This window comes from Mycobacterium sp. 1081908.1 (assembly GCF_001673535.1).
Classification (GTDB): Bacteria; Actinomycetota; Actinomycetes; order Mycobacteriales; family Mycobacteriaceae; genus Mycobacterium.
Genome location: NZ_LZLY01000133.1, coordinates 57,372 through 115,042 on the forward strand (window position 1 = coordinate 57,372; position 57,671 = coordinate 115,042).

47 protein-coding genes, 1 tRNA gene and 3 pseudogenes (2 of these 51 cut by a window edge) are annotated in these 57,671 nt (G+C 69.8%); 18 read left to right on the plus strand and 33 right to left on the minus strand.

Annotated elements, in window-relative coordinates; translation table 11 throughout:
* From A5655_RS22060 to A5655_RS22080, 5 genes are all read left to right on the plus strand, one after another.
* A protein-coding gene (locus A5655_RS22060) for a DMT family transporter (protein ID WP_067013739.1) crosses the window boundary here: on the plus strand, positions 1 to 558 show its 3' portion. It extends 405 nt beyond the left edge of the window; 558 of the gene's 963 nt are visible here — the last part of the coding sequence; its start codon lies off the left edge, out of view; it ends in the stop codon at positions 556 to 558.
* Positions 559 to 610: 52 nt separating this feature from the next.
* Positions 611 to 2,257 (plus strand): NAD-dependent malic enzyme, encoded by a 1,647-nt coding sequence (locus A5655_RS22065; RefSeq protein WP_067013741.1) that lies wholly within the window; start codon positions 611 to 613, stop codon positions 2,255 to 2,257.
* 268 nt (positions 2,258 to 2,525) lie between these two features.
* A complete protein-coding gene (gene cysK / locus A5655_RS22070) occupies positions 2,526 to 3,458 on the plus strand; it encodes a cysteine synthase A (protein ID WP_067013743.1) in 933 nt (310 codons plus the stop codon).
* Between the two features lie 2 nt (positions 3,459 to 3,460).
* Positions 3,461 to 4,144, plus strand: coding sequence for a serine O-acetyltransferase (cysE, locus tag A5655_RS22075; protein WP_067013744.1), 684 nt, complete (start codon positions 3,461 to 3,463; stop codon positions 4,142 to 4,144).
* Between the two features lie 191 nt (positions 4,145 to 4,335).
* On the plus strand, positions 4,336 to 4,611 hold the full coding sequence (locus A5655_RS22080; protein WP_067013747.1) for an ANTAR domain-containing protein: 276 nt from the start codon (positions 4,336 to 4,338) through the stop codon (positions 4,609 to 4,611).
* Here A5655_RS22080 and A5655_RS27445 read toward each other — a convergent pair.
* Together A5655_RS27445 and A5655_RS22085 are read right to left on the minus strand one after the other, a co-directional pair.
* Positions 4,611 to 4,818, minus strand: a pseudogene (locus A5655_RS27445) (muconolactone Delta-isomerase family protein); the annotation flags it as partial. The gene A5655_RS22080 and the pseudogene A5655_RS27445 sit on opposite strands and share 1 nt — an antisense overlap.
* A gap of 73 nt (positions 4,819 to 4,891) precedes the next feature.
* Positions 4,892 to 4,964: transfer RNA gene (locus A5655_RS22085), tRNA-Asn, on the minus strand.
* 135 nt (positions 4,965 to 5,099) lie between these two features.
* Between A5655_RS22085 and A5655_RS22090 the strand changes: the two genes are divergently transcribed.
* On the plus strand, positions 5,100 to 5,378 hold the full coding sequence (locus tag A5655_RS22090; protein WP_067013749.1) for a hypothetical protein: 279 nt from the start codon (positions 5,100 to 5,102) through the stop codon (positions 5,376 to 5,378).
* On the opposite strand, the gene dnaG is transcribed toward A5655_RS22090, so the two are convergent.
* From dnaG to A5655_RS22105, 3 genes are read right to left on the minus strand one after another with little or no spacing between them, the layout of a single operon-like run.
* Positions 5,353 to 7,272, minus strand: a complete 1,920-nt coding sequence (dnaG, locus tag A5655_RS22095) for a DNA primase (protein ID WP_067013751.1) — start codon at positions 7,270 to 7,272, stop codon at positions 5,353 to 5,355. The two genes, A5655_RS22090 and dnaG, sit on opposite strands and share 26 nt — an antisense overlap.
* A gap of 27 nt (positions 7,273 to 7,299) precedes the next feature.
* Positions 7,300 to 7,902 carry a superoxide dismutase family protein gene (locus A5655_RS22100; RefSeq protein ID WP_082978810.1) on the minus strand — a complete coding sequence of 201 codons (603 nt, stop codon included), beginning with the start codon at positions 7,900 to 7,902 and terminating at the stop codon, positions 7,300 to 7,302.
* Positions 7,903 to 7,912: 10 nt separating this feature from the next.
* Positions 7,913 to 9,181: a deoxyguanosinetriphosphate triphosphohydrolase gene (locus A5655_RS22105; RefSeq protein WP_067013753.1), complete on the minus strand. Its 1,269-nt coding sequence runs from the start codon at positions 9,179 to 9,181 to the stop codon at positions 7,913 to 7,915.
* A gap of 40 nt (positions 9,182 to 9,221) precedes the next feature.
* Between A5655_RS22105 and A5655_RS22110 the strand changes: the two genes are divergently transcribed.
* Positions 9,222 to 11,225: a TPM domain-containing protein gene (locus A5655_RS22110; RefSeq protein ID WP_067013755.1), complete on the plus strand. Its 2,004-nt coding sequence runs from the start codon at positions 9,222 to 9,224 to the stop codon at positions 11,223 to 11,225.
* A 66-nt stretch (positions 11,226 to 11,291) separates the two neighbouring features.
* Here A5655_RS22110 and A5655_RS22115 read toward each other — a convergent pair whose 3' ends face one another.
* The 6 genes from A5655_RS22115 to A5655_RS22140 all read right to left on the minus strand — a co-directional run bounded on the left by A5655_RS22115 (position 11,292) and on the right by A5655_RS22140 (position 15,949).
* Entirely contained in the window at positions 11,292 to 11,576 is a 285-nt protein-coding gene (locus tag A5655_RS22115; RefSeq protein ID WP_067013757.1) for a WXG100 family type VII secretion target, read from the minus strand.
* A gap of 29 nt (positions 11,577 to 11,605) precedes the next feature.
* The gene (locus A5655_RS22120) at positions 11,606 to 11,902 is read right to left on the minus strand and encodes a WXG100 family type VII secretion target (protein WP_066914021.1); all 297 of its coding nucleotides are present in this window, start codon (positions 11,900 to 11,902) and stop codon (positions 11,606 to 11,608) included.
* 107 nt (positions 11,903 to 12,009) lie between these two features.
* The gene (locus tag A5655_RS29460) at positions 12,010 to 12,270 is read right to left on the minus strand and encodes a hypothetical protein (protein ID WP_067013759.1); all 261 of its coding nucleotides are present in this window, start codon (positions 12,268 to 12,270) and stop codon (positions 12,010 to 12,012) included.
* 594 nt (positions 12,271 to 12,864) lie between these two features.
* Complete coding sequence (locus A5655_RS22130) at positions 12,865 to 14,076, minus strand: PPE family protein (RefSeq protein WP_067013848.1); 1,212 nt, start codon at positions 14,074 to 14,076, stop codon at positions 12,865 to 12,867.
* 228 nt (positions 14,077 to 14,304) lie between these two features.
* Entirely contained in the window at positions 14,305 to 14,541 is a 237-nt protein-coding gene (locus A5655_RS22135; protein WP_067013761.1) for a WXG100 family type VII secretion target, read from the minus strand.
* A gap of 10 nt (positions 14,542 to 14,551) precedes the next feature.
* Positions 14,552 to 15,949: a glycine--tRNA ligase gene (locus A5655_RS22140; protein ID WP_197508768.1), complete on the minus strand. Its 1,398-nt coding sequence runs from the start codon at positions 15,947 to 15,949 to the stop codon at positions 14,552 to 14,554.
* Positions 15,950 to 16,136: 187 nt separating this feature from the next.
* On the opposite strand from A5655_RS22140, the gene A5655_RS22145 reads away from it, so the two are divergent.
* The 3 genes from A5655_RS22145 (at position 16,137) to A5655_RS22155 (ending at position 18,119) form a co-directional block, all read left to right on the plus strand.
* A complete protein-coding gene (locus A5655_RS22145) occupies positions 16,137 to 16,580 on the plus strand; it encodes a metalloregulator ArsR/SmtB family transcription factor (protein WP_156764988.1) in 444 nt (147 codons plus the stop codon).
* Positions 16,577 to 16,969 carry a Fur family transcriptional regulator gene (locus tag A5655_RS22150; protein ID WP_067013765.1) on the plus strand — a complete coding sequence of 131 codons (393 nt, stop codon included), beginning with the start codon at positions 16,577 to 16,579 and terminating at the stop codon, positions 16,967 to 16,969. The genes A5655_RS22145 and A5655_RS22150 overlap by 4 nt, the downstream gene beginning before the upstream one ends.
* 145 nt (positions 16,970 to 17,114) lie before the next feature.
* Positions 17,115 to 18,119, plus strand: a complete 1,005-nt coding sequence (locus A5655_RS22155) for an alpha/beta fold hydrolase (RefSeq protein ID WP_067013767.1) — start codon at positions 17,115 to 17,117, stop codon at positions 18,117 to 18,119.
* On the opposite strand, the gene A5655_RS22160 is transcribed toward A5655_RS22155, so the two are convergent.
* The 3 genes from A5655_RS22160 to recO are packed head-to-tail and all read right to left on the minus strand — an operon-like array spanning position 18,116 to position 20,218.
* The gene (locus tag A5655_RS22160) at positions 18,116 to 18,544 is read right to left on the minus strand and encodes a hypothetical protein (protein ID WP_067013769.1); all 429 of its coding nucleotides are present in this window, start codon (positions 18,542 to 18,544) and stop codon (positions 18,116 to 18,118) included. The two genes, A5655_RS22155 and A5655_RS22160, sit on opposite strands and share 4 nt — an antisense overlap.
* Positions 18,544 to 19,428, minus strand: a complete 885-nt coding sequence (locus A5655_RS22165) for a decaprenyl diphosphate synthase (RefSeq protein WP_067013771.1) — start codon at positions 19,426 to 19,428, stop codon at positions 18,544 to 18,546. Before A5655_RS22165 ends, A5655_RS22160 begins: the two co-directional genes overlap by 1 nt.
* On the minus strand, positions 19,421 to 20,218 hold the full coding sequence (gene recO, locus A5655_RS22170; protein ID WP_067013773.1) for a DNA repair protein RecO: 798 nt from the start codon (positions 20,216 to 20,218) through the stop codon (positions 19,421 to 19,423). The genes A5655_RS22165 and recO overlap by 8 nt, the downstream gene beginning before the upstream one ends.
* A gap of 61 nt (positions 20,219 to 20,279) precedes the next feature.
* Between recO and A5655_RS22175 the strand changes: the two genes are divergently transcribed.
* Both A5655_RS22175 and A5655_RS22180 read left to right on the plus strand, forming a co-directional pair.
* A complete protein-coding gene (locus A5655_RS22175; protein ID WP_067013776.1) occupies positions 20,280 to 21,761 on the plus strand; it encodes an amidase in 1,482 nt (493 codons plus the stop codon).
* Positions 21,762 to 21,784: 23 nt separating this feature from the next.
* Positions 21,785 to 21,964: pseudogene (locus A5655_RS22180) on the plus strand (ornithine decarboxylase); the annotation flags it as partial.
* On the opposite strand, the gene era reads toward A5655_RS22180, so the two are convergent.
* The 8 genes from era to hrcA all read right to left on the minus strand — a co-directional run bounded on the left by era (position 21,953) and on the right by hrcA (position 29,253).
* The gene (gene era / locus A5655_RS22185) at positions 21,953 to 22,852 is read right to left on the minus strand and encodes a GTPase Era (RefSeq protein ID WP_067013780.1); all 900 of its coding nucleotides are present in this window, start codon (positions 22,850 to 22,852) and stop codon (positions 21,953 to 21,955) included. The pseudogene A5655_RS22180 and the gene era overlap by 12 nt on opposite strands.
* Positions 22,853 to 22,861: 9 nt before the next feature.
* The gene (locus tag A5655_RS22190) at positions 22,862 to 23,182 is read right to left on the minus strand and encodes a cytidine deaminase (RefSeq protein ID WP_067013782.1); all 321 of its coding nucleotides are present in this window, start codon (positions 23,180 to 23,182) and stop codon (positions 22,862 to 22,864) included.
* Positions 23,175 to 24,482, minus strand: a complete 1,308-nt coding sequence (locus A5655_RS22195) for a hemolysin family protein (protein ID WP_067013784.1) — start codon at positions 24,480 to 24,482, stop codon at positions 23,175 to 23,177. The genes A5655_RS22190 and A5655_RS22195 overlap by 8 nt, the downstream gene beginning before the upstream one ends.
* On the minus strand, positions 24,479 to 25,012 hold the full coding sequence (ybeY, locus tag A5655_RS22200) for an rRNA maturation RNase YbeY (RefSeq protein WP_067013786.1): 534 nt from the start codon (positions 25,010 to 25,012) through the stop codon (positions 24,479 to 24,481). Before ybeY ends, A5655_RS22195 begins: the two co-directional genes overlap by 4 nt.
* A complete protein-coding gene (locus A5655_RS22205) occupies positions 25,009 to 26,046 on the minus strand; it encodes a PhoH family protein (RefSeq protein WP_067013788.1) in 1,038 nt (345 codons plus the stop codon). Before A5655_RS22205 ends, ybeY begins: the two co-directional genes overlap by 4 nt.
* A gap of 51 nt (positions 26,047 to 26,097) precedes the next feature.
* Entirely contained in the window at positions 26,098 to 26,880 is a 783-nt protein-coding gene (locus tag A5655_RS22210) for a 16S rRNA (uracil(1498)-N(3))-methyltransferase (RefSeq protein WP_067013790.1), read from the minus strand.
* Positions 26,881 to 26,993: 113 nt separating this feature from the next.
* Entirely contained in the window at positions 26,994 to 28,139 is a 1,146-nt protein-coding gene (dnaJ, locus tag A5655_RS22215) for a molecular chaperone DnaJ (protein WP_067013792.1), read from the minus strand.
* Positions 28,140 to 28,209: 70 nt separating this feature from the next.
* Entirely contained in the window at positions 28,210 to 29,253 is a 1,044-nt protein-coding gene (gene hrcA / locus A5655_RS22220; protein ID WP_067013794.1) for a heat-inducible transcriptional repressor HrcA, read from the minus strand.
* A gap of 164 nt (positions 29,254 to 29,417) precedes the next feature.
* Between hrcA and A5655_RS22225 the strand changes: the two genes are divergently transcribed.
* The 3 genes from A5655_RS22225 (at position 29,418) to A5655_RS22235 (ending at position 31,280) form a co-directional block, all read left to right on the plus strand.
* Positions 29,418 to 29,732, plus strand: coding sequence for a type II toxin-antitoxin system VapB family antitoxin (locus A5655_RS22225; protein ID WP_067013796.1), 315 nt, complete (start codon positions 29,418 to 29,420; stop codon positions 29,730 to 29,732).
* Positions 29,733 to 29,796: 64 nt separating this feature from the next.
* Positions 29,797 to 30,393: a carboxymuconolactone decarboxylase family protein gene (locus A5655_RS22230; protein ID WP_067013798.1), complete on the plus strand. Its 597-nt coding sequence runs from the start codon at positions 29,797 to 29,799 to the stop codon at positions 30,391 to 30,393.
* Positions 30,390 to 31,280 carry a sigma-70 family RNA polymerase sigma factor gene (locus A5655_RS22235; protein ID WP_067013852.1) on the plus strand — a complete coding sequence of 297 codons (891 nt, stop codon included), beginning with the start codon at positions 30,390 to 30,392 and terminating at the stop codon, positions 31,278 to 31,280. The genes A5655_RS22230 and A5655_RS22235 overlap by 4 nt, the downstream gene beginning before the upstream one ends.
* Here the strand turns inward: A5655_RS22235 and A5655_RS22240 are convergent.
* From A5655_RS22240 to A5655_RS22280, 9 genes are all read right to left on the minus strand, one after another.
* Positions 31,274 to 31,777, minus strand: a complete 504-nt coding sequence (locus A5655_RS22240; RefSeq protein WP_067013800.1) for a hypothetical protein — start codon at positions 31,775 to 31,777, stop codon at positions 31,274 to 31,276. The genes A5655_RS22235 and A5655_RS22240 overlap by 7 nt on opposite strands.
* Positions 31,778 to 31,925: 148 nt before the next feature.
* Positions 31,926 to 32,393, minus strand: a complete 468-nt coding sequence (locus A5655_RS22245; RefSeq protein ID WP_067013802.1) for a hypothetical protein — start codon at positions 32,391 to 32,393, stop codon at positions 31,926 to 31,928.
* 99 nt (positions 32,394 to 32,492) lie between these two features.
* The gene (locus A5655_RS22250) at positions 32,493 to 32,708 is read right to left on the minus strand and encodes an MbtH family protein (protein ID WP_067013804.1); all 216 of its coding nucleotides are present in this window, start codon (positions 32,706 to 32,708) and stop codon (positions 32,493 to 32,495) included.
* Entirely contained in the window at positions 32,686 to 33,984 is a 1,299-nt protein-coding gene (gene mbtG / locus A5655_RS22255) for an NADPH-dependent L-lysine N(6)-monooxygenase MbtG (protein ID WP_067013806.1), read from the minus strand. Before mbtG ends, A5655_RS22250 begins: the two co-directional genes overlap by 23 nt.
* A complete protein-coding gene (locus A5655_RS22260; RefSeq protein ID WP_197508769.1) occupies positions 33,981 to 38,330 on the minus strand; it encodes a non-ribosomal peptide synthetase in 4,350 nt (1,449 codons plus the stop codon). Before A5655_RS22260 ends, mbtG begins: the two co-directional genes overlap by 4 nt.
* The gene (locus tag A5655_RS22265) at positions 38,327 to 43,510 is read right to left on the minus strand and encodes a non-ribosomal peptide synthetase (RefSeq protein ID WP_067013808.1); all 5,184 of its coding nucleotides are present in this window, start codon (positions 43,508 to 43,510) and stop codon (positions 38,327 to 38,329) included. Before A5655_RS22265 ends, A5655_RS22260 begins: the two co-directional genes overlap by 4 nt.
* A complete protein-coding gene (gene mbtD / locus A5655_RS22270) occupies positions 43,503 to 46,484 on the minus strand; it encodes a mycobactin polyketide synthase MbtD (protein WP_067013810.1) in 2,982 nt (993 codons plus the stop codon). The genes A5655_RS22265 and mbtD overlap by 8 nt, the downstream gene beginning before the upstream one ends.
* Complete coding sequence (locus A5655_RS22275; protein ID WP_067013812.1) at positions 46,474 to 47,787, minus strand: polyketide synthase; 1,314 nt, start codon at positions 47,785 to 47,787, stop codon at positions 46,474 to 46,476. Before A5655_RS22275 ends, mbtD begins: the two co-directional genes overlap by 11 nt.
* Positions 47,777 to 52,012, minus strand: a complete 4,236-nt coding sequence (locus tag A5655_RS22280) for a non-ribosomal peptide synthetase (protein WP_067013814.1) — start codon at positions 52,010 to 52,012, stop codon at positions 47,777 to 47,779. The genes A5655_RS22275 and A5655_RS22280 overlap by 11 nt, the downstream gene beginning before the upstream one ends.
* Positions 52,013 to 52,112: 100 nt before the next feature.
* Here A5655_RS22280 and A5655_RS22285 point away from each other — a divergent pair, with 100 nt between their 5' ends.
* Positions 52,113 to 53,756, plus strand: a complete 1,644-nt coding sequence (locus A5655_RS22285) for a (2,3-dihydroxybenzoyl)adenylate synthase (protein ID WP_067013816.1) — start codon at positions 52,113 to 52,115, stop codon at positions 53,754 to 53,756.
* A gap of 9 nt (positions 53,757 to 53,765) precedes the next feature.
* On the opposite strand, the pseudogene A5655_RS22290 reads toward A5655_RS22285, so the two are convergent.
* Both A5655_RS22290 and A5655_RS22295 read right to left on the minus strand, forming a co-directional pair.
* Positions 53,766 to 54,107, minus strand: a pseudogene (locus A5655_RS22290) (acyl-ACP desaturase); the annotation flags it as partial.
* A gap of 88 nt (positions 54,108 to 54,195) precedes the next feature.
* Positions 54,196 to 55,545 carry a salicylate synthase gene (locus A5655_RS22295; protein WP_067013820.1) on the minus strand — a complete coding sequence of 450 codons (1,350 nt, stop codon included), beginning with the start codon at positions 55,543 to 55,545 and terminating at the stop codon, positions 54,196 to 54,198.
* Between the two features lie 361 nt (positions 55,546 to 55,906).
* On the opposite strand from A5655_RS22295, the gene A5655_RS22300 reads away from it, so the two are divergent.
* Both A5655_RS22300 and A5655_RS22305 read left to right on the plus strand, forming a co-directional pair.
* A complete protein-coding gene (locus A5655_RS22300; RefSeq protein ID WP_067013822.1) occupies positions 55,907 to 57,145 on the plus strand; it encodes a sodium-dependent bicarbonate transport family permease in 1,239 nt (412 codons plus the stop codon).
* Between the two features lie 231 nt (positions 57,146 to 57,376).
* Positions 57,377 to 57,671: the start of a sodium-dependent bicarbonate transport family permease gene (locus A5655_RS22305; RefSeq protein ID WP_067013824.1), read on the plus strand. It continues 953 nt past the right edge of the window; 295 of the gene's 1,248 nt are visible here — the first part of the coding sequence; it begins with the start codon at positions 57,377 to 57,379; its stop codon lies beyond the right edge, outside the window.

The following is a 57,671-nucleotide window of genomic DNA, read 5'->3' on the forward strand; positions in this document are numbered from 1 at the left end:
GTCGTCGCACTGGTTTTCGGCCTCGCCGGCACCGGCCTGGTATCGCTGACCGCCGGAGAAACGGACGCCGTCGGGGATCAAACCATCGGGAACCTCCTCGTGATCGCGGCGGTGGCGTGCGGCGCGGTCTACGTCATCTGGTCAAGGCGCACGGCCCGCTCCCCCATGGCGGCACTCGGTCTCACCGCCTGGCAATTCGCCGGATCCACCCTCGCCGTCAGTCCTTTCGTGGCGCTTTCGTGGGCCACCCAGCGCAGCCACTTCACCACTGCGGGACCCGCGCATCTGCTTGCCGCCATCGCGGTGCTCGGCTCTACGATCGCGGCCATGGCCGCGTTCAACCGAAGCATCTCGTCGGTCAGCGCCTCACGAGCCGGGCTGATGTTGAGCCTGCAACCCGTCGCCGGAGCAGTCACCGCCGTGATGGTGCTCGGCGAGCCGCCGCACGCACACACCGCGATCGGGGGGACCCTGATCGTGCTCGGTCTGGTCGTGCTTGCCGGCGCCACTCCCAACGGCGACGACACCAGCACGGGCGCGGCCAGGCAAAGTTCTTAATCCGCAACCTCCTTCAGGATGCGTTCACCGCGATCGGCGCTACGGTGTTGTGATGAGCGATCCCCACACGCCGCGTATCCCACCGGCGCTGGCCGCGCCGAGCCTGAACCGCGGCGTGGGATTCACCCACGAGCAGCGCCGACGCCTGGGACTGACCGGCCGGCTCCCGTCCGCGGTGCTCACCCTCGACGAGCAGGCCGACCGCGTTTGGCATCAACTGCAAAGCCTCGGTACGGATTTGGGCCGCAACCTGCTTCTCGAGCAGCTGCACTACCGGCACGAACTGCTGTACTTCAAGGTGCTGGAAGACCACCTGCCCGAGCTGATGCCCGTGGTGTACACGCCCACCGTCGGTGAAGCCATTCAACGCTTCTCCGATGAATACCGCGGGCAGCGCGGGCTCTTCCTGAGCATCGACGAGCCGCACGAGATCGCCGAGGCCTTCGAGACTTTCGGCTTGGGACCCGACGATGTCGACCTGATCGTGTGCACCGACGCCGAGGCGATCCTTGGCATCGGTGACTGGGGCGTCGGTGGCATCCAGATCGCCGTCGGCAAGCTTGCGCTCTACACCGCGGGCGGCGGGATCGATCCGCGCCGCTGCATCGCGGTGTCGCTCGACGTGGGCACCGACAACGAACAGCTGTTGCAGGACCCGTTCTACCTGGGCAACCGCCACGCCCGGCGCCGCGGCCAGGAGTACGACGCCTTCATCAAGCGCTACATCGAGACCGCGCACGGGCTGTTTCCGCACGCGATCCTGCATTTCGAAGACTTCGGGCCGCTCAACGCCCGGAACATTCTGAAAACCTACGGCGACGAGTACTGCATCTTCAACGACGACATCCAGGGCACCGGCGCGGTGGTGGTCGCCGCCGTGTACGGCGGATGCCACGTCACAGGCATCCCGCTGCGCGAGCAGAAGACGATCGTTTTCGGAGCCGGCACCGCGGGGATCGGTGTGGCGGATCAGATCCGTGACGCGATGGTCGCCGACGGCGCGACGGTCGATCAGGCGGCGTCGCAGATCTGGCCGATCGACAAGCAGGGCCTGCTCTTCGACGACATGGACGACCTTCGCGATTTTCAGGTGCCCTACGCCAAGAACCGTCGGCAACTCGGGGTGGGTGCCGGCGACCGGGTGGGATTGGTCGACGCGATCAAGCTCGCGTCGCCGACCATCCTGCTGGGCTCCTCAACGGTATTCGGGGCGTTCACCCAGAAGGTCGTCGACGCGATGACCGCATCCTGCGAACGCCCGATGATCTTCCCGCTATCCAACCCGACCTCCCGCATGGAGGCCATGCCGGCCGACTTGCTGGAGTGGTCCAGCGGCAAGGCGCTGATCACCACCGGCACCCCGGTCGCCCCCGTCGAATTCGACGGCGTCACCTATACCATCGGCCAGGCCAACAACGTGCTGGTCTTCCCGGGCATCGGGCTGGGCGTCATCGTCTCCCGAGCCCGGACCGTCACCCCCGGCATGCTTCAGGCGGCGGCGAAAGCCATTGTGCACCAGGCCTGCCCGACGAACGTCGGCGATTCCCTGTTGCCCGACGTGCAGAACCTGCGCCAGATCTCGACGGCGGTCGCCGAGGCCGTCTATCACGCCGCCGTGGAGGACGGGGTTGCCACGAAGACGCATGCGGACGTCGCCCAAGCCGTCGCCGACACGATGTGGGCGCCCGTCTACGACTAGGGCCCCGGCGTGCTGCGCCGCCCTCGCTGCCGAATGCGGCAGCAAACGGGCACATTAGGGGGATGTCCTATAGTTGGGGCTATGCAACAGGCCACCCAGCCGCGCCTCGTCCTTACGCGCCGCCCCGCCGTGGATTCTTGTTGTTGTGGTTGTTGTTGAGTCCCTGACGCCTTCCGACGCTCAACGAGACCTCGCGCTTTCCCCGGATGTGGACGATAAGAGCGATCGAATGCGTACCGACCTGAACCGAGACCGCTAAGGAAGCTTCATGAGCATCGCCGATGACGTCACACAGCTGATCGGAAACACGCCGCTGGTGCGGCTGCGCCGGGTCACCGAAGGCGCCGTCGCCGACGTCGTCGCCAAGCTCGAATCCTTCAACCCGGCAAACAGCGTGAAGGACCGGATCGGGGTGGCCATGCTGGACGCGGCCGAAAAGGCCGGCCTGATCAAGCCCGACACGATCATCCTCGAGCCGACGAGCGGAAATACCGGCATCGCGCTGGCAATGGTGTGCGCGGCACGCGGCTACCGATGCGTGCTGACCATGCCGGAGACCATGAGCATCGAGCGGCGGATGCTGCTGCGCGCCTACGGCGCCGAACTGGTCCTCACCCCCGGACCGGACGGCATGCCGGGCGCCATCGCCAAGGCCGAGGAGCTGGCCAAGACCGACCAGCGGTATTTCGTGCCCCAGCAGTTCGAGAACCCGGCGAACCCGGCGATCCACCGGGCGACGACCGCCGAGGAGGTGTGGCGCGACACCGACGGCAAGGTCGACATCTTCGTGTCCGGGATCGGCACCGGCGGCACCATCACCGGCGTCGCCCAGGTCATCAAGGAACGCAAGCCGTCGGCGCAGTTCATCGCGGTGGAGCCGGCCGCGTCGCCCGTGCTGTCCGGCGGGCAGAAGGGACCCCACCCGATCCAGGGCATCGGCGCCGGGTTCATCCCGCCGGTCCTCGACATGGACCTGGTCGACGAGGTCATCACCGTCGGCAACGAGGATTCGCTCAACCTGGCGCGGCGCCTGGCCGCGGAAGAGGGCCTGCTGGTGGGCATCTCCTCGGGCGCGGCCGCGGTGGCCGCCCTGCAGGTGGCGCGCCGGCCGGAGAACGCCGGCAAGCTCGTCGTCGTCATCCTCCCCGACTTCGGCGAGCGGTACCTGAGCACACCGCTGTTCGCCGACGTGGCGGATTGACCATGCTCGCAGCCATGCGGCGAGACATCCGGGCGGCCAGGGAGCGCGATCCGGCCGCCCCGACCACGCTGCAGGTCATCTTCGCCTACCCGGGCGTGCACGCGATCTGGGGCCACCGGATCAGCCACTGGCTGTGGAACCGCGGCGCGCGGCTGGCCGCGCGGACGCTCGGCGAGTTCACCCGCATCTTCACCGGCGTCGACGTCCACCCGGGGGCCGTCCTGGGCCCCGGCCTTTTCATCGACCACGCGACCGGCGTGGTGATCGGGGAGACAGCCGAGGTGGGCGAGGACGTCACCCTGTATCACGGCGTCACCCTCGGGGGCAGCGGCGCGGAAACCGGCAAACGGCACCCGACCGTCGGTGACCGCGTGATCATCGGCGCCGGCGCCAAGGTCCTGGGCGCGATCAAGGTCGGCGACGACAGCCGGATCGGCGCCAACGCCGTGGTGGTCAAGCCGGTGCCTTCTGGCTCCGTGGTCATCGGGGTGCCCGGACAGGTCATCAGCCGCGCCGGCCGGGGTACCCCCGACGACTCGATGATGCCCGACCTGGTGGGTGTCAGCCTGCAGTCCTTGCTCACCAGGGTGGCCAAGCTGGAGGCGTTGAACGACGGCCCGCAGAATGGCCGCGTGATCCGCCCGCCCGAGGCCGGGGTGTGGCACGGCGAGGACTTCTCAATCTGAGTCCGGCGATGCCCGGTGGGCAAGGGTTAAATCCCTTGCGAGCCAATTAGAAATGTCACACGGCTACCGGGCAGCCATGCCATATATTGGATCCATGCCGCGGGGCGACGCGAAACGTGGCGTCGCCCAATCACTTTCAGCTGAGGATTCTATTCAGTTGCGCGGCAATACGATTCATTCAGGGGGCACAGATGACCGAAAGCCTGGCGAGCCAGCGACACCTCGATGAAAGCCGACTGCAGGCCAGTCGAGCTCTCGACACGGCGGTGGGGATTCTCGTCGGGTGGCGCAGGTGCGGCACTCACGCCGCATTTCGGGAGCTGCTCCGCGCCAGCGAACGACACCAGGTACCGCTGTTCAGGCTGGCCTCCGCGCTGGTGGCCCTGGCCAGCGGAGAAGCCGAAGCCGAGACCGGCGCCGCCCGGCTGGCCGCGGAACAGGAATGGGGCCTGAACTACCTGCTGTGACCCGCGGGGTCGTTGGGGTGCGGGGTCAGCGGGTCACCTCATCGGTGCGCCAGATGCGCAGCGGCATCGAGGCGAGCACCCGCTCGAGCTCCCCCGCGTCGGCCGCGGCGAACAGGCCCAGAGTGCGCCATTCGCCCGGACGTCGTCGACCGTGTCCGGCGGCGTTCCATCCGGGACGTGCGTGGTCATCGTGACCAGGAATTCCATGAGCCCTCCTGCGAGGAACTGAAAGTTCCATGGCCGTGGCGGCCAGAGCGTAGACGACTGGGGCTCAACCTCGCTCCCCCGGGTGGACTCGAACCACCAACCCTTCGGTTAACAGCCGAATGCTCTGCCAATTGAGCTACAGGGGACTAAACCGATCGCCGGACGACTCTAGCGTACTGGCACGACCGCGCCCAACTAGGCGGCAGGTGTCCTACCCGCCGCCGCGCGGCCGCCGCCGAAGGTGAGGCAGGATGGAGCCATCGATCGTCGGGAGGAACGCTTTGATCCGGTATGTCGTGGTGCTTGGACTGGGTTATGTGCTGGGCTCGAAGGCCGGACGTCGCCGATACGAGCAGCTCGTCGGCACCTATCGCGCGCTGACCAGCAGCCCCGTGGCCAAGTCCATGATCGAGGGCGGACGCCGCAAGATCGCGAACCGGATCTCGCCCGACGCCGGCTTTGTCACCCTGACCGAGATCGACGAGCAGACGGCCGTCGTGGAACGCGGCGCGGAACGACCGGCGGATCCCGCCCTCACACCGTCAGATCGTCGCCGCTAGCCTGCTCCAGCAGGCTGCGCCGATAGGCCTCCATCGCGACCAGGTCGCCGAACAGCGCGTGGTACTCGTCGCCCTGCTCGATGGGCGACATGCGCTGCAGTTTGGACTTCACCTCGGCGATCTGCCGGCCCATCCAGACCTCCTGCAGGCGCGCGAGCACCCCGCCGATGTAGCGGGGCAGCTTCTCCTCATCGACCTGGATGGCCTCCACCCCCAGCTCGCTGATCAGGCTCCCGGTCAGGGCCGACGTGGTCTGCTGGCGCACCGCCTCGAGCCACTCCGCCCCGGTGACACCGGTCGAGGTGCCGCCCGCGGACTCGATGGCCGCCCGGACGGCCGCGTAGCCGGGGTGCGTGAAGCTCTCCACGGTCAGCGTGTCGAACACCGGGCCCGCCAGGGCCGGGTACTGTAACGCCGACTTGAGGGCCTCGCGCTGGGCCCACAGGGTCGGGTCGCGCGGGTTGGGTCGCGCGGCCGCAGGTTCGGCCGGAGCCGCGGCGGCCGGCTGCTGCCCAGCGCGACGGGCGGGCTTGGCGCCGGCCCGGTCGACGGCGTCGGACCTTTTTCCCTCGCCCCGCACCCGCTCGATGACTTGCGCGACGTCGTCCCAGCCGACCCAGCCGGCGAGCTGGCGGGCATACTCGTCGCGCAGCGTGGGGTCCTTGATCTGACCGACCATAGGCACGCAGCGGCGCAGCGCGGCGACCCTGCCCTCGGCGCTGTCCAGGTCCATCTCGGCGATCGCGGTGCGAATGGCGAACTCGAACAACGGGGTTCGCCGGGCCACCAGGTCGCGCAGCGCGCCGTCGCCGGACTTCAGGCGCAGGTCGCACGGGTCCATTCCGTCCGGCGCGACGGCGACGAAGGACTGCCCGGCCAGGTTCTGCTCACCGCCGAATGCCTTCAGCGCGGCGGCGCGGCCGGCCGCGTCGCCGTCGAAGACGTAGATCAATTCCCCGCGAAAGAAGCTGTCGTCCATCATCAATCTGCGCAGCATGGCCAGGTGCTCGTCGCCGAACGCGGTGCCGCAGGAGGCGACGGCGGTGGTGACGCCGGCCAGGTGCATCGCCATCACGTCGGTGTAGCCCTCGACGACGACGGCCTGGTGCCCCTTGGCGATGTCGCGCTTGGCCAGGTCGATGCCGAACATCACCGACGACTTCTTGTACAGCTGCGTCTCGGGCGTGTTGATGTACTTGGCTTCCATCGGGTCGTCGTCGAACAGGCGTCGCGCCCCGAACCCGATCACCTCGCCGGCCGCGGTGCGGATGGGCCACAACAGCCTCCGGTGGAAGCGATCCATCGGGCCGCGGCGCCCCTCCCGCGACAGGCCGGCCGCCTCCAGCTCCTTGAACTCAAAGCCCTTGCGCTGCAGGTGTTTTGTCAGCGAGTCCCACCCCGACGGGGCGAACCCGCAGCCGAAATGACGCGCCGCCGCGGCGTCGAAGTTGCGCTCAGTCAGGTATTGGCGGGCCGGTGCCGCCTCGTCGGATTCCAGCGCCGCCGCGTAGAACTCGGCGGCGGCCGCGTTGGCCGCTACCAGCCTGCTGCGGCTGCCCCGATCGCGCTGCACGTTGGTGGCGGCGGCGCCGGTGTAGGTGATGGTGTGGCCGATCCGGTCGGCGAGCAGTTCGACCGCCTCGACGAAGCTGACGTGTTCGATCTTCTGGACGAACGCGTACACGTCGCCGCCCTCGCCGCACCCGAAGCAGTGGAAGTGGCCGTGGTTCGGGCGGACGTGGAACGACGGCGACTTCTCGTTGTGGAACGGGCACAGGCCCTTGAGCGAGTCGGCGCCAGCGCGCTTGAGCTGGACGTAGTCGCCGACGACATCTTCGATGCGGGCCCGTTCGCGGATGGCGGCGATATCGCGATCAGAGATCCGGCCGGCCATCGGCCCAGTCTAAGACGCCGGCCCGGATCAGCTTGCCGGCCCGATGACGCCGCACGCGATCCGGTCCATCGCCTGGTCGGTGTTCTGGGCGCCGTGGATCATCAACGCGGTCTTGTCACCGGCCAGCAGCTGGTCCCTGGTGAACGCGTCGCTGGTGGTGACCAGGTACGCCGAACCGTCCTGGCGCACTTCGAGCATGGTCAGGTCACCGCTCTCGGGCATCCCGGAGTGTCCGGGCGCCTGGAAATGCCCGCCGGCGGACAGGAAGTTTCCGGGCGGGCCGCCAGTCGGGGCGACCGAATTCGGCTCGCACTTGCCGACCGCGTGGATGTGCATGTCGTGGAAGCCGGGCGCGAGGATGCCGCCGGCGACCGTCTTGACGGTGACGGTGGCGTAGCCGTTGCTGAAGTCGAAGGTCGCCGTGGCGACGTCCTTGCCGTCGGCCGCCTTCAGTTGCGCAGTCAGCGATCCGGCGGCGGGCGCCGGGCCCGGCGCGGCCGACGACGAACCGGTTTGGACCGGGGGCGTGGTGCCGGTCTGGCTGGTCGCGTGCTGGGGCGAACTGCAGGCGTTCAGGGCCACGACGGGGAGCGACAGCAAGGCGGCGGCAACGGCGCTGAGTTTGGTCATGCCGGTAACGCTATCCGGTCGCCTGACGGGCGTCGATCCGCTCCAGCCGACCCTCGGTGTAGGAGGCGACCTGGTCGACGACGACCCGGAGGCGGGCGCCGTCGTCGGCCGCGGTGGTGAACGCCGCGGCGAAGACGGGGTCGAGCGATCCGGGCGCCCCGGAGTACAGCCATTGCGCCACCCGGTGGATGCGTTCGCGCTGCCGGGCCTGGGTTTCCAGGTGCCGGGGGTCCGACATGATGAACTGCAGCGCCAGGATTTTCAGCAGGGCGACCTCGGCACGCACCAGGTCGGGCACCTGCAGGTCGGCCTGGTAGCGCACCAGTGGCCCCGGGCCGGCCGCGGCACGCGTGGTCGCAATGGCGGCCGAGGCGAATCGGCCCACCAATTCACTGGTCAATTGCTTGAGAGCCACCGCCGCGGCCAGCGTGGCGTCGTACTTGCCGACGGCGGCGACCACGGGCAGGCCCGACAACCGTCGCGCGGCGGCCATGAAGTCGTCGGCGCTCACCCGGGAGAATTCGCTCTCCCCCAGCTTGGCCAGCGCGGCCGCCTCGTCGTCGTCGGCGAGCACACGTAGATCGATGCGCTGGGAGACGACGCCGTCCTCCACGTCGTGCACCGAATATGCGACGTCGTCGGCCCAGTCCATCACCTGGGCCTCCAGGCACGTCCGGTCCGGCGGCGCCCCCTGGCGAACCCACGCGGCGGCCTCGCGGTCCTCGTCGTAGAAGCCGAACTTTCTTCCCGGCCCCCGACCGCGGGTCCACGGGTATTTGGTGACCGCGTCCAGGGACGCCCGGGTCAGGTTCAGTCCCGCGCTATTGCCTTGCGCGTCAAGAATTTTGGGTTCAAGGGTGGTCAAGATCCGGAAATTCTGGGCGTTGCCCTCGAAGCCGCCGTTGTCGGCCGCGAACTCGTCGAGCGCGCGTTCCCCGTTGTGGCCGTAGGGCGGATGCCCGATGTCGTGGGCCAGACCGGCCAGTTCGACGAGGTCGAGGTCGCAGCTCAGCCCCACCGCCATCCCCCGCCCGATCTGGGCCACCTCCAGCGAGTGGGTCAACCGGGTGCGGGGGGTGTCACCCTCGCGGGGTCCGACCACCTGCGTCTTGTCGGCCAGGCGGCGCAGAGCGGCGCTGTGCAGCACCCGGGCGCGGTCCCGGGCGAAGTCGGTGCGGTGCTGACCTTCCGTGCCCGGCAGGCCCGCCGTCTTCGCCGCTTCGCGCACCCGCCGCTGACGGTCGAAGTCGTCGTAGGGGTCGTGCTGATGCGTACTCACCGCCGCACAGTCTGCCAGGGAATGCGGGCTAGATTGACTCATGCGCTCTGCTCGGCTGCTCGGCGTGATCCTGACGATCCTCACGGGTCTCGGGGCCGGGCTGCTGCTGGCACCGGCCGCCGGCGCGCACCCGCCGTTTCGGCTGCCGGATCAGGTCACCGACAACGCGAACGCGCTGCCGGATTCCGGCCGCGCCGCGGTGACGTCGGCCGTCGACAAGCTCTACGCCGATCGCCACATTCGGCTGTGGGTGGTCTACGTGGACGACTTCTCCGGGGAGAACGCGGAAAACTGGGCCAGGCGCACCCGTAGCGCCAGCGACCTGGGTGACTACGACGCGCTGCTGGCCGTCGCCACCACCGGACGGGCGTACGCCTTCTTCGTCCCCTCGGCGATCACGAGCGTCAGCGCGGGTCAGGTTGATTCGCTGCGGCGCACCAAGATCGAACCCGCGCTGCGGGACGGCGACTGGAGCGGCGCCGCGGTCGCGGCGGCGAACGGGCTCGACACGACGCCGTCGTCGTCGGGTCGCCTAGTCCTGCTGGTCGCGCTGGGCGTCGTGGCCGCCGCCGTGGTGGCCCTGCTGGTCGTGATGCGCTATCGCCGCGGGCGACGGCGCGCCGCCGAGTTGGCCGCGGCGCGACGCGTCGATCCCACCGATCCCAACGCGCTGGCCGCGGTGCCGCTGACGGCCCTCGACGACCTGTCCCGCTCGATGGTGGTGGAGGTCGACAACGCGGTGCGCACCAGCGCCAACGAGTTGACACTGGCGATCGACGAGTTCGGCGAGCAGCGGACCCAACCCTTCATCCACGCGGTGAGCAACGCCAAAGCCGCTCTGTCGCAAGCCTTTACCATGCGCCAGCAGCTGGACGACAGCACGCCCGAGACACCCGCGCAGCGCCGGGAGATGCTGACACGGGTGATCGTCTCGGCGGCGCGCGCCAACCGCGAACTCGAATCACAACGGGAGGCGTTCGAACAGCTGCGGGTTTTGGTGGTCAACGCGCCGTCGCGGTTGGACGCCCTGACCCAGCAATATGTCGACCTCACGGCCCGCATCGCCCCCGCCGAGCAGCGGCTGGCCGAGCTGCGCAAGGAATTCGACGCCGCGGCGCTGACTTCGGTGTCCGGCAACATCGCGAGCACCAAGGGGAGGCTGGCGTTCGCGGACCGCAACATCGACTCCGCCCGCGATCTGGCCGGCGTCCAGGGCGGACAGCAGGCCGCGTTGGTCGACGCGATCCATGCCGCCGAGGCCGCACTCGGACAGGCCCGCGCGCTGCTGGATGCGATCGACAACGCGGCAACCGACATCAGGCACGCCGTCGCCGCCTTGCCCGCGGTCATCGGCGAGATCCAAGCGGGCATCAAGCGCGCCGACGAACAGCTGCAGAAGGCGCGCGGCACCTCGGCGGGCCGCGCCGCCGACCTCACCGCCGCGCGCGACGAGGCGGCCGCGGCCATCATGGGCGCCCGCGGCGGTGGCGCCGCGGATCCCCTCGGCACGTTCGCCCGGATGACGAAGGCCGACGCCGCCCTCGATCGGGCCCTGGCCGCCGTCGCCCAGGAGCAGGCGACCGCCGAGCGGCTCGAGCGTTCCTTCGAGCAGGCCGCGTTCACGGCCCAGGCGCGGGTGCGCGGCGTCTCCGAGTACATCGACACCCGTCGGGGCAGCATCGGAGCCGAGGCCCGGACCCGGCTCGCCGAGGCCAAACGACACCTGCGGGCCGCCCAGGACAAGCGGTCGACCAACCCGTCCGAGGCGATTGCCCACGCCAACGCGGCGTCGACGCTGGCCGCCACCGCCCAGGCGCTCGCGAACGCGGACGTGCAGCAGGCCCAACGCTTCTATGCCCGCCGCGGCAGCAGCGACACCGGCGCCATGATCGGCGGGATCATCATCGGCGACCTGCTCAGCGCGGGCATGCGGGGCGGGTTCGGCGGGTGGAGCCCCGCCTCCTTCGGCGGCGGTCCGAGCGCCTCGGGCTCGTGGGGTGGCTCCTCCGGCGGCGGCCTCATGGGTGGCGGCGGGCGGTTCTGAGACCCGGCGGACAAAGAACGGGGCCGCACACCGATCGGTGTGCGGCCCCGCCTTGAAACGTTGCGATCAGGCCCAGCTGGACCCGACGGCGCTGTCCGTGCTGGACATGTTGCTGCCCGCCGACTGCACCTTCTGGCCGTGAGCGTTGGCCTGCTCGTAGATCACCTGGAAGTTGCGACCCAACTGGGTGATGAACTCCTGGCAGGCCACCGAACCGGCGCCACCCCAGAAGTCACCAGCGGCCAGCACATCACGAACGATGGCCTGGTGCTCGGCTTCCAACGACGCGGCCTGGGCGCGAATCGTCGCACCATGGGCATCCACATCGCCAAACTGGTAATTGATGGTCATGTTTTCCTCCTGAAATAAAAGTGTGGGGGCTAGCTGCCGAGGATTTGCTGCGAGGCCTGCTCTTGCTGCTCGTAGTTGTTCGCGTCGCGGATCAGCCCGTCACGCACACCGTGCAGCATGTTCACGATGTTGCGGAACGCCTGATTCATCTGACCCATGGTGTCGTAGGACGTCGCCTGCGCCTGGCCACTCCAGCCCGCACCGGCGATGTTCATCGACGACGCCCACATCTTGCGGGCCTCATCCTCAACGGTCTGCGCGTGGACCTCAAACCGGCCCGCCATCGCCCGCATCTCATGCGGGTCAGTCATAAAGCGTGTTGCCATGTTGCCTTTTCTCCTTCTGGATGAATTTCTTGCCTTGTGATACAGGTTGACCGTCGTAACTGGCTGTTACGCGGCATTGAAGCCGATGGCGGGATACTCCCTCTCTCTCAGCCGGCTGCTGGAGAAGTCGGTATCACGCCGGTAGTCCGCGGCAAGTCGAAGCGAGGTTCCGCCTCGCCCTGCCACTCGCTCCATTCGGCCCATTCGTTCCACTCGTCCATGCCCTCTGCCGCGGCCTCGGGGTTCAGCCCGTCGGTCGCGTTATTGCCGGCATCGGCGCCCTCTTCCGGCTCCGGTGCCCAATGGTCGTAATCATCCGGCGGCACGGCTACACCCCACTTGAGGGGAACCGATAGGCCGCCGAGCATGCCGGACTCACCACGCTTCGCCGCTACTGCATCGTCCGGCAGCGGCGAACCAAGAGGCAATAGCACGCTGCCCCCTTCCTCAGCCGTCTCCGTACTTTTCTCACCCGGTGGTGAGAAATCCATCACCGAGTACTTCGCATCGTAAGTCAATCCGAAGCACAATGCCCGAGTTTGATGGATTTCGCCCGTTTTAGAACAAGTGCGCGAACATCGGTGCGCCGGCGGCCGGATCCAGACCGGAGCGGGCGCCGGCATCGCACCCCGCCGGCCGCCCCGGAAGTCGTTGCCACGCAACATTTTCCGTGACGGACAGCGTTGCCGGCGGGCCGCCCGGGGCGCACCGGCTCGCACCCGGGCGGTTTCCGGCGTGGAATTCGTTTGCGGGTATGGCACCCGGCAAGGGATTGACGGCCTTACGGTGGGCCCCAAAACGCGTTGGGAACGCATTGCGGCGGGTTTAGGCGTGCCACCTCGGGAAAAAATCGGTCGACCGCCGGTAAACATGCCGAAGGCGCGGGCGACACCCTTTCCCCCCGGGTGTCGCCCGCGCCCTTGGTGGCTGATTAGGACCAGCTAGACGCCGATTCCGGTGGCCTATCCGACGCCGGTTCGGGGTACCACGCTGGGCCGCGACTGGATCACGTGCGTCGGGCTGGCCCCACCGCGGCCCATCATGCCGCCGGGCATGCCCCCGGCACCCATGCCGCCGCCCATCGGCATCGGCATCATCGGCATGCCGCCGCCCATCGGCGCGCCCGCCGCCGCGGCCGCCGCGCCGGGCATCTCGCTGCCCAGGCCTGACATCGCTGCGCTGACCATCCGCGCCGGGGCCGACCCCTGCCAGTTCGGGGGCACCGACATCGCCCCGACCAGCCGCGCCTTGCCGAGACCCGCCTCGGCGCCACCCAGGCCGCCGATCCCGCCGAGGCCCTTGCCCATGCCCGCGGGAGCGGCGCTGCTGACAAACTTCGCCGGGTCGACGGCCGCACCCGTCGCGCCCGCCAGCGCGGCCGCGTTCGAGCCGCCCATTCCCGCCTGGGCCGCCATCATGATCGGCGACATCATCATGCTGACCGGCATCATGCCGACCTGCGCGACCGTCGACAGCGACGAAATCGGCGCCGCGGAGGCCAGCGACGACGCGGTACTCACCGCCGACGAGACCGTTGACACCGCCGACGAAGCCCCAATCGCGCTCCCCACCGCACCCCCCAGGCCGGCGACCTGCGACGCCACGCCGGTGAGCGGTGCGCTCAGCAGCCCCGTCAGGCCCGACAGGTTCACCGGGGGCAGGCTGAACGACGGCAACGCCGCGGCCACGCCCATCGCCCCGCCGTGGTAGCCCACCATGGCGGCCACGTCCTGGGCCCACATCTCCATGTACTCGAACTCGGTCATGAAGATCGCCGGGGTGTTCTGCCCCAGGATGTTCGTTGCGATCAGCGCCATCAGCTGGACACGGTTCGCGGTGACGGCCGGCGTGGGCACCGTCGCCGCCAGCGCGGACTCAAACGCCGTCGCCGCGGTCCGGGCCTGAAGGGCCGCGGTCTCCGCTTGCCCGGCGGCCGCGCTCAGCCAACCCACGTAGGGCGTCGCCGCCGCCGCCATCGACACCGAGGCCGGACCGGCCCACGGCCCGTCGGTCAGCCCGCTGATGACGTTTTGGAACGACGACGCCGCGCCTGCCAAGTCCGTGGCCAGCGAGTCCCAGGCCGATGCCGCCATGAACAGGGGCCCCGACCCCGCGCCGGCGAACATCAGCGCCGAGTTGATCTCCGGGGGAAAGAACGTGAAAGCAGGAACCATCAAAACCCCCACCCATCCGGCCGTACTGACGGCACAGTCCAACGATCAACACACACCATGAGCCGATACTAAGGCCATCGGCCATGAAAAATCCGGGGTTTTACCAAACCCTCAAGGCCGTCGTGGTGCCGAATTCGCCTCGGCGACCCGTCTGCGTAACCGCCGGCGCGATGGGACGCCTCGGGCGCGGGTAACGCGCGATGTGTTACCCGCGCCCTTGGAGGCCGATCAGGCCCAGCTGGACCCGACGGCGCTGTCCGTGCTGGACATGTTGCTGCCCGCCGTCTGCACCTTCTGGCCGTGAGCGTTGGCCTGCTCGTAGATCACCTGGAAGTTGCGACCCAACTGGGTGATGAACTCCTGGCAGGCCACCGAACCGGCGCCACCCCAGAAGTCACCAGCGGCCAGCACATCACGAACGATGGCCTGGTGCTCGGCTTCCAACGAGGCCGCCTGAGCGAGAATGGTCGGGCGCCTAGCAACCCTTGAGGCGCGCCGCCAGGTAGTCGGCGACCGCGCCCATCGCGACGCGGTCCTGCGTCATCTTGTCGCGCTCGCGCACGGTGACGGCGTCGTCGGAGAGCGAGTCGAAATCCACCGTCACGCAGAACGGCGTACCGACCTCGTCCTGGCGCCGGTAGCGGCGTCCGATGGCGCCGGCGTCGTCGAAATCGATGTTCCAGCTCTTGCGCAATTCGGCGGCGAGGTCGCGGGCCTTGGGGCTCAGGTCGGCGTGCCGCGACAGCGGCAGCACCGCGGCCTTGACCGGCGCCAGGCGCGGGTCGAGCCGAAGCACCGTGCGTTTGTCCATGCCGCCCTTGGCGTTGGGGGCCTCGTCCTCGGTGTAGGAGTCGATCAAAAACGCCATGAACGACCGTGTCAGGCCGGCCGCCGGTTCGATGACGTACGGCGTGTATCGGGTGTCCGCGACCTGGTCGTAGAACGACAGGTCGACGCCGGAATGCTTTGCGTGCGTTGACAAGTCGAAATCGGTTCGGTTCGCCACACCTTCCAGCTCACCCCACGGGTTGCCGGCGAAACCGAACTTGTACTCGATGTCGACGGTGCGGTCCGAGTAGTGCGACAACTTCTCCTTGGGGTGCTCGTACAGCCGCAGGTTCTCCGGGTCGATGCCCAGGTCCACATACCAGTCCCGCCGCGTGTCGATCCAATACTGATGCCATTCCCTGGCGGTCGACGGCTCGACGAAGAACTCCATCTCCATCTGTTCGAACTCACGGGTCCGGAAGATGAAGTTGCCGGGCGTGATCTCGTTGCGGAAGCTCTTGCCGATCTGCCCGATGCCGAACGGCGGCTTGCGGCGGGCCGTCGTCACCACGTTGGCGAAGTTGACGAAGATGCCCTGCGCGGTCTCGGGCCGCAGATAGTGCAGCCCCTCCTCGGTCTCGATGGGCCCGAGATAGGTCTTGAGCATCATGTTGAACTCGCGGGGCTCGGTCCATTGGCCCTTGGTGCCGCAGTCCGGGCAGACGATCTCGGTCATCGGCACCGAATCGGGGTCGTCGATCCCCTTCTTCGCCGCGTAGGCCTCCTGCATGTGGTCCTGGCGGTGCCGGTGGTGGCAGTTCAGGCACTCGACCAGCGGGTCGTGGAAGACCTCGACGTGGCCGGAGGCCACCCACACCTGGCGCGGAAGGATGATCGACGAGTCGATCCCGACCACGTCATCGCGCCCGGTGACCACAGCGCGCCACCACTGGCGCTTGATGTTCTCCTTGAGCTCCACGCCCAGCGGCCCGTAATCCCACGCCGACTTAGTGCCGCCGTAGATCTCGCCCGAGGGAAAGACGAAGCCCCGCCGTTTGGCCAGGTTGACTACGGTGTCGATGACGGACGCCACGGGGCAGTGCACTCCCTTTCGAAGATCCGGGCAGACGGGTGGGCGGCGAAGGCCGCCCGCAAAACATCAGCCATGGTATCGACCGCCGCCTCGGTCTTTGACATGCGTCATCATGCATGTGACAGTGGAAAGCGGCCGACCATGACGCCGTCGCGGCCCTTCCACAACAACCGGCACTTCTCGAGGTGATGACTCTCGGATGGCGATGTCCCCCTCGGTGCCCGTTTCCGAGCCCTCCTCGATGCCGACCGCCGCGGCCGACGAGCCGCGCTCCGACCTGGGCGCGGTGCCCCACCAGCACGGCGACGCGGGCCCCGGCGAGCACGCGAGGTTTCCCGAATACCCGGTGCCGCCGTCGCGGGAGATTCTCGACGCCGCCGGCGAGCTCCTGCGCGCGCTGGCCGCACCGGTGCGGATCGCCATCGTGCTGCAGCTGCGCGAGTCGCAGCGCTGCGTGCACGAACTGGTCGACGCCCTCGGCGTGCCGCAGCCGCTGGTCAGCCAGCATCTGAAGATCCTCAAGGCGGCCGGCGTGGTCGCCGGGGAGCGATCCGGCCGCGAGGTGCTCTACCGGCTGGCCGACCACCACCTGGCGCACATCGTCGTCGACGCGGTCGCCCACGCGAGTGAGGACGCGCTGTGACCGGCACGAGCGTCCGTTCCACCCGGCAGCGGGCGGCGATTTCCACGCTGCTGGAGACGCTCGACGAATTCCGTTCCGCCCAGGAGCTGCACGACGAGCTACGCCGGCGCGGCGAGAACATCGGTTTGACCACCGTGTATCGCACCCTGCAGTCGATGGCCACGGCGGGCATGGTCGACACGCTGCGCACCGACACCGGCGAGTCGGTCTACCGCAGGTGCTCGGAGCACCATCACCACCATTTGGTGTGCCGCGGCTGTGGCTCCACGATCGAGGTGGGCGACCACGAGGTCGAGGAATGGGCGGCGCAAGTGGCCGCCAAGTACGGCTATTCCGACGTCAGCCACACCATCGAGATCTTCGGAACGTGCTCGGAATGCGGATCCTAGGCTGAACCGCGCCGGCGCCGGCCTCGTGTTTTTTTCTGACCGGAAAAGTTCTGAAAAAAGTGTCCGATACGCGACCGTCGCGTGCTCCTACCCATGAGTGGCCCACGGGCCGAGGCAACCAGAACTCAAGGGAAGCGAGAACACGATGCGGAAGCAACCAGCCCCCCACCTGCGGCCGGTACGCGACGTCGAGTCCCCGTCACTGCAGTTTCGCACCATCCACGGCTACCGCCGCGCCTTCCGCATCGCCGGCTCCGGGCCGGCCCTGCTGCTGATCCACGGCGTCGGCGACAAGTCCGAGTCCTGGGGGCCGGTGCACGCCAAGCTCGCGCAGCGGTTCACCGTCATCGCGCCGGACCTGCTGGGCCACGGCGAATCCGACAAGCCGCGCGCCGACTACTCGCTGCCCGCCTTCGCCAACGGGATGCGCGACCTGCTCGCCGTGCTGGGAATCGAGCGGGTCACCCTCGTCGGGCACTCGTTCGGCGGCGGCGTGGCGATGCAGTTCGCCTACCAATACCCGCATCTGGTCGAGCGCCTCGTGTTGGTCAGCGCCGGGGGCGTCGAGTCGGACGTGAGCTTCGCGCTGCGACTGGCGGCGATGCCGATGGGCAGCGAGGCGCTGTCCATGGTGCGCGTGCCGGGCGCGCTGCCCGCGATGCGAGTCTTCGGCCGCGCCGTTCAGGCCCTGCTGGGTTCCACCAAGTTTGGCCGCGACGCCGTCGACACCGTGCGCCTGCTCGAGGGGTTTCGCGATCCCGCCGCCTTGTCGGCGTTCGCGCGCACGTTGCGGTCGGTGGTGGACGGGCGCGGCCAATACGTCACCATGCTCGATCGCAGCTACTTGGTGGACTCCGTTCCCGTGCAAATCATTTGGGGCGAAGACGACCTCGTTATCCCGGTGAGCCACGCCCGGACGGCCCACGCCGCGATGGCCGGGTCGCACCTCGAGATCTTCGAGAAGTCCGGGCACGTGCCGCATCACGACCACCCGGATCGCTTCGTCGAGGTCGTCGAACGATTCATGGACTCGACCCTGCCGGCCGATCACGACCCGAACCTCATGCACTCCCTGCTGCGGACCGGCGCCCGCCTGGACCTCGCCGCCGGCTCGCCGGCCCTCGCGCCCGCCGAATCCGCCGTGTCCTAGCCCGTCACGGACCGCCGGATCTCGGCGCCCGTGTCCAGCACCAGCAGGATCAGGGTGCGCAGGGCGTCATCGGTCAGCCCGCCGCCGGGAAAGTTGTAGCGCAGCATCACGTCACCGGTCTTGGCCGCGCCCCTGCCCGAGTTGCGCTGCACCGCCTTCTCGTTGGCCTTCTCGACCAGGGTGACGCTGCCGAAGTTGCTGTCGCGCGCCTGCTTGGCTATCTGGTCGCCGACCTTCTTGGTCAGCGGCAGGTCCCAGGCCAAGATCTGCGTGAGCGAGACCAGGTCAAGGCCCTCGGCGATGTTCACCACCCGCAACGACGCCAGGGTGCCGTTGTGGCGCAACGTGAGTGCGCCGTCGGGTTCCTCGTCGACGGGAAGGACGTCGCGCAGTATCGACGCCAGACGTTCCTGCAGTGACGGCACTAGGCGCTCCCGAATCTTCTATTGCGCTCGGCGTATTCCTCGCAGGCCGCCCACAGGTCGCGGCGGTCGTAGTCGGGCCACAGCTTGTCCTGAAAGATGTACTCGGCGTACGCCGCCTGCCACAGCATGAAGTTGCTGGACCGCTGCTCCCCCGACGTCCGCAGGAAAAGGTCGACGTCGGGGATGTCGGGCCGTTGCAGGTGGCGCGAGATCGTCGCCTCGGTGATGCGTTCGGGGTTGAGCCGGCCGGCCTGGGCCAGGCGTGCGATATCCTTTGCGGCATCGGCGATTTCGGCCCGGCCGCCGTAGTTTACGCAGTAATTCACCGTGATGACGTCGTTGCCCAGCGTCATCGCCTCGGCGACCGCCAGCTCGTTGATGACGCTGCGCCACAGGCGGGGCCGCGAACCCACCCAGCGGATGCGGACCCCGATCGTGTTGAGGTTGACGCGGCGCATGCGCACCACGTCGCGGTTGAACCCCATCAGGAAGCGGACCTCCTCGGGGGACCGCTTCCAGTTCTCGGTGGAAAAGGCGTACAGGCTGAGCCATTTGATCCCGATTTCGATTGCGCCGCAGACGATGTCAATCACCACCGCCTCGCCCGCCCGGTGGCCGTCGGTGCGGCTCAGCCCGCGCTGGGTGGCCCAGCGACCGTTGCCGTCCATCACGATCGCGACGTGATTGGGCAGCCGGTCGGCCGGGATCCGCGGCGCGGCCGCCTTCGAAATGTGCTGCGGCGGCCGGCGCGGACCACCGTCGGCGGACGGCGGCAGCTCCGGGAAGACGACCGGCCAGGTCGAGGTGTCGGGAAAGACCGGGTAATCGTCGGGTGCGGGGGGCAGTTGCGGGAAGTCGGTCGACTTCGGCTTGCGCTCAGCCACAGGCCGTATCCTGCCCGATCGGCGCTGCGCGCCGTTCGGCGATCGTGCGGTCGGCGTGATACGCCCGCTCCACCAGCGGCAACGTTTTGAGCTGGCGTTCCAGATGCCACTGCAGGTGGGCGGCCACCAATCCGCTGACGTGGCTGCGGTGCGATTGCGGCGACGCTTCGGCGGCCTCCCAATCGCCGTCGTGCAACGCGGCCATCAGATCCAGCACACCCGGCGGCGGGGTGGTCGAACCGGCCGGGCGGCAATGTGGGCAGACGCTGCCCCCGGCGGCGATATGAAACGCCCGGTGCGGACCGGGCGTGGCGCACCGGGCGCACTCGGTGAGCGCCGGCGCCCATCCGGCGATGCCCATGGCGCGCAGCAGATAGGCGTCCAGCAGCAGGTCGCGGGGCCGGCGGCCGTCGGCGACCGCGCGCAGCGCGCTCACCGTGAGCCGGTGCAGCGCCGGGGCCGGGGCCCGCTCCTCACCGGCGAGGCGTTCGGCGGTTTCCAGCATCGCGCACCCGCAGGTGTACCGGCCGTAGTCGCTGACGATGTCGGTGGCGAACGCATCGATGGCGACGACCTGGGTGACGATGTCCAGGTTGCGTCCGGGGTGCAGTTGCGCGTCGATATGAGCAAACGGCTCAAGTCGCGCTCCGAATTTGCTGCGGGTGCGGCGAACGCCCTTGGCCACCGCGCGGACCAGCCCGTGATCGCGGGTCAGCAGGGTGACGATCCGGTCGGCTTCGCCGAGCTTGTGCTGGCGCAGCACAACAGCCCGGTCTCGATATAGCCGCATCACAATAGTTTTGCACCCCGCCGCGACAATGCGGGTATCCGCGCCGTTAGTCTCGTACCCCGTGATTGGCGCTTCCGGGTCGGGCGCCGGGTCCCTCGCGGGATCCGGCTATCAGCGCCTGCCCACCCTAACTGACCTGCTCTATCAGCTGGCCAGCCGCGCTGTGACGTCCACCACGCTGGTGAGCCGCTCCCTGCACGCCATCCACACCAGCCAGCCGACGCTGAACGCCTTCCGGGTGGTGCTGACCGAGTCGGCGCTGGTCGACGCGGCCGAGGCCGATCGGCGACGCGCGGCCGGCGACACCGCCCCGCTGCTGGGCGTCCCGATCGCGGTCAAGGACGACGTCGACGTCGCGGGCGTGCCGACCGCGTTCGGCACCGAGGGGTACGTTGCGCCCGCCACCCAGGACGCCGAGGTGGTGCGCCGCCTGAAGGCTGCCGGCGCGGTGATCGTGGGCAAGACGAACACCTGCGAACTGGGCCAATGGCCGTTCACCAGCGGCCCCGGATTCGGACACACCCGCAACCCCTGGTCGCGCCGGCACACGCCGGGTGGATCGTCGGGGGGCAGCGCGGCCGCGGTGGCCGCGGGCTTGGTCACCGCCGCGATCGGCTCCGACGGCGCCGGCAGCGTGCGCATCCCCGCGGCGTGGACGCACCTGGTGGGCATCAAGCCGCAGCGCGGCCGCATCTCCACCTGGCCGTTGCCGGAGGCGTTCAACGGAATCACGGTCAACGGCGTGTTGGCGCGCACGGTGGCCGACGCGGCGTTGGTGCTGGACGCCGCGTCGGGCAACGTCGAGGGCGACCGGCACAAGCCGCCCCCGATCACGGCGTCCGACTATGTCGGGAAGGCGCCCGGTCCGCTCAACATCGCGCTGTCGACGCGGTTCCCCTACACCGGTTTCCGGGCCAAGTTGCACCCCGAGATCCTGGCCGCCACCCGCGCCGTCGGCAAGCAACTGCAGCTCCTGGGCCACACCGTCGTGCCCGGCAACCCCGACTACGGCCTGCGGTTGTCGTGGAATTTCCTGGCCCGGTCCACCGCGGGGCTGCGGGAGTGGGAGGAGCGGCTGGGCGACGGCGTCATCTGGGATCCCCGCACGTTGTCCAACCTGCGGGTGGGCCACGTGATGGGCGAGGCGATCCTGCGCAGCGCACGCCGCCACGAGGCCGCCGACCAGCGCCGGGTCGGCTCGATCTTCGACATCGTCGACGTGGTGCTCGCGCCGACCACCGCCCAGCCGCCGCCGCTGGCGCGCGCCTTCGACCGGTTGAGCGGCTTCGGCACCGACCGCACCATGATCGCCGCGTGCCCGTTGACCTGGCCGTGGAACCTGCTGGGCTGGCCGTCCATCAACGTGCCGGCCGGATTCACCTCCGAGGGTTTGCCGATCGGCGTGCAGCTGATGGGTCCGGCAAACAGCGAAGGGCTGCTCATCTCGCTGGCCGCAGAGCTCGAGGCCGTCTGCGGCTGGTCGACCAAGCAGCCCACGGTGTGGTGGCATGCCGGCGGCGACACGCCAGGGGCGCGCACATAGCTCGTGCCAACCCGGGTATCCGGTCGGGATGGATCAGCGCCGAGCAGGTCACCCCGTATCCGCCCGGGATTCCCGCCGTCGTCCCCGGCGAGTGCCTCAACGACGCCGTGCTGGACTATTTGTGTTCCGGTGTGCGCGCCGGGATGAACGTGCCCGACGCGGCCGATCCGTCGATGGAGACCGTCCGGGTGCTAAAAACCTAGCCGGCCAAGCTGTTTGGGGTCGCTCTGCCAGTTCTTGGCCACCTTCACGCGCAGGTCCAGATAGATTTTGGTGCCCAGCAGCTTCTCGATCTGGGCGCGCGCGGCGGTGCCGACTTGCCGCAGCCGCGCGCCGCCCTTGCCGATGACGATGCCCTTCTGGCTGTCCCGCTCCACGTAGAGGATGGCGTGCACGTCGATCAGGTCGTCGCGGTCTTCGCGCGGATTGATCTCGCCGATCACCACCGCCAGCGAGTGCGGCAGCTCGTCGCGAACCCCTTCCAGCGCGGCCTCGCGGATGAGCTCGGCTATCAGGACCTCCTCGGGCTCGTCGGTCAGCTCGCCGTCGGGGTAGTACGCGGGGCCGACGGGCAGCGCCGCGGCCAGCACGTCGACCAGCACGTCGACCTGCGCACCGGTCGCCGCCGACACCGGGACGATTTCGCATGAGCCGCCGACCAATTCGCTGACGGCGACCAGCTGCGCGGCCACCCGGTCTTTGGGCACCTTGTCGATCTTGGTGACGACCGCGACGAGCGTCGTCTTGGGTGCGACGGCACGGATCTGTTCGACGATCCAGCGGTCGCCCGGGCCGATGGCCTCGTCGGCCGGGATGCACAGCCCGATCACGTCCACTTCCGTGTAGGTATCGCGGACAAGATCGTTGAGGCGCTTGCCCAGCAGGGTGCGCGGCCGATGCAGGCCCGGGGTGTCGACCAGGACGATCTGGAAGTCTTCGCGGTGCACGATCCCGCGAATGGTGTGCCGGGTGGTCTGCGGTCGCGTCGAGGTGATCGCCACCTTGGCGCCGACGAGCGCGTTGGTCAGGGTCGACTTGCCGGTGTTCGGCCGGCCGACCAAACAGACGAAGCCCGAACGGAATTCAGCCATGCCGGCGCCTCATAGCAGGTTGCCGGCGCGGTCGGTGACGATGATCACGGCCGTGGGGGACAGTTCGCGGACCGCGACGATGCCCGGATCGTCGGCGGATCCCGCCACCAGGACGGCCGCCTCCAGGCCGGTCGCCCCGCTGGACGCGGCGGCGGCGACCGCGGCCTGCAGCCCGCTCAGCTTCAGCGTCGGCAGGTCCACCGGCGCGGCCGCATACGTGCGGCCGTCCGCGTCCCGCACCGCGGCGCCGCTGTCGGCCTCGGCGCGGGCCATCGCGGCGCGCGCCAGCACCACCAGCTTGGCGTCCTCGGCGTCCAGTTCGTCAGCCATGGTGATCGGCCTTCCCGTCCGTCGACCCGTCGGCGTCCGCCCGGCTCAGCAGGACGGTGTTGATCCGTACCCGCCCACGGTGATCCGGGCCGCCCTCGGCGCGCAACCGCAGGCCGTGCGAGACCACTTCGGCGCCCGGCAGCGGCACCCGGCCCAGTTCCAGGGCGACCAGGCCGCCCACGGTGTCAACGTCGAGGTCGTCGTCGAATTCCACGTCGTAGAGTTCCCCGACGTCTTCGATCGGCAGTCGCGCGGAAACCCGGAACCGCTTGTCGCCCAGGTCTTCTATCGGGGCCGTCTCCGCCTGGTCGTATTCGTCGGCGATCTCGCCGACGATTTCTTCCAGCACGTCTTCGATGCTGACCAGGCCGGCTATCGCGCCGTACTCGTCGACGAGCAGGGCCATGTGGTTGCGGTCGCGTTGCATCTCACGCAGCAGCGTGTCCAGCGGCTTGGAGTCCGGCACGAAGACCGCGGGGCGCATGACCTGCGACACCTTGGTGTCGCGACCACCGTCGGGCGACAGGAACGTCTGTTGGACAAGGTCTTTCAGGTACACCACGCCGACGACGTCGTCGACGTTCTCGCCGATCACCGGGATGCGGGAGTGCCCGCTGCGCACGGCCAGGTTCGTGGCCTGGCTGGCGGACTTGTCGCTTTCGATCCAGATCATCTCGGTGCGCGGCACCATCACCTCGCGGGCCGGGGTGTCACCGAGTTCGAAGACCGACTCGATCATCCGGCGTTCGTCGGCCGCGACCACGCCGCGCTGCTGGGCCAGGTCGACAACTTCGCGCAGTTCGATCTCCGAGGCGAACGGCCCATTTCGCAATCCGCGGCCCGGTGTGAGCGCGTTGCCCAGGACCACCAGCAACCTGCTGAGCGGCATCAGCAGCCACGAAATCACCCGGAGCGGAAGGGCCGTCATCAGCGAGATGGAATAGGCGTGCTGGCGCCCGAGGGTGCGGGGCCCGACCCCGATGACGACGAAGCTGGTCACCACCATGATGGTGGCCGCGCCGACCAACCCCCACTTGATGCCCCAGTTGTCGTAGAGAAACACCACCAGCAAGACGGTCGCGGTGATCTCGCAAATGATGCGCAGCAGCACCATCAGGTTGATGTAGCGGGGCCGCTCGCTCATCACCCTGAGCAGCGACACCGCGCCGGGTCGCTCCTCGCGGACCAGTTCCTGCACCCGGGCGAGCGAGACCGTGCTGACGGCGGCGTCGATCGCCGCGAAAAGCCCGCCCAAAGCGATCAGGGCGATCGCGCCGAGCAGCTGCGACACGCCGGTCAATTGTCGAAAAACCTTGACTTGTCCAGCAATCGGCGGTCCCGTTCCGCCTGGCGTTCCTGCTGATAGGCATCGACCTGTTCGGCGACCCATTCTTCGAGCAGCTTGTCCTGCAGGGCGAACATCTCTTTTTCCTCGTCCGGCTCGCCGTGGTCGTAGCCGAGCAGATGCAGCACCCCGTGAATCGTCAACAGCGCCAACTCATGTCCCAGGGTGTGGCCCGCCGCGGCCGCCTGCCCGGCGGCGAATTCCGGACACAACACGATGTCGCCCAGCATCGCCGGCCCCGGCTCGGGCGCGTCGGGGCGCCCACCCGGCTCGAGCTCGTCCATCGGGAAGCTCATCACGTCGGTCGGCCCGGGCAGGTCCATCCAGCGCATGTGCAGGTCGGCCATCGCCGCGGTGTCCAGCAGCACCATCGACAGCTCGGCGCTCGGGTTGACGTCCATCCTGGCGATCACGAACTTCGCGACGCTGACCAATTCCGCCTCGGAGACGTCGATCCCCGACTCGTTGGAGACTTCGATGCTCATCGGCGGCTTCGGCCACCCGAGGCCCGACGGGCCGCCCGGTTCATCCCCGAGCCGGGCTCTTCGTAGCGGGCGTAGGCGTCGACGATTTCCGAGACCAGCCGGTGGCGCACCACGTCGACGCTGGTCAGCTCCGCGATATAGATGTCGTCGACGCTTTCGAGGATCTCGACCGCCGAGCGCAGTCCCGACCGGGCGCCGCCGGGAAGATCGATCTGGGTCATGTCGCCCGTGACGACGACCTTCGACCCGAACCCGAGTCGGGTGAGGAACATCTTCATCTGTTCGGCGGTGGTGTTCTGGGCCTCGTCGAGGACGATGAAGGCATCATTAAGGGTGCGGCCACGCATGTATGCGAGCGGCGCGACCTCAATTACCCCGGCAGACATCAGCTTTGGGATCAGCTCGGCGTCCATCATGTCGTACAGCGCGTCATAAAGCGGGCGCAGATAGGGGTCGATCTTTTCGCTGAGCGTGCCCGGCAAAAAGCCAAGGCGCTCACCGGCTTCCACCGCCGGGCGGGTCAGGATGATCCGGCTGACCTGCTTGGTCTGCAGCGCGTGCACGGCCTTGGCCATGGCCAGATACGTCTTCCCGGTGCCGGCCGGGCCGACCCCGAAGACGATCGTGTTGGCGTCGATGGCGTCGACGTAGCGCTTCTGGTTGAGCGTCTTGGGCCGGATCGTGTTTCCGCGGCGCGACAGGATGTCCAGGGTGAGCACCTCGGCGGGTGATTCGTTGCCCGTGCCGACGAGCATCGCCACGCTATGGCGCACCACCTCCGGGGTCATCGGCTGGCCGCTGGCGACGATGGCTATCAGCTCGGAGACCACCCGCTCGGCGAGCGCGACGTCCGCCGGCTCACCGGAAATGGTGACGGCGTTGCCCCGCACATGCAGATCGGCGCTCAGGATGCGCTCCAGGGCGCGCAGGTTTTCGTCTGCCGAACCCAGCAGGCCCACGACGAGATCGGGCGGAACGTTGATGCTGCTGCGAACCTGGGAGGTCGATGCTGCGCTGGTCTCGCGGGGCGTCACGTGTTTTCCGATGCCTGCCTATCTGACGTGGTGAAATCCTGGCTTGCCAGTCTACCGCTGGTCAGGACCCTGTCCCAATGGTTCGTGTGCCGCCCACCGCGGGGTGAGCACGCCCAGCGCCCCGAGCGCCACCGCAGCCGCACTCGACGTCCGCAGCACCTGCGGGCCGAGCCGGACGGCCGTCGCGCCCGCGTCGGTCAACGCGGCGATCTCGTCGGGCGCGATGCCCCCTTCGGGCCCGATAACGAGGAGCACCGAATCCACTTGTGCCACATGGCTATCCGCGAGCCCGCCCGTCGCGGACTCGTGCAGCGCCAGCACCGCCGACCCGGCCGCCACCTCGTCTCGAACCCGTTGCGTCAGGGCGGCGGTGGACACCACGCCGTCGACGGGCGGGATGTGCGCCCGGCGGGACTGCCGCGCCGCCGACCGCGCGACCGCACGCCACCGCCGCAGGCCCTTGCCGACCCGCGCGCCCTCCCAGCTGGCCACGCAGCGGGACGCCTGCCAGGCGAGGAACGCGTCGGCGCCCGCCTCGGTGGCCAGCTCGATCGCCAACTCCGAGCGGTCCGACTTGGGCAGGGCCTGCACCACCGTCACCGCGGGACGCGGCGGCTCCACATTCCAGCGCTCCAGGACCCGCGCCCGCAGCCCGTCGCGGCCCGCCTGCTCGACCTCGCAGTGGGCGAGCGCGCCGGCGCCGTCGCCGAGGACCAGCCGTTCGCCCGGCCGAATGCGCCGCACGGTGGCGGCGTGGAAGCCCTCGTCGCCCTCGACGACGGCCAGTGCGCCGAGGTCGGGCAGTGCGTCGACGTAGAACAGCGTCGCCACCATCGGTTTCTCCTACGTCAAGCCGCCGAACGAGCGCGACGCCGAACGTGGGCACCAGGTACGAATACCGGCCCGAATTCGTCCATAGACCCCACGTTCGGCGAACCGGGAGGAAACTAGCGCCCGGTGAAGGTCTCGCGCAGCCGGCTGAACAGCCCCCCGGCGGCGTGCGTCGAGCGGACCTCGGCCACATCGCGGCTGCGGCGGTCCTTCAGCTCGCGCAGCAGCTCGGTGTCGCGGTGGTCGAGCCGGCTCGGCACCACTACCTCGACGTGGACGTTCAGATTGCCCCGGGCGCCCGAGCGCAGGTGCGGCATCCCGTGGCCGCGCAGCGTGATGACGGTGCCGGGCTGCGTGCCCGGCGGGATGTTGATCTCGCTCTTGCCGTCCAGGATGGCGTCGATGGTGACGGTGACGCCCAGCGCCGCGTCGACCATCGGCACCGAGACCGTGCAGTGCAGGTCGTCGCCCTCGCGGACGAAGATGTCGTGGGCCTGCTCGTGGACCTCGACGTACAGGTCACCGGCCGGCCCTCCGCCGGGCCCGACCTCGCCCTGCGCGGCGAGCCGGACGCGCATGCCGTCGCCGACGCCGGCCGGGATCTTGACGCTGATCTCGCGGCGGGCGCGCACCCGGCCGTCGCCCATGCACTGGTGGCACGGGTCGGGGATGACCACGCCCACACCACGGCAGGTGGGGCACGGCCGCGACGTCACCATCTGCCCCAGCAGCGAACGCTGCACGGTCTGCACCTCGCCGCGGCCGCCGCAGGTGTCGCAGGGCACCGGTGCGGAATCGCCGTTGGTGCCCTTGCCCTGGCAGCGATCGCACAGGACCGCGGTGTCGACGGTGACCTGCTTGGTCACCCCGGTCGCGCACTCTTCGAGGTCCAGCCGCATCCGCAGCAGCGAGTCCGAGCCGGGCCGAACCCGCCCGATCGGCCCGCGCGAGGCCGACCCCGCGTTGAAGCCGCCGCCGAAGAAGGCCTCGAACACGTCGCCCAAGTTGCCGAAGCCGCCGAACCCGCCGCCGGCCGCGGCCGCGTTCTCCAGCGGATCGCCGCCCAGGTCGACGATCCGGCGTTTCTCCGGGTCGCTGAGCACTTCGTAGGCGACGCTGATCTCCTTGAACTTCGCCTGCGCGGCCTCATCGGGGTTGACGTCCGGATGCAGCTCGCGCGCCAGCTTGCGGTAGGCGCGTTTGATGTCCGCATCGCTGGCGTTTCTGCTCACGCCGAGCAGCCCGTAATAGTCGCGTGCCACGCCTGACTCTCCTGAAAGGTCTTATGCCGCGCCTACGCGGCCGTCCACAAACTCCAGTGCGGGTGAGCGGTCATCGGGCACCCAGCACTTCGCCGATGTACAGAGCAACCGCGGCCACGCTGGCGATAGTTCCCGGATAGTCCATCCGGGTGGGGCCCAGCACACCCATGCCGCCGTACACGGTATCCGAGTGGCCGTACGCGGTGGACACCATCGAGGTCCCGACGATCTGCTCCGCGGCCGTTTCGTGGCCGATGCGGACGGTGACCTTGCCGGCTTCCTGCTGCGCCGCCAGCAACCGCAGCACCACCACCTGCTCCTCGAGCGCCTCCAGGATGGGCCGCAACGATCCGCCGAAATCCGCGGCGTTGCGGGTCAAGTTGGCGGTGCCGCCCATCAGCAGGCGTTCCTCGCTGTGCTCCACCAGCGACTCCAGCAGCACGGTCGCCGAGCGGCCGACGGCGTCGCTCAGGTTGGTGGCCAGCCCGCTGCGCCCGTGCAGCTCGCCGGCCAGGTCGGCGACCGCGGTCGATGCGGCGGACAGCCGCTTGCCGACCAGGGCCTGCCCCAGCATCTCGCGCAGCTGGGAAAGCTGATGGTCGTCGATGACGTCGCCGAGTTCGACGATCCGCTGGTCGACCCGGCCGGAGTCGGTGATGACGACCATCAACAGCCGCGCCGGCGTCAGCCCGACCACCTCCAGATGGCGGACGGTCGACGTCGAAAGGGTCGGGTACTGGACCACCGCCACCTGACGGGTCAGCTGCGCCAGCAGGCGCACCGCGCGGCGCAGCACGTCGTCGAGGTCGACGCCGGACTCCAGGAAGCTTTGGATCGCGCTCCGCTCGGCCGATGACAGCGGTTTGACGTCGTCGAGCCGGTCCACGAACTCGCGGTAGCCCTTTTCGGTGGGCACCCGCCCGGAGCTGGTGTGCGGCTGGGTGATGTACCCCTCGGCCTCCAGCACCGCCATGTCGTTGCGGACCGTGGCGGACGACACCCCCAGGTTGTGGCGCTCCACCAACGACTTCGAGCCGATCGGTTCCTTGGTGGCGACGAAGTCGGCGACGATGGCGCGCAGCACCTCAAAGCGACGCTCGTCGGCGCTTCCCATCGGCTCCCACCTCCTTGATCGCGTCCATTTTACGGGTCCGCGAAGGTACCAACCGCCAGTAGCGGGCGTCTGGCGGCGAACTCGGGCAAGTTCCCGGCTAGCCTGTCCAGCATGTACCGGTCGGGCCGAAGCGACGCTTCGCGGACGTCGAAGAAGGCCCGCCAATGATTTTCAAGGGCGTGCGCGAGGGCAAGCCGTATCCGGAGCACGGGCTGTCCTACAGGGACTGGTCCCAAATACCGCCCCAGCAGATCCGGCTCGACGAATTGGTCACGACGACGACCGTGCTGGCGCTGGACCGCCTGCTGTCGGAGGACTCCACCTTCTACGGCGACCTTTTCCCGCACGCGGTGCGGTGGAGGGGGATCACCTACCTCGAGGACGGGCTGCACCGCGCGGTGCGCGCCGCGCTGCGGAATCGCACCGTGCTGCACGCCCGGATATTCGACATGGACATGCCGCTGAGCCAGCAGACGTAGCTCGGTCACGTTCGGGCGTCGCCGGGTGTCGACCTAATGAGGACGACATTCAAGGAGGACCGCCATGCCTCGGCTGCAAGGAGTCTCGGACCGCGACGCCGGCCTGGGCGCCAAGATCGCCTTCTTCTTCACCAAGCGCAAGCTTTCGCAGATGGCCGGCCTGGAAACGGCGGGGATGCTGGAACCGTTGCGCATGTACGCGCACATCCCGCGGTTGCTCAACGCCTACGGCAAGCTGGAGCAGGCGGAGTCGAAGCTGGACATCCTCAGCCCCCGCCACCGCGCGCTGGCCGAGTTGAAGTCGGCGACGACCGTGGGCTGCGAGTACTGCATCGACCTGGGTTCACAGATCGCGCGCCAGTGGGGAATCACCGACGAGGAGCTGCTCGGGATGGCCGACTACCGAAACGCCGCGTGCTTCTCGGAGCTCGACAAGCTGATCCTGGAATACGCCACGGCGATCAGCCGCACCCCGGTCGAGGTGACCGATGAGCTATTCGACGCGCTGCGGGCCCACTTCGACACGCCGCAACTCGTCGCGCTCACCCACGTGATCAACCTGGGCAACATGCGCGCCCGGTTCAATATCGCGCTCGACATCGGCTCGTCCGGATTCTCCGCCAACCGGGTGTGCGCCCTGCCCGAGACCGGTCGCGCGTGACGGCGGCGGACGCGTCGTTGTCCGCCCGCTTCGAGGCGGCGCGGCCGAGGCTGGGCGCCCTGGCCTATCGCATGCTGGGGTCGGTCGACGACGCCCAGGACGCCGTACAGGAGGCGTGGCTGCGACTGGGCAACGGCAGGGGCGCGGAAAGCATCGCGAACCTCGACGCCTGGCTGACCACCGTGGTGGCCCGCATCTGCCTGAACGCGTTGCGCGACCGGCACGGGCGCGGGCGTGAGGAGCCGGTCGGGCGCCTGCCGGACCCGATCGTCGACGCCGAGGGCGAATTCGATCCCGAACACCGGGCGATGCTGGCCGACGCGGTGGGGCTGGCGCTGTTCGTGGTGCTGGATACCCTGCCGCCGGCTGAGCGGCTGGCCTTCGTGCTGCACGACGTGTTCGCCGTCCCGTTCGACGAGATCGCGCCCATCGTCGAGCGGACCCCGGAGGCGACGCGCAAGCTGGCCAGCCGGGCGCGCCGGCGCATCGAGGAGGCGGATCCGGCCCCCGACGGCGGCGTCGCCGCGCAACGCGAGGCCGTCGACGCCTTCTTCGCGGCGGGCCGCGCTGGCGACTTCGACCGGCTGGTGTCGGTGCTGGATCCCGGCGTCGTCCTGCGCGGCGATTTCGGCAAGGGCGCCAACGTGTTCCGCGCCGAGGGTGCGGCGTCGGTGGCCAAGCTGGCCCGCGGCTACGCGGAACCCGAACGCGAGGTGCGCCCGGCCATCGTCAACGGCGCCGCCGGCGCGGTCGTGTTCGTCGGCGGGCGGCCCACCGCGATCATGGGTTTCGTGGTGCGCGACGGGCGGGTGGCCAGCATCGACGTGCTGGCCGACCCGAACCGGATCGCCAAACTAGACCTGCGCGGCGTGCGCCCCGGTCACTGACCGGCGGCCTGCAGCAGCTCCATCGCCGAGGCGCGCGACAGCACCCAGCCGCCCTGGTTGACGAACGTGACGTTCTGGGTGACCGGCGACGTCAGCTTGGGCCCCGAGACCGCCACGTCGGCCGTCGCGGACCCGGCCGCGGCCGGTTGGATGTTGCTCACGCCGAACGACAGCGGCAGGTCGCCGTTCTTGGCCGCTTTCTGCAGCTTCTTGTCGGCGACGTGCGCTTCGATCCCGCTGATTCCGCCTTCGACCAGGTTGCTCTTGTTGGAGAACGAAACGCTGGGGTCGGCGAGGCTGTTCAGCACGCCGGTCAACTGGTCGGCCGTCGGCACGTTGACCGCCTGCGGCGGATCCTGCGGCAACGGCGCGCCGACCGCAATCAGCCGCACCGAGGCCGGCTCAGTCGGCGCCGCGATGGACGTGATGCCGGCGGCCGCTCCCCCGATGACACCCAGCGCTGCCGCGCCGACCGCCAAGAATTTGACGTTTTTCATGGTTCCCCCTCAGGTGGGCACGCGTCGAGGACCGTGCCGGTGTGCGTCTTCCGACTGTTGTTTCGTGTCTGCGCACGGTGACGTTACGGCCGCGCGATGTGAGCAGCCTGTGCGCCCGCTGTGTCGGTGCACAGGCTGCCCGGCTTCGCTAGTTCGTCGCGGTCGCCGCCTGTATCAGGGCGATCGCGGCGTCGTGCTGCAGTATCCAGTTGCCGCCCTCGTTGACGAACGCGAGGTGCTTTTCGACCGGCCCGGCGAACCTCGGTCCCGAGATGGCGACGTCGGCCTGGGCCATGTTCGGACCGGCCGGCGCAATGTTCGTCACGGCGAACGTCTCCGGGAAGTTTCCGTTGCGGTACGCCTTCCGCAGGTCATGGTCGGCCACATGGCCCTCATCGGGAGCGATGCCGTTTTGCACCAGGTTGGCCTTGGTCGTGTACGACACGCCGGGATCGGTGGCCTGGGTGCACAGGTTGGACAGCTGCTCCGGGCTGGGCAGTCCCGGCGCCGGCGGCGGATCCTGCGGTGGCGCGGCGGCGGCGGGCGGCACGCCGAAGGCCGCCGCGCCCATGGCTATCGCGCCGACGGCCAAGGATTTCACGGGTTTCGTTCTCATGGTCAGGTCCTCCCCCTGGTGGTAAGAGTTGTGATTCTGCCCCCGGCGCCTTCTGTTCTTGGTCTCGGGCGGGTCACGGTACGGGCACGCTACCGGCGCTCAGTCGCCCGCCATGGCCTCGCGAAGGGTCGTGGGGCGCAGGTCGACCCAGTTTTCTTCGACGTAATCCAGGCACTCCGTCCGGCTCGCTGCGCCGTGTACCGCGCGCCAGCCGGCCGGGATTTCGGCGAACGCGGGCCACAGGCTGTGCTGCTCCTCGCCGTTGATCAGCACGTAGAAGGCGCCGCCGTCGTCATCGAAGGGGTTGGTGCTCATCGCTTCTCCTCGTCGTTCGTCGGGTTCCAGCACCCGCGATAACCCCGGTGCCGCCCAGCACCCGGTCGGACAGCAATCCGAGGCAGCTCAGGTTGGGGAAGCCGGGGCCCTGGGTCAGTCCGGACAGATTGGGCAGGAACAGCTTTGGGGTCACGTCGGAGACGGCCAGGTCGTAGCCGATCGCCTCCTGCAGGCTGTCAGCGGTCAGCGGCCCGCCCAGCCCGAGTTCAAGCAAGTCCAGCGCGTCCTGGCCGAACAGCGAGGTGAACCACAGCGGGTCGGCGCCGGAGCCGTCGATGACCAGATCGAACCCGTGCACGGTCTCGAGGTTCTCGCTGCCCCGGTTGGTGGACAGGGTCAACCGGATCTGCCCGTCCCGGCCCACGGCGTGGGCGACCCGGCCGCGCAGGTGGTGGATGCGGTCGTCGGCCAGCAGTGCCTCCTGCACGTTCGCCGAGAACACGCCGCGGTCGGTGCGCGCCAGCGCGTCGCGGCGCTCGTCCAGGGTCAGGTCGGTCCAGTCGGTGGGGTCGGAGAACAGCGAGTTCTCGAAGAACCCCTCGCCGCGGGTGAACAGCGTCGCCTGCGGGGAGATGACGGTGATGCTGGAAACGCGGTGCCGGAACAGCTCGTTGAGCATCGACGCGGCCGTCTCGCCGCCGCCGATCACCGCCACCCGCGCGGCGCTGATCCGGTCGTCGGCCGCGGCGCGGTCCCAGAACTGGGCGATCGACAGCACACGCGGGTTGCCGGGAAGCAACGACTTCTCGGCCTGGCCGGGTCCGGTGATCATCAGGGCGTCGGCATGCACGGTGGTTTCGTGGGTCTGCAGGGCCCAGCGGTCGCCGCTGACGGCCAGCCGTTCGACCTCGCCGCGCACCACGTTCAGGCCGACCTGGTCGGCGACCCAGCCCAGGTACTGGCTCCATCGGCGATGGGTCGGCGCCGGCCGGCCGCGGTCGATCCATTCGGCGAACGACGCGGTGGCGATCAGATACGAGTGCCAGCTGTAGCGGGTCATCCGCTCGTCGAGTTCGGCGTTGCGCCGCGGCACCAGCGACGAGCGGTACGGGAACCCGACGTCTTTTTCCGGGCTGGTGCCCAGCCGGTGGGCGCCGTCGGTCCATCCGCCGCTGGCCTGCCAGTTGGCCGCCACCCCGATGCGTTCGACCGCGATCACGTCGGGCACCTCGACCCCCATGTCGCGCAGCACCGATGCCTTGGCCGCGACGGCCACCGCCTTGGCTCCGGCGCCCAGGACCGCAAGTGTGCTCATTCCGCCATCTCCCGCAGGGTCTCGGTCCAAAGTGCTTGCAGCTCTGCGATTTCCGCCTCGTCCAGGATGCCCGGCAGCGCCCGCCACTGGGTGGCCAGCACGCGGGCGGCGCCGGTCCCGAGGATGCCCGCCACCACGGTCAGTTCGTGGCGCACCGCTTGTTCGGGCTCGGGCGCCCGGCCGACCTCGGCCATCAGCTCGCGGTCGAGTTCGAGGTCCCCGACGCCGACATGGAGGTTGCCGAGGTAGTTGAGCAGCAGTTGGGGTTCGGGCAGTTCGCGCAGTCGCGTATCGGGCCGCAGGTAACGCAGCAGGCCGTAATCGATGCCGCTGCCGGGGATCCGGGCCAGGTCGGTGGGGCCGTCGGCGTGGATGCGCAACGGGTAGATCGCGCTGAGCAGCCCGACGGTGTCGCCGGTGTCGGTGTCGATCCCAAAATCGGTGCGGCCGTGCGTCTCCAGCGCCAACAACGGCGCCGGGGTGTCCTGACCGCGCCGCCGCCGCCACGCGGTCACCGTGCGCGCGGCCGCGGTGATCAGCAGCTCGCCCATCGGCTGGGCCGCCGAGGGCAGCCGCCCGGTGAGCTCGGTCCCGCAGGCCGAGACGCTGATCGCCAGGTCGCCGGCGCGGTCGGTGCGCGGCCGCAGCCTGCGGGCGCCCAGCGGCGGGTCGTCGCCCTGCAGTTCGGCGGCCCAAAAGGCTTCGGTGCTCAGCGTTTTGGCGCGTTCCGCCAGCAGGCGTGACCACTGCCGGTAGGTGGTGTGCTCGCGGGCCGGCGTGGGCGCGCGTCCCGCGGCCAGGGCGTGCAGGCCGGCATCGAGCTCGCCCAGCACGATGCGCCACGAGGCGGGGTCCATCGCCAGCACGTGGGCCGTCAACACCAGCACGCCCGGCTCGTCCGGTCGGCGCAGCCACACCGCGGACAGCAGCCGACCGGCCTGCGGGTCGAGGCTCTCCAGCGCCGTGAGGACATGCTTGGCGACGTCGTTGGTCGGCTCGCCGCTGACCCATGCCTCGCTGAGGATGTCGACTTCCGGTTGTGCGACAAGCGTCATCGCGTCGCGGTCCAGCCGGCATCGCAACACCTCGTGCGCGTCGATGACCGCGCGCAGCAGCGCCTGTAGACCGTCTCGGGTGATCGTGTCGGGCAGCCTGATGACTTCGGTCTGCGCGAGCCGTCGGGCATCGCCGTGCTCGTAGAGCCAGTGAACGTTGGGCAAAACCGGGATCGGTTCGCCGAACTCGGCCGCGCCGTCCGAGGCCGTGTGCCGGGCGGCGTCGGCGTCGATCGCCGCGGCGAGTTCGCGGATGGTGTCGCACTCCACCATCGACCGGGCGCGCAGCGCGAGGCCGCGACGGCGGGCGGCCTGCACGACCGACAGGGCCGAGATGCTGTCCAGGCCCAGTTCCAGAAAGCCCGCGGTGACGTCGACGACGGCGCCGCCCAAGACGTCGGTGAAGGCCTGGGCCAGGGCCGCCTCGGTCGGCGTATCGGGCGGGACGGCCGGACCATCGGCGATATCGGTTGCCACCAAGGCCTTTTCATCGATCTTGCCGTGCGGGGTCAGCGGCAACTCGTCCAGGACGACGATGTGATGAGGGACCAGGTAGCGCGGCAGCCGCTCGATCAGCATCGAGCGCAGTTCGGCCACGGCCGGCCCGGCGGGCCCGACCGCCACATACGCGGTGAGCCGGGGCCCGTTGGCGTGGTGATGAGCCATCACGTGGGCGCCGCGCACGCCGTCGTGGCCGCAGAGCACCGCCGCGATCTCGCCGGGCTCGACACGGAATCCGCGGATCTTGAGCTGGTCGTCGCTGCGCCCGAGGAACTCCAGGCCGCCGTCGGGCATGCGGCGCACCACATCTCCGGTGCGGTACATCCGGCCGCCGCGGCCGTCCGGCTCGGCGACGAAACGGGTCGCGGTTTCGGCCGCCCGCCCCAGGTAGCCGCGGGTCAGCTGATCGCCCGCCAGGTACAACTGGCCGGCGGCGCCGTCGGGAACCGGCCGCAGCCAGGCGTCCAGGACGTAGGCGCGGGTGGTCCGGGTCGGACGGCCGATGGACGGCCGGGCGTGCTCGCCGATGGCCGCGACGACGGCCTCGACCGTGGTTTCGGTGGGTCCGTAGCAGTTGAATGCGGTCATCGCCGTTCGGGCGCATTCGGTTTGGATGGCGCGCCACGCGGCGACACCGAGCGCCTCGCCGCCGAGCGCGAGAACCGCCAGCGGCACCCGCCGCAGCAGACCCGCGTTGTGCAGCTGGCCGAACATTGACGGCGTGGTATCGATCATGTCCAAATCGAAGCGGTCGATCACGTCGACCAGCGTTTCGGCGTCGCGCTGGTGCTCGTCGTCGACGATGTGCACCGAGTGGCCGTCGAGCAGGGCCGCCAACGGCTGCCACGCCGCGTCGAAGGTGAACGACCAGGCGTGCGCGATGCGCAGCGGCCGCCCGAGTCGCGCGGCGGCCGGCCGAAGGACGCGCTCGATGTGGTCGTCGGCGTACGCCGCAAGCGCCCGGTGCGTACCGATGACGCCCTTCGGTGCTCCGGTGGTGCCCGAGGTGAAGACCGCGTAGGCGGCGTGGTCCGGCGGCACCGCGACCGCCCCGCAATGGGCGCTTTCGGCAACGGAATTCGCGACGAATTCGTCGTCGACGACGATCGGAGCCGACGCCTGGCGCAGGATCTCGGCGATCCGCTCGTCCGGCATGCCGGGGTCCAGCGGCACGATCATGCCGCCGGCTCTGAGGATCGCCAGCATCGCGGCGACGTAGTTCGGGCCGCGGGGCAGCAGGATCGCCACCGGGGTCTCGCCGCCCACGCCGGCCCGCTGCAGCGCGGCCGCCAGCCCGTCGGCAAGCGCGTCGAGCTCGCGGTAGGTCAGGCGCCCGTCGGCCCAGCTCACCGCCGGCGAATCGGGTTGCGCCGCGGCGATTTGGGCGAGCCGGTCGTGCACCGCGACCATCGGCGCGACGGTCTGCGGCGGGCGCGGAACGACCGTTGCGCGCTCGCCGTCGAGCAGGACGTCGATCTCGCGCAGGGGCCGGTCCCACTTGTCCACCAACCGTTGCGCCACCGCGATGAGCCGCCTGCCGAGGTCTTCGGGCGCCATCGCGCCCAGCGCACCGTCGAGCACCTCCACCAGCACCGTGAGCGCGCCGGCGCTCAGGTGGGCGGCGATGGTCACGGGGAAATGCGACACGCTCTCCAGCGCCACCGGCCGGAACGTCGCCCCGTTTGCCACGAATTCGGTGGCGCCCACGACCTCGCCGGGGGGGAAGTTTTCGTACACCAGCAGGGTGTCGAACATCTCACCGACACCGGCGATGGCGCGGAGCTCGGCGTGCCCCAGATAGCTGTGGTCGCGCAGCGCGGCGGATTCACGTTGCAGCGCAAGGCATTGCGCCCCGGTCGCCGCGCGGGGTTTCAGCCGCACCCGCAGCGGCACGGTGTTGATGAACATGCCGACCATCGTCTCGACTCCGGACAATTCGCCGGGCCGGCCGGATACTGTCACGCCGAACGTCACGTCGTCGCGGTCGGTGTAGACCGACACTATTGTCGCCCAGGCCATCTGGACCAGCGTGTTGAGCGTGACGCCGCGGGCGCGCGCGGCGTCGGCCAGCGCGGCGGTGGCCTCGGGGTCGAGGCGCACCGTGGTGCGGCGCGGTACGCCCGCCAGCGGCGGGGTGGCGGTCAGCGCCGGCGAGAGCAGGGTGGGCCCATTTACGCCCTGGAGGTGCTGGGCCCACAAGGCGCGGCTGGCCGCCTGGTCCCGGGCGGCCAGCCACCCGATGTAGTCGCGGTACGGCCGCGGCGGTGGCGGCAGCGCGGCGGCGTCTCCCCCGGCCCGGTACAGGGCAAGCAGTTCGGACACCAGAAGCGGCAGCGACCAGCCGTCGATGACGATGTGGTGCGCGACGATGACCAGATGCCACCGTTGCTCCGGCAATTCGATGAGCAGGAAGCGGATCAGCGGTCCGCGACCCACGTCGAAACGGCTTTGGCGCTCTTCGGCTTCCAGCGCCTCGACCTCGTCGGGCTCGGCGCGCACACACCGCCAGGGCACCTCGGCGCTGCGGGGCACCACCTGGACCGGCCGGCTCAGGTCGCCGTGGACGAAGCTTGCCCGCAGGTTGGGGTGCCGGGTCAGCAGGGCCGCGGCGCACTCGCGCAACAGCGCGACGTCCAGCGCGCCCTCCACGTCGGCGGCCATCGCGATGACGTACGGGTCGGCGCCCGGCTCCTCTTCGGAGGCCAGCGTCGCCATCGAGAAAAGCCCCTGCTGCAGGGGGCTGAGCGCCATCACATCCTCGATGGCCGGCCGCGGGTCGGCTCGGGTCACGACCGATCCCCCCACGACGAGGTCAGGGCCGCCAGCTCCTCGGCGGACAGCCCCGACGCGCTCATCGGTGCGTGGGAGCCGTCGTTCTCGGGTTCGGTTTCGGCCGACGACTTGGCGTCCAGGGCGGCGGCGAGCTCGTGCAGCACGGGATGTTCGAAGATCATCCGCGGGGTCAGCGGCATTCCGGCGTCGCGGGCCCGCGCGGCGACCCGCACCGCGAGGATGCTGTCCCCGCCGAGATTGAAAAATTCGTCGTGCCGCCCGATTTCGTTGGCTTCGAGCATGTCGGCGAGGATCGCCGCGAGCGCGCGCTCGGTGGCGGTGTGGGGCGGTTCGGCGGGATCGGCGACCGCGGCCGCCCGCGCCGGCGCGGGTCGCTCGACGTCGGCCAGCAGCTGCAGTTGTCCGTCCGCGGTCCACACGCCGCGCTCCCCGCTGCGGTAAAGCCTCGAACCCGATTGGACGGCAAAGGGATCGGCGACGAAGCGGGTCGCGGTGAGCGATGCGCGCTCCAGCCGGCCGATGACCGCCGGACCGCCGCCGTAGTAGACGTCGCCCACCACCCCGACGGGGACGGGGTTCAGCCAGGCGTCCAGCAGGTATACCCGCGCCGCGCCGTCGCCCGCGTGGGACCGGGCCAGAATGCGCTGCCTTTCTTGCGCATTGGCGATCTCGACGTCGCGCAGCCGTTGGTCGGGGCGGTCGGCGAACGCCTCGATGACACGGACCAGCCACTCGGCGAACCGTTCCGCGGTACCGCGCCGGTACAGCTCGGGGCGGTAGATGACGTGGCCTCGGTAGCCGTCGTCGGACGCGAAGAAGTTGACCGACATGTCGGCGTGCGCCACGTCGAAGGCCGGCTCCAGCGCGGTGAACGTGGTGTCGCCGTCCGGCCCGCTGTCGATGACGCGGTCTTGTGGCAACTGTTCGCGAACGTGCACGACGACGTCGAACAGCGGGTTGCGTGACAGCGACCGGGCGGGGCTGACCGCGTCGACCACCTGGTCGAACGGCAGGTCCTGGTGTGCGTACGCGGCCAGCGCCATGTCCCTGGTCCGCGTCAGCAACTCGCGCAGTGTGGGGTTGCCGCGCAAGTCATTTCGCAGCACCAAGATGTTGATGAAAAACCCGATCAGGCGATCCAAATCGGATTCGTTGCGCCCGGCGACCGGGGTGCCGAGGGGGACGTCCGGGCCGCCGCCGGCCTTGTGCAGCACCACCGCGACGGCGGCCTGCAGCAGCATGAACTCGGTGATGCCGAGCTCGCGGGCCAGCGTGGCCAGCTTGGTGCGGGTCGGCGCCCCGAATCCGAACTCGACGGCGTCGCCGGCGCCGGTGAGGGCCGCCGGCCGCGGGAAGTCCGGGCGCAGGCCGTTTTCGGTTGGTAGCCCCTCGAGCTGGCGGGTCCAGTAGTCGCGCTGCGGTCCGGCGATGCCGGCGCTGTCGTCCAGCAGCGCCGCCTGCCACGCGGCGTAGTCGGCGTATTGCAATGGCAGCGGTTCCCATTCGGGAGGTTGGCCGCCGCTGCGGGCCCGGTAGGCGGTGAGCAGGTCGGTGAACAGCACTCCGGCGGACCAGTGATCGCCGGCGATGTGGTGCGTGACAACGGACAAGACGTTGCGGTCCGGCGTGCTCAGCACTGCCGCCCGGATCGGCGGGTCGGTCTCCAGGTCGAAAACGTGGCGCCGCTCGGTGTCGAGTGCGGCACGAAGCCAGTCCTCGTCGGGCCCGGCGGCGCGCCGCACCGGAACCTCGCCGGGCGGGTGGACGATCTGGTGCGGGACGCCGTCGATCTCGCGGTAGGTGGTGCGCAAGATCTCGTGCCGCGCCGCGACGTCGGTGACGGCCGCCGCCAGGGCGTCGGTGTCGCAGGGGCCTCGCAACGCCGCGGCGAACGGAATGTTGTTGACGGCGTTGGGCCCGTCGAAGCGATAGGTGAACCAGCTGCGCAGCTGCGACGACGAGAGGCGCGCCGGTCCGCCGTGGTTCAGCGCGATCAGCCGGGGCCGCGCCGAGGCCCGATCGGTGGCGTCGATGTGCGCGGCGAGCCGCGCCACCGTCGCCAGTTCGAAAACCTCGCGCACGCCGATGTCGACGCCGAACGCGTTGCGCACCGCCGCCACCAACTTCGTGGCGAGCAGCGAGTGGCCGCCCAGGTCGAAGAACGAGTCGTCGGCGCCGACCCGGTCGCGGTCGAGCAGCTCGGCGAACAGTTCGGCGACGCGCCGCTCGGTGGCCGATGCCGGTTCGCGGAACTCCGCGCCGGAACTCACCTCCGGGATCGGCAGCGCGGCCCGGTCGATCTTGCCGTGCGCGGTGATCGGAATCTCTTCGAGCACAACGTATGCCGCCGGCACCATGTACTCGGGCAACGCCGCGGCGACGCGGGCCCGGATGCGGTCGGTGTCCACCTCGGACACTCCCGCAGCGGGCGTCACGTAGCCGACCAGGCTCTTGCCCAGCCCGGGCAGGTCGCTGACCACCACGACCGCCTGTCCGACCGTCGGATCGACCGAGACGGCCGCGGCGACATCACCCAGTTCGATCCGGAAACCGCGGATTTTGACCTGCTCGTCGGCACGACCCACGAACTCGACGTCGCCGTCCGCGTTGCGGCGCGCTAGGTCCCCGGTTCGGTACATCCGGGCGCCGGGATTGAACGGGTCGGCGACGAATCGCTCCGCGGTCAGTCGGGCACGGCGATGGTATCCATGCGCCAGATGCGTTCCGCCGAGGTAGATCTCGCCGATCACGCCGACCGGGACGGGTCGCAGCGAATCGTCGAGCAGGTGCATGGTGGTGTTGATCTTGGGCCGGCCGATGGGCACGATGCGGGTGCCCTGTGGGCCCTGGACCTTGAACCGGCTGGCGTTGATCACGGTTTCGGTCGGACCGTAGAAGTTGTGCAGCAGCGCGTCGAACGTGGCGTGGAACTTGTCCGCCACCTCACCGGGCAGCGGTTCGCCGCCGATGGGCACCCGCTGCAATGTCCGCCACTGGTTGACGCCCGGCAGCGACAGGAACAAGCCGAGCAGCGAGGGCACGAAATGCATTGCCGTGATTCCCTCGTCGCGCAACAGGGCGGTGAGGTAGCCGATGTCGTTGAGTCCCCCGGGGCGCGGGATCACCATTCGCGCCCCGCAGGCCAGCATGCCGAAGATCTCGGCGATCGACACGTCGAAGCTCGGGGAGGCGACCTGCAGCAGCCGGTCGGTGTGGTCCACAGCGTACTCGCCCTGGAACCAGACGAAGTATTCGGCGACCGGACGGTGCGGCACCGCAACGCCTTTGGGCAGTCCGGTGGTGCCCGACGTGTAGATCAGGTACGCGGTGTTATCCGGCCGCAGCGGCCGCACCCGGTCCGCGTCGGTGGGGTCCTCGGCGCGGTACGCGGCCAGATCGGCCACCGGCTCGCGCAGCACCAGCTTCGCGTCGCAATCGTCGAGGATGAACCGCAGCCGGTCCGGGGGGTAGGTGGGGTCCACGGGCACGTACACCGCACCGGACTTGGCGATGCCGACCGCGGTGACGACCAGGTCGGGCGACTTGTCCAGCAGCACGGCGACGCGGTCTTCGCTGCCTATCCCCTGTTCGATCAGCCAGTGCGCCAACCGGTTTGCCGCCTCGTTGACGTCGCGGTAGCTGAGCCGGCGGCCTTCGTACACGAGGGCGACGGCGTCCGGGGTCCGCGCGGCCTGCTCGGACACCAGCTCGGCGAGGGTTTTGGGGGCGGTCTCGAACGCCTCGCCGTGCGACACCTCCCGCAGCCAGGCCGCGTCGGCCTCGTCCAACAGCGTCAGCCCGGCCAGCGGCATGTCCGGTTCGGCCAGCGCGTCGTCCAGCAGCACGGCGAAGTGATGCAGCATCTGGCTCACCAGCGCGGGTTCGAGGATCTCCAGCAGGTGTTCGGCCTCGACCAGCACACCGGTGCTCTCGAATTCGACCATGAAACCCAGCGGCAGCTGGGTGAGGTTGCTGCGCAGGCCGTAGCGCTCGCACTCGACGCCGGGTGGGCTAAACCCGCCGCCGTCCGGCTCGCGGAACCCGAAGCTGACCCGGGTCATCCGTTCCGCGCCGTGGCGGCGATCGGGGTTCAGTTCGCGCACGGCGCGGTCGAGGCCGACGCGTTGGTGCGCGAACGCCCCGGTGGCGGTGTCGCGCGTCGCCTTCAGCAGCTCGCGGAAGCTCATCGTCGGCCGCGGTCGCAGCCGCATCGCCACGGTGTTGCCGAAATATCCGATGGTGTCGTCGGTTCCGGCGCCGCGATTGAGCACCGGTGCGGCCACGAGGAAGTCGTCGCTGTGGGTATAGCGATGCATGAGGGCGCCGAAGGCGGCAAGCAGCACCATGTATGGGGTGCAGCCGGTGTCGCGCGCCATCGCGATCACCCGTTGCGCGGTGTCGCCGGACAGCCGTACCTCGCTGCGGGCGGCCCGCCAGTTGGTCGGCATGGTCGTCCCGGCCGGCCCGGGCAGCTCCAGCGGTTCCGGCGGGTCGGCCATGACGGCGCGCCAGTAGTCGAGATCGGCGTCGGTGGTGTCGGGTGCGGGCGGCACCGGGGTGTGGCGGTAGGGCGCCAGCTCGGCGCCCTCGTACGCGTTGGTGAGGTCGGCGAAGAACACCCGCCAGGAGCCGTCGTCCCAGGCGATGTGGTGGGCCACCAACAGCACCACGTGCTCGTCGGGTGCGGTGCGTACGGCGGTGATCCGCAGCGGCGCGTCGGTGGAAAGGTCGAAGGGCGTGGAGAATTCGCGCTGGGCCAGCACCTCGAGCCGCAGCCGGCGGGCGTGTTCGGGCAGCTCGGTCAGGTCGTGCTGTGCCCAGCCGGGGCGGAGGTCTTCGTGCACCGTCGGCCGGGGCGTGCCGTCGTCGCCGACGGCGTAGGTGGTGCGCAGGATCGGATGCCGACGGCCGACCGCGTCGACGGCGTCGCGCAGCCGCGCGAGATCGATGTCGCCGGTGATCCGATAGGACACGCAGACGTTGAGCAGTGCGCCGCTGGGGTCGGCCAGGTGCACGAACCACATCCGGGCCTGACCGTCGGAGAGCCGGTCGTCGGCGGGCGGCGGCTCGTCAGGACCCTCGGTGCCGGACGAGAGGCCGCGGTCGGCGAGCCTGCGACGAAGCAGTTCCAGGCGGGCCGCATCGAGCCGGGCGCCGGTGTCGGCGATGTCAGTCACGCGAAACGTCCACCTTCTGTGCTGTGTCGGAGCGCACGTCGGCGCCCTCGAGTTGTTCGACAAGTTCGGCGCCGGTGATGTCGCCCATCAGCGTCGCCAGGGGCACCGTCCGGCCGATAATCCGTTTGAGGCGCTTGCGCAGGTCCAGCGCCAGCATCGAATCGACGCCCAGATCGAAAAGCGATTCCCCGAGCTGCAATTCGCTCGGCCGCTCGATCCCGAGCACGGCCGCCAATTGGCCGCGCACCGCATCGACGACCGGCAGCGCCGTGGCGTTGTCGCGGTGTTCGGACCGCCTGGCGTCCAGGAAGATTCGCAGCCGGGCCGCGTCGGCCGAGAACACCAGCGGGTCGTCTGGCCAGTCGCGCAGGCTCGCCTCTATCGCGTCGCGCGGCGACATCGGGCGCAGACCGGAGCGCTCGATGTTTTCCAGCTCGGCCGCATCCACGATGCCCCGGCCCGATTCGCTGTCGCGCGGCGGTTGCCACAGGCCCCATCTCACCGCCACGCAGTGTCGGCCCGCGGCGCGCAGCTCGGCGGCCATCACGTCCAGCAGGCGGTTGGCCGCCGAGTAGGCGGCGTGCCCCCGTCCGCCCCACAGCCCGGATACCGACGAGCACAACAGCGTTCGCGCGCCGGGGCGGACCGGCCACAGTTCGATAAGGTGGGCCAGGCCGCCGACCTTGGCGGCGAACGCGCCGGCGAGGGTGGCCTCCGTCAGGCCTGCAGCGCCGCCGAAGCCGGCGCTGCCCGCCGCATGCACGATCAACGACGCGCCGTCGATGCCGTATTTCGCTGCGGTGAGCGCCAATTGGGCCGGGTCGGTGATGTCGCACGGCGCGGACACCAGCTCGGTCCCGTATCGGGTCGCCCACGCCTTCAGCAGCCCGGGATCCGCGGAGCGGCGGCTCAGGAGGACGATGCGCCGCGCGCCGCGCTCGGCGAGATGGCGGGCGTAGTGCAGGCCGATGGCGCCGGCACCGCCGGTGATGACGACGTCGTCGAGGACGCTGGAGTCAAGTGGCCATTGCGCGGCGGCGGGTGCGTCGCGGAACGAGCGCTCGAACAACGCCTGCCCCCGCAGCGCGACGTCGCCGGCGCCGGACAGCACCGCGTCGACGGCGGCGGGCGTCAGCTCCCACGACGGCAGGTCCAGGTGGGTGAAAGTCAGTTCCGGGTGGTCGAATCCGGCACTGCGGTGCATCGCGGCCAGCGCCGCATGGGCGGCCGACGGGGACGCGTCGTGCGGGCCGACGCGATCGGCGGCGACGGTGACCAGGCAGACCGTGTGGCAGCGGGGCCCCAATGCGTTCGCGTAGTCGAGCAGGCCGGCCCCGGCCAGGCCCGCGAGGGCCTCGGCGGCCCGGTGGGCGCCTGCGGCGTCGACGACCGGCGCGATCACCGCGACGATCTCCGCGTCCCGCGGCGGGCTGAGGTCGGCGGCGGGATGGGCCTCGATCGCCGCGCGCAGCGGCCCAGCCAGCGGGGTTTCGGCCCCGATCCCGATCACCGCGACCGGCGCCGGCGGGCCCGCGGCCGGCGCGGGCGGTGCCGCCCGCTCCCAGTGCTCCAGCACGATTTCGGGCCCCGGGGCCGGTCCGCCTACGGCAGGCAGCGGCGCGGGGTGGGCCCACATCGGGATTGCGCGCATCGGCGCGTTCGGGAATCCTGGCAGGCCAACCTCGCCGGGGGCCGGACCGTCCAGGTAGTCGGACCAGGGGTAGCCCGGGTCGGCCACCGCCGCGGTGACGATGTTCGCCGACAGCGCCTCGATCACCGGCTCGTCGCGGTGAGCCGAGCCGACCAGCACCGCCGGGCCGTCGGGCAGGTCGGTCTCGAAGACCTGGCCGATCGTGAACAACAGCGCCGGGTGGGCCGAGAGCTCGATGAACGACCCAGCGCCGCAACGGATTGCCGACGCGAACGCGCGGTCCAGTCGAACCGTGTCGCGCAGGTTTGCATACCAGTAGTCGCCGAAGGGCTCGTCGGGTGCCACGACGTCGCCGGTGGCGCCGCCGATGAATTGCACGGGGGCCTCGGTGAATTCGGAGGCGGGCAGCCGCGCAGCGAATTCGTCGCGGAGCGGCTCGAGCACGCTGGCGTGCCCGGGGAAGCCCGCGGTGATCTCGCGGGCGAACTGACCGGCGGAGCGAACCTTGTCCGCGATCGCCAGCACCGCTTCGCGTTCGCCCGACACCGCCACGGTGGAGGCGGAGTGCACCACCGAGAGCTCCACCCAGCCGTCCGCCGCCGCGATCAGCGCCCCGGCCGCCTCGGCGCCGACGCCCAGCGTGGCCATCGCGTAGCGATCCGGAAGGCGCTCCACCACGCCGGCCCGGGCCGAGACGATAGCCACGGCGTCCTGCAGGGTGATGACGCCGGCGATGAGGGCCGCGGCGACCTCGCCGAGGCTCTGGCCGACGGTGAGATCGGGAAGGACGCCGCACGACCGCCAAACCTGTGCCAGCGCGAAAGCGTGGACGAATTGCGCGCCCTGCACCTCGATTTCGGAGAAGGCCTGCGCGTCGGCTTCGACCGTCAGGTAGCGCAACGGCGACGCGTGGCCGGCGGCCTCGAACGCCGCGACGCACTCGGCGGCCGCCGCCCGATAGGCCGGAAGCGCCCGGTACGCGGCGGCGCCCATGCCCGCCCAATGGACACCCTGACCGGGAACCACGAAGGCCTGCCGCGGGGCCGACTCCAACGCCGACCGGGCGACCAGCGGATGCTCGCGCCCCGCCGCCAGCGCGCGCAGCCCGCCGATCAGCTCAGGGCGGTCCGCGGCGCGCAGCGCCGCACGGTGCCGGCGCACCCGTCGGGTCCCGCCCAGCTGACGGGCCACCTGGGCCACGGTCGTTTCCGGACGGCGCTCGAGGTAGTCGGCGATCGCGCCGGCGTCCGCGGCAACGAGTTCGTCGGCGTGCGCGCTGAGCAGCACCGGGACGCGACCGTCGGGCAGTCGTTTAAGGGGCATCCGGCGACCCGTTGTCCGGCATCGAGACGATCACATGGGTATTGGTGCCGCTCATCCCGAACGCGGATACCGCCGCGGTTCGCCACCCATTGACGGCGCGCCACGGCGTCAGTTTGTCGGCCAACCGCAAACCCTGACTCTCCCAGTCGATTTCGCGACTGGGCTCGTCGACGTGCAGGGTCGGGGCCACGGCGGCGTGTTCGGCGGACAGGATCACCTTGGCGAGGCCCAGCCCGCCGGCGGCGGCCTGGGCATGACCGATGTTGGACTTGACCGAGCCCAAGAACGGTCCCCGCCCGGGCGGCGCGGTCCCGTAACTGGCCGCCAACGCGCACAGTTCCGTCCGGTCACCGAGCCGGGTTCCGGTGGCGTGCCCCTCGACCATCCCGACGTCGGCGGGCTCGACCCCGGCCTGCGCGATCGCGCGCCGAAACAGCCGCAGTTGCGCGTCACCGCTGGGCGCCATCAGCCCGTTGCTGCGCCCGTCGGAGTTCAGGCAGCTGGCGCGCACCTCGGCGAGGATGCGGCGCCCGTCGGCCACCGCGCGGGACCGGCGCTGAAGCACGAACATGGCCGCCCCCTCCGCCCAGACGGTTCCGCTGGCGAGCGCGCTGTACGGTCGGCAACGGCCGTCATCGGACAGCGCGTGTTTCGAGGAGAACTCGACGAAATAGCCCGGGGTGCCCATCACACACACGGCGCCGGCGAGCGCAAGGTCGCAATCGCCGGCCCGGATCGCCTGCACCGCCGTGTGAAACGCCGCGAGCGCCGACGAGCAGGCGGTGTCTATGGTCAGCGCCGGCCCGGCCAGGTCGAGCGTGTAGGCGATGCGCCCCGAGATCACCCCCAGCGACGTCCCGGTGATCAAATGCCCACTGTGGTCGGAGAATTCGGAAAGGGCGGGGCCGTATTCCAACGTGGAGGCGCCGACATAACAGCCGACATCGTGACCGGCCAGGTCGTCGGGGTTGATGCCGCTGTTCTCCACGCTCCGCCACGCGACGCGCAGCCCGACCCGCTGCTGCGGGTCCATGGCCGTCGCTTCCCGTCGTGAGATCCCGAAGAACTCCGGGTCGAATGTCGTTGCGCTGGCGAGGAATCCCCCAAGGTCGTGGATGGGTTTGAAGCCGTCCCGCCGGGACCCGTCGAACAGCTCGCGGAGCGCCCAGCCCCGATCGGTGGGGAACGGGCCCAGCGCCTCCCGCTGTTCGGACAGCAACGCCCAGAAATCGTCGGCGGTTTCCACCCCGCCGGGCGCCTCGAGCGCGAACCCGACGATGACGACCGGGTCGCTATCGGACATCGGCGCTCACCATCCGGGCCACCGCGTCGAGGTGATCGGCGAGGTAGAAGTGGCCGCCCTCGAATTCCGTCACCGTGAATCGGCCGGATGTGTGGGTTTCCCAGTGGGCCAGGGTGTCCCGGCTGATCCGGTGGTCGCGATCGCCACCGACCGCGTGGATGTCGGCGGCGATGCGCACGTCCGGGCCGCACGAGTAGGCGTTCAGGGCGCGGTAGTCGGCCTGCACCGCCTGCACCAGGAGCTCGACGAATTCTTCGTCGCCCAGCAGCTCCGGATCGGTGCCGCCGAGATCGATCATGTCCGCCAGCACCCCGCTGTCGCTGGTCGGCAGCGGCCCGTACGCTTCCACCGTCGACGGGGCCTGCCCGGCGGAGGCCCACAGGACGCGCACCGGCACTCCGTTGCGTTCGGCGATCCGGGCGAACTCGAACGCGACCACGGCCCCCATGCAGTGGCCGAACAGGGTCAGCGGAGCCGCCGAGTTCCAGTCGCCGGCCTCGAACAACTCCAGCGCCAGCGCATCGATGCTCTCGGCCGCCGGATGCTTCCGCCGGTCGGCGCGCTGCGGGTACTGCACCACGAATGCGTCGACATCGTTGGCCGACAACGCCTTAGCCAGCGACCGGTACGCCGCGGCGGCGCCGCCGGCGTGCGGGAAGACGACCACCGACCCGCGCGCGGTGCCGGTGGTGAACCGCTTGACCCAGGGCTTGAACTCCCGTCGCGCCGGCGCGGGCGCGGAGTCGAGCGCCGACAACACGTCGACGCTCGACATGTCCGCGATCTCCAGGTACACCTCGGCCACCTGCTCGAGCCGGCCGCCGTTGGCCTCCCGGCCGGTCAGCAGCTGGGCGAGCGTTGCGACGGTGCGGGCGGCGAAGACGTCGGCGACCATCACGCTCGGCGAGTCGAGCCACTGGCGGATGCCGACGACGGCCTGCGTCGCCAGCACGGAATCGCCACCGAGGGAGAAGAAGTCGTCGTGCACGCCCACCGCATCGGCGTCACGGTCGAGCAAGTCCGCGATGATGTGGCGCAGCGCCCGTTCCAGTCGCGTCCGCGGGGCCTGGTAGGGCGCGGACGCGTCGCCGGCGTCGACCGCCGCGGCCAGCTGGCGGCCGACCGCGCGCCGGTCGATTTTGCCGCCGTCGGTGAACGGGATGCGGTCGGTCAGCGATACGTGCTGCGGAACCATGTGCGCGGGAACGAGATCGGCCAGAAGCTCGCGGATCCGCTGTGCGGTCAGCGCGGCGTCGTCGAGACGGACGGCCGCGGCCAGCACGTCGGTGCCGCCGGAGCCGGGCACCAGGGCGGCCACGGCCGCGCGCACACCGGGAACCCGGCGCAGCGCGGCCTCGATCTCGCCGAGTTCGACGCGATACCCGCTGACCTTGATCCGGTGGTCGGCGCGGCCGACGAACTCGAGGGTGCCGTCCGGCCAGTAGCGCGCCAGATCGCCGGTGCGATACCAGGTTCGGCCGTCGTGGACGACGAAGCGCTCGGCGGTCAGCTCGGGACGCCCGCGATAACCCCGGGCGATGCCGCGTCCGGACACCCACAGCTCACCGGGCACCCAGTCGGGGCAGTCGGCGCCGGTGTCGCCGACGACGCGGCAGGCGATGTTGGGAAACGGCTTGCCGTAGGGCACCGCGGTCCAGTCGTCGGGCATGTCGGCGTCGACCTCGAAAATGGTTGCGTGGACCGCCGTCTCGGTGGCGCCGCCCAGCCCGGCGAAGCGCACGCGCGGCGCCCGCGCCTGCAGCCGTCGGGCCAGGCCGGGGCGCACCCAGTCGCCGCCGGTGGCGACGACCCGCAGCGACGACAGGCGCCCCGCCTCGACCTCGGCCAGCATCTCCAGCCAGCCGGGCAGGAAGTTGAGCACCGTGACCTGGTGGGCGTCGATGAGCCGGGCCCACGCATCGGGATCGCGTCGCTGCGCCTCGTCGACCACAACGATCGCGCCGCCGGCCCGCAGGGTGGCGAAGATGTCGAGCACCGACAGGTCGCATTCCAGCGTCGAGAGAAGCAGGCACCGATCCGCCGCGCCGATATCGAAGTGGCGGGTCAGGAATTCGACCGTGTTCATGGCGCCGTCGTGGGTCAGCTCGACGCCCTTGGGCTCCCCGGTCGAGCCCGACGTGAACAACACGTAGGCGAGCTCGGCGGGATCCGTTCTGGCAACCGCGAAGTCGGCAATCGCGGGCGCCGCGCCCAGCACGTCCGCGATCACCAGCGCCGGCACCGGCACCGGCAGCGGCCGCCCGCCGCACACCAAAGCCAGCCGCACGCCACCGGTCTGCAGGATGCGCTCGGCGCGGTCGCGTGGTTGGTCGACGCCGATCGGCAGGTAGACACCGCCGGCGGCCAGGATGCCCAGCAGCGCCGGCAGCTGTTCGGCGGTCTTCGGACCCATCACCGCGACGGTGTCGCCGGCGCCGATCCCGGCCGCCCGCAACGCCGCGGCCAGCGCCAGCGCCTGCTCGCGCAGCTGCGCGTAGGTGAGTTCACCGGAGCTCGCGAACACGGCGGGCGCGTCGGGTTGTTGCTCGGCCCGCCGAAAGAACCCGTCGTGCAGGGCTTCCCCGCTCGGCGCGGCGCTGCGGCCGTTGACCGCCTCGCGCACCGCGCGTTGCCCGTCCGGCAGCGCGGCCGGCGCGGCCACGTTCCAGGCGTCGTCGCTGGACGCCAACCGCAGCAGTTCGTCGATGTGGTGGGCGAACATCGCGTCGATGACGCCCGGCGCGAAGACACCGTCGCGCACGTCCCAGTTCACCAGCACCCCGCCGTCGAACTCGGTGACCTGCGCATCGAGCAGCACCTGCGGGCCCTGGGAGATGATCCAGGCGGGTGCGCCGAATTGCGTTGTGACGTCGGCGCTGAACAGTTCCCCGAGGCCCAGCGCGCTGGTGAAGACCACCGGCGCCAGGACCTGGGTGCCGCGGTGCCGGCTGAGATCGCGCAGCACCGACAGCCCGGGATAGGAGGAATGCGCCGCGGCGTCCCGCATCGCGTCCTGCACCGCGCGGGCCCGCGCCGCCGGGGTGTCGGCACCCGCCAGGTCGACATCGAGCAGCAGCGACGAGGTGAAGTCGCCGACCAACTTCTCGACGTCGGCGTGCAGGGCCTGGCGCCCGAACAGGGGCACATTCAGCAGGAACCGCGGCGAGGACCAGCGGGCCAGCGCGTCGGCGAAGGCCGCGGCCAGCGTCATCGCCGGGGTGATGCCCCGGGCGCGGGCCCGGGCGAACAGCGCGTCGCGGGTCGCCGGGTCCAGCCAGTGCCAGCGTCGGGTGCTGGTGTGCGAGTCGCGCCCGCCGGTCGACGGCGGCGCCGGCGGGTCCGGCAGGCGGGGGATGCGCTCGGCCCACCAATCCCGGTCGGCGTCGCGCTGCGGCTGGGGTTGCGCCTCCTCGCGCGCGACGGCCAGGCGGTATTCGCGGTAGCTGTAACCCAATTCGGGCAGCTCCCGGCCGAGATAGAGGGCGGCCAGGTCGGCCATCAGGGTGCGATAGCTCATCGCGTCGGCGGCCTGCATGTCCAGATCGACATGCAGCCGGGAACGCCCGTCGGGCAGCAGCGTCAACGCGAGCTCGAACACCGCGCCGTCGAGCTGTTGGTGCGATTTGGCCTCGCGGAGGGCCGCCAGCCGCGGCTCGACCAGGTCCCGACGGTCGCGCAGGTCCTCCACCGTGACGGGGAAATCCCCGCATTCGTCGGCCGGAGCGATGCGTTGCGTGCCGTCGGGCAGGAACCGCACCCGCAGCATCGGGTGGCGCAGCGCCAGCAGGTTGGCCGCCGCGCGCAGGCGGTCCGGGTCGATCGGGCCGCCGTCGAACTCGACGTACAGGTGCCCGGCCACGCCCCCGAACTGCTGGTTGTCCTGGCGGCCGACCCACATCGCGTGTTGCATCGGAGCCAGCGGAAAGGGCTCGCCCGCCCCGGACGGCTCGGCGTCGACGGCCGGCCCCGGGTCTTCGGCGCCCGGTTGCGCCGGGCTCGCCGCCACCAGCTCGGACCAGGCCTCGATCGTCGGCGCCGCGGCCAGGGCGGCGAAATCGACGGCGATGCCCTGGCGGCGCCAGCGACCGGCGAGCGTCATCATCCGGATGGAGTCCAGGCCCTGGCCGATGAGGTTGCTAGCCGGGTGAATCGCGTCGGCACCCACGCCGAGCAGCTCGGCGACCTCCGCGCGGATGTCCTCCGAGCACGCCGGGGCATGCACCACGAAATCCTCCCTGAATTAGCAAAGGCTGCCCTAAGTTGTTTCGTTACCCTATCCTCATCCCTGCGCCGCCCGCTACCACCCCCCGAGCCCGAGGAGACAGATGGTCCCGAACACGATGCGGCCTTCGGCGGGCATGGCGGGATTCGTGCCGTTTCCGGCCGGCCGGGCCGCGTCCTATCGCGCGGCGGGCTACTGGACGGGACGAACCCTGGACACGATCCTGACCGAGGCCGCGCGGCGCTGGCCGAACCGGACCGCCGTCGTCGACGCCGCGGGTGATGGCGGTTTCAGCTACGCCGAGCTCGACGAGCGGGCCGGCCGCGCGGCGGCCGGGCTGCGCCGGCTGGGCGTCGCGCCCGGCGACCGGGTCCTGCTGCAGCTGCCGAACGGCCGCGAATTCGCCGCGGCGCTGTTCGGGCTGTTGCGGGCCGGGGCGATCCCGGTGATGTGTCTGCCCGGCCATCGGACCGCCGAATTGGGCCACTTCGCCGCGGTCAGCGAGGCGACGGCTCTCGTGATACCGGCTGCCGCAAACGGTTTCGACTATCCGGAGATGGCGCGTGGGCTCGTCGATGATCACCCGGCGCTCAAGCATGTGATCGTCGACGGCGACCCCGGGAAGTTCACGGCGTGGACGCAACTGTGCGAACAGGGCACCGTCGACCCGCCGGCCCCGGCGGCCGACCCGGCAATGCCTGCCCTGCTGCTGGTTTCGGGCGGCACCACCGGCACGCCCAAGCTGATCCCCCGCACCCACGACGACTATGTGTTCAACGCGACCGCCAGCGCCGAGGTCTGCCGGCTGGCCGCGGACGACGTCTATCTCGCGGTGCTGCCCGCGGGCCACAACTTCCCGCTGGCCTGTCCGGGCCTGCTGGGCGCCATGTCCGTCGGCGCCACGACGGTGTTCGCCACCGATCCCAGCCCGGAGGCCGCCTTCGCCGCCATCGCGCGCCACCGCGTGACCGTGACGGCCCTGGTGCCGGCGCTGGCCAAGCTGTGGGCCCAGGCCTGCGAATGGGAGCCGGTGACCCCGAAGTCGTTGCGGCTCTTGCAGATCGGTGGGGCACGACTGGAGCCGGCCGACGCCCGACTGGTGCGCGCCACGCTGACTCCGGGCGTGCAGCAGGTGTTCGGAATGGCGGAGGGGCTGTTGAGCTACACCCGGCTGGACGATCCGCCGGAAATCGTCGAGAACACCCAGGGCCGGCCGCTGTGTGCGGCCGACGAACTGCGCGTCGTCGACGGTGCCGGCGAGCCGGTGGCACCCGGCGAAGAGGGCGAGCTGCTGGTGCGCGGGCCGTACACCCTCAACGGCTACTTCCGCGCCGAACGCGACAACGAGCGCAGCTTCGATCCCGACGGTTTCTACCGCAGCGGCGACCTCGTCCGCCGCAGGGACGACGGTTATTTGGTGGTCACCGGCCGGGTCAAGGACGTCATCTGCCGCGCCGGCGAGACCATCGCGGCGGCCGAACTCGAGGAGCACATGCTGAGCCATCCCGCGATCCGTTCGGCCGCGGCGGTTCCGGTGCCCGATCCGTATCTCGGTGAAAAGATCTGCGCCGCGGTCGTTTTCGCCCGGGAACCGTTGACGCTCGCTGAGCTCAACGCCCACCTCGATGCGCGCGGCGTCGCCGCCCACGCCCGGCCCGACATGCTGGTCGGGATGCCGGCGCTGCCCACCACGCCGATCGGAAAGGTCGACAAGAAGGCGATCGCAGCGCAGCTGGGCGAGGCATAAGCGCCGCGGTCAGCGTCCGCTAAGCGTCAGCGTCCCTTCGGTTTTGAGCCCGTTGTTGGCGGTGATCCGCTCGGTCTTGCGCGCCTCGCGCTCGAGGTAGCGCTGCTTGGACTCGTCGAATTTGTCGCCGGCCACCTCGAGCTCCTTGATCAGCACGCCGAGGTCGTCGCGCATCCGCGCCGCCTCGCCGGTGAAGTCATCGCGTTCGAAGATGCGCCATTTCTTCAAGACCGGCATGACCACCTCGTCGAGATGGATGCGCGGATCGTAGACGCCGCCGACCGCGATGATCACCGCCTTGCGCCGAAACTCCGGCACGGTGAACCCGGGCATCTTGAAGTTGCGCAGGACCCAGCTCCCAGTCCTGGCCAGTCGTGCGACAGCATAGGGATCGGGGGACTAAAGTCGCCGGGCGACGAGGCTGGGGGCGGGTCTGGCGCTATCGCCGGGCGATCAGGTACGGCGCGAGCGTGGACAGCTTTTCGCAGGTCTCCTCGAACTCGCGCTCGGGCTCGGACTCTTCGATGATGCCCGCTCCGGCGCGCAACCACGTCTTGCCGTCGCATTCGTAGGCGGCGCGCAGCGTCAGCGCCGCGTCCAGGCCGCCGTCCGCCGAGACCAGCACGACCGCACCGGAATAGAGGCCGCGGGGGCCCTCATCGAGGCGCAGGATGGCCTCGACGCCGGCCGCCTTCGGGATGCCCGACGCCGTGACGGCCGGGAAAAGCGCCTCCAGCGCATCCATCCGGTCCCTCGACGCGTCGAGGCGGGCGCTGACCGTCGAGCCGAGGTGCTGCACGCTCCCCCGCTCCCGCACCGTCATGAAATCGCTGACCACCGAGGTCCCCGGTTCGGCGATCTCGGCCATCTCCTGCAGCGAGCTGCGTACCGAAATGGCATGTTCGACAATCTCTTTGGAGTTGGACTCCAGGTCGTCGCGGGCCTGACGGTCGTGCGCCGCGCCACGACCGAGCGCGCGGGTCCCGGCCAGCGGCTCGGTCACCACCGTCCGGTCGTGCTGAACGGCCGCCACCAGCTCGGGGCTGTAACCCACGGCCCGCATGCCGCCGAGCCGCAACAAGAAGGACCTCACCGGCGTGTTGTGCCGACGGCCCAGCCGGTAGGTGGACGGAAAGTCAAGCGGGAAAGGCACTTCGACGCAGCGCGACAGGATCACCTTGTGGTACTCGCCCTTGGCGATTTCGCCGACGGCCGCCGCCACCCGGGAGCGGTAACCGGACGGGTCGTCGCTCAGGTCAATGGTGCGGGCGTCCGGCAGCGCGTCGGCGCCGCCGCCCAACAATTCGCGGACCGCCTCGCGGTGGACGACATCGGCACCGTAAAGACGAATCGCGTCCTGGGTCACCACGATGCGGGTGCGGGGCCAAAACACCCGGGCCAAGGGCGTGCGGGGCGCCAGTCGCTGCTGCAACCCGTAGCGATAGACGCCGAACTCGAACGCGACCCAGCCGAAAAGCTGGTCGGTTTCGAGCAGCAGCCGGTCGATGGCTTCACCCAGCACGGGTCCCGGCCGCCCGGACCATTGCTGCCGTTGCGTCGTGCCGTCGCGGACCACCCGCAGCTCGTCGCTGTCCAGCTCGACCATCGCCCGCACGCCGCTGGCCAGGACCCATTGCCCGTCGCGCTCATAGAGGAGGTACTCCTCGCCCGAGCGCTCGGGCAGCGCGGCGGCCAGCCGGGCCGCCAGGTCGGCCGGATGGATGTCGGGAGGCAGGGGAATCGGTGACGTGGTGCCGGCGGAACTCGTCTCGACGCTGACATCGGTCACGGTTAGTAAATGTAGCCTAACCTATGTAACGCCGCGCAACCCCTCCCCCGGCCCCCCGAAAACCGTCCCCGCCGCCCGCCGGCGGCGCAACACCCATCCCCACAGCGAATCCCCAGAAAAGTCACAGTAGTTTCACGCTAATCGCGCTCCACGTGTCCTACCAGCACCGCTGTGACCTCACGCTTTGGCGGAATCCGGTATTCGGTCACGCTGACGTTAAACGTGGGCATTCCGGGCTGTTTCCGAGTGGCGGACCCGCAAGGCCGGGGCTAAATTTTTGCACGATCATCGGGGTGTTCGTGGTGGACGGCGTACGGACGGTGCTTTCCCTGATCGCCGGATCACTGAAGAGAGGCACCAAATGCTGCAGGAGTTTTGGCACAACTTCACCCATAACCTGTTCAAGCCGCTGCTGCTGTTCTTTTACTTCGGGTTCCTGATCCCGATCCTCAAGGTGCGGTTCGAGTTCCCGTACGTGATCTATCAGGGCTTGACGATGTACCTGCTGCTGGCCATCGGCTGGCACGGCGGTGAAGAGCTCGCCAAGATCAAGCCCGAGGAGATCGGCACCATCACGGGCTTCGTGGTCGTGGGCTTCCTGTTGAACTTCCTGATCGGGGGGCTGGCCTACCTGCTGCTGGGACGCATGAGTTCCATGCGACGAATCGACAAGGCAACGGTCGCCGGCTACTACGGATCGGACTCCGCCGGAACCTTCGCCACCTGCGTGGCCGTGCTGACCGCCATCGGCATGGCGTTCAACGCCTACATGCCGGTCATGCTGGCCGTCATGGAGATTCCGGGCTGCCTGGTCGCGCTATACCTCGTCGCGCGGCTTCGCCACCGCGGCCTGAGCGAAGCAGGTTACATGCCCGACGAGCCCGGCTACGTCGCGCCGATCAAGGTCGGGATCGGCCCCGGCACCGCGGCACGACCCCCGCACGGCCAGAGCCTCGCGGCCGAAAACGAGCGCGGAATCGAGCAGGAGCTCGAGCTCTCGATGGAGAAGCTGGAGCACCCGAACTGGGAGCCCGATCAAACCCCGGCGCTGGGCAAGCCCAAGCGGATGCCGATCTTCTCCCGCGAGCTGTTGCAGGAAGTTTTCCTCAATCCTGGGCTTGTCCTGCTGATGGGCGGCATCCTCATCGGCCTCATCAGTGGGCTGCAGGGCCAGAAGGTCGTCGCGGACGACGACAAGTTCTTCGTGCTCGCGTTCCAAGGCGTGCTGTGCCTTTTCCTGCTCGAGATGGGCATGACAGCGTCGCGCAAGCTGAAGGACCTGCGATCGGCGGGCCTCGGTTTCATCTTCTTCGGCCTGCTTGCCCCGAACATCTTTGCCCCGCTTGGGATCTTCGTCGCGCACACCTACGCCTACCTCACCCACACCGAGTTCAAGCCGGGGACCTACGTGCTGTTCGCGGTGCTGTGCGGCGCGGCCTCGTACATCGCCGTTCCGGCCGTGCAGCGCCTGGCAATTCCGGAGGCGAGCCCGACGCTGCCGCTGGCCGCATCGCTGGGCTTGACGTTCTCCTACAACGTCACCATCGGAATCCCGCTGTACATCGAGATCAACCGCCTGATCGGGCACTGGTTCACCTAGGAGCCGCGTCGCGCGAGGCCCAATGACTCACAACGCCATTGGGCCCACACGCGCACTCACCGATGCGACGGGCGGCACCGTCCCCGCGTTACCTGTTGTTAACGATTCGTAAAGACACCTTCACTCCGTTGACGCAAGTCCCGTGAGTCCCCAAGGTACTAATGATGTTCGTGAACTCCCCGGCGTTTAATGCTGCCCGCGGCACTGCCGAATTAACCGTCGGAGGCACTAATGCTTCATGAGTTCTGGGAGAACTTCACCCACAATCTCTTCAAGCCGCTGCTGCTGTTCTTCTACTTCGGTTTCCTGATCCCGATCATGAAGGTGCGGTTCGAGTTTCCCTATGTGATCTATCAGGGTCTGACCATGTACCTGTTGGTGTCGATCGGCTGGCAGGGGGGCGAAGAACTCGCCAAGATCCAGCCGGCCGACATCGACAACATCGCCGGCTTTGCGGTGATGGGCTTCGCATTGAATTTCGTCATCGGAGTCCTGGCGTACGTGGTGCTGAAATACACGACCCGCA

Coding starts and splice junctions, on each gene's coding strand:
- A5655_RS22245 (WP_067013802.1), bottom strand. CDS start 32,393: ATGAGAACGAAACCCGTGAAATCCTTGGCCGTCGGCGCGATAGCCATG.
- A5655_RS22210 (WP_067013790.1), bottom strand. CDS start 26,880: ATGGTGGCGACGCTGTTCTACGTCGACGCACTGCCCGACCTCGGCGCA.
- A5655_RS22080 (WP_067013747.1), top strand. CDS start 4,336: ATGACCGAAAGCCTGGCGAGCCAGCGACACCTCGATGAAAGCCGACTG.
- hrcA (WP_067013794.1), bottom strand. CDS start 29,253: ATGGGAAGCGCCGACGAGCGTCGCTTTGAGGTGCTGCGCGCCATCGTC.
- A5655_RS22115 (WP_067013757.1), bottom strand. CDS start 11,576: ATGACCATCAATTACCAGTTTGGCGATGTGGATGCCCATGGTGCGACG.
- mbtD (WP_067013810.1), bottom strand. CDS start 46,484: ATGCCCCTTAAACGACTGCCCGACGGTCGCGTCCCGGTGCTGCTCAGC.
- A5655_RS22145 (WP_156764988.1), top strand. CDS start 16,137: ATGGCGATGTCCCCCTCGGTGCCCGTTTCCGAGCCCTCCTCGATGCCG.
- recO (WP_067013773.1), bottom strand. CDS start 20,218: ATGCGGCTATATCGAGACCGGGCTGTTGTGCTGCGCCAGCACAAGCTC.
- cysE (WP_067013744.1), top strand. CDS start 3,461: ATGCTCGCAGCCATGCGGCGAGACATCCGGGCGGCCAGGGAGCGCGAT.
- dnaG (WP_067013751.1), bottom strand. CDS start 7,272: ATGGCCGGCCGGATCTCTGATCGCGATATCGCCGCCATCCGCGAACGG.
- ybeY (WP_067013786.1), bottom strand. CDS start 25,012: ATGAGCATCGAAGTCTCCAACGAGTCGGGGATCGACGTCTCCGAGGCG.
- A5655_RS22155 (WP_067013767.1), top strand. CDS start 17,115: ATGCGGAAGCAACCAGCCCCCCACCTGCGGCCGGTACGCGACGTCGAG.
- era (WP_067013780.1), bottom strand. CDS start 22,852: ATGGCTGAATTCCGTTCGGGCTTCGTCTGTTTGGTCGGCCGGCCGAAC.
- A5655_RS22100 (WP_082978810.1), bottom strand. CDS start 7,902: ATGACCAAACTCAGCGCCGTTGCCGCCGCCTTGCTGTCGCTCCCCGTC.
- A5655_RS22120 (WP_066914021.1), bottom strand. CDS start 11,902: ATGGCAACACGCTTTATGACTGACCCGCATGAGATGCGGGCGATGGCG.
- A5655_RS22250 (WP_067013804.1), bottom strand. CDS start 32,708: ATGAGCACCAACCCCTTCGATGACGACGGCGGCGCCTTCTACGTGCTG.
- A5655_RS22190 (WP_067013782.1), bottom strand. CDS start 23,182: ATGGCTGACGAACTGGACGCCGAGGACGCCAAGCTGGTGGTGCTGGCG.
- A5655_RS22275 (WP_067013812.1), bottom strand. CDS start 47,787: ATGTCCGATAGCGACCCGGTCGTCATCGTCGGGTTCGCGCTCGAGGCG.
- A5655_RS22110 (WP_067013755.1), top strand. CDS start 9,222: ATGCGCTCTGCTCGGCTGCTCGGCGTGATCCTGACGATCCTCACGGGT.
- mbtG (WP_067013806.1), bottom strand. CDS start 33,984: ATGAGCACACTTGCGGTCCTGGGCGCCGGAGCCAAGGCGGTGGCCGTC.
- A5655_RS22300 (WP_067013822.1), top strand. CDS start 55,907: ATGCTGCAGGAGTTTTGGCACAACTTCACCCATAACCTGTTCAAGCCG.
- cysK (WP_067013743.1), top strand. CDS start 2,526: ATGAGCATCGCCGATGACGTCACACAGCTGATCGGAAACACGCCGCTG.
- A5655_RS22065 (WP_067013741.1), top strand. CDS start 611: ATGAGCGATCCCCACACGCCGCGTATCCCACCGGCGCTGGCCGCGCCG.
- A5655_RS22240 (WP_067013800.1), bottom strand. CDS start 31,777: ATGAAAAACGTCAAATTCTTGGCGGTCGGCGCGGCAGCGCTGGGTGTC.
- A5655_RS29460 (WP_067013759.1), bottom strand. CDS start 12,270: ATGCTCGGCGGCCTATCGGTTCCCCTCAAGTGGGGTGTAGCCGTGCCG.
- A5655_RS22130 (WP_067013848.1), bottom strand. CDS start 14,076: ATGGTTCCTGCTTTCACGTTCTTTCCCCCGGAGATCAACTCGGCGCTG.
- A5655_RS22225 (WP_067013796.1), top strand. CDS start 29,418: ATGATTTTCAAGGGCGTGCGCGAGGGCAAGCCGTATCCGGAGCACGGG.
- A5655_RS22230 (WP_067013798.1), top strand. CDS start 29,797: ATGCCTCGGCTGCAAGGAGTCTCGGACCGCGACGCCGGCCTGGGCGCC.
- A5655_RS22285 (WP_067013816.1), top strand. CDS start 52,113: ATGGTCCCGAACACGATGCGGCCTTCGGCGGGCATGGCGGGATTCGTG.